Consider the following 57671-nt stretch of genomic DNA (forward strand, 5'->3'; position numbering starts at 1 on the left):
TCAGCAGCGCCGGCCAAGAGCGCCTGTTCCAGCTCTTTCACAAATAATCCCTTGCCCCCCACCTTAGCGAGCGGCACATCCAGGATCTTGTCGCCGCGACTGGTCAGGGGAACCAGCTCCACACGCAAGCCTGGATGATGGCGTTCCAGTTCGGTTTTGACATAGTCCGCCTGCCAGAGGGCGAGCAGGCTTTTGCGCGTGGCGATACGCAACAGGGAAAGAGATACAGACATGGATTCGAACACTTAACAATCAAGAGAGGCGCGAATCATACCACTGCCCCCGGTGAGAGGCACGAAAGAGGAGGTTCGCACACCCGCCACAAGGCCGATGTGCGAACAGCGGCAGGATCAGGCCGCGGCGGTTTGCGGTTCCGGCTTGATCAGGCTGCCAATGACCATCGCGAATGAGGCGACGATAAAACCGGCAAAATGCGGAGGCAAAGGTGCATCCGGGACAATGAGCTCAAGGGGAATCCACACCACAAGGCCACTGATAATCGAGCAGACCGCCCCAAAATTGCTGGCCTTTTTCCAGTAGATACCGCAGAACAGTGGCACCAATGCCACCACCAGTGTCACTTTGTAGGCATTTTCCACCATGGAGTGGATCGAGGTTTCGTGCTGCAGGGAATAGAGGGCGTAAAGGGTGACCAATACAGCGAACAGACCGACAACGATACGCATCAGGGTAAGGAATTGCTGATCGGTCATTTGCTTGCCTTTAGGCATTAATTCACGAATGACGTTTTCGGACAGCGTGACAGAGGGTGCCAACAATGTACCACTCGCGGTACTCATAATGACCGATAGCAACGCACCAAAGAAAATAATCTGCGCATACATAGGCAGGTGTGTGATCACAAAGGTTGGCAGCACCAGCTGTGGGTCCTGCTCACTGATTTCTGCCGCCATTTGCGGATCGATCATAAAGGCGGAATACGCCAGATAAAGGGGGACTGCCGCAAACAGGAAATAAGCAACACCACCAAAGAAGGTACCCCACACCGCCACTCGTTCATTTTTGGACGAATTGACTCGTTGGAATACGTCCTGCTGGGGAATAGAGCCAAACCCCATGGTCAGGAAACCGGCAATGAAGGTAATGACTGCTGCCCACTCCAGGCTGGGCCAAAACTCAAACTTACCCGCTTCATAAGCGTGTTGTATTACCGGAACCACGCCGTTGGTTTGCTCTGAAACCATAAACGAAATCCACAACAGTCCCAGCACAATGACCGTCATTTGTACCACTGTTGTCATCGCCACCGACCACATCCCACCCACCAGGGTATAAATCAGCACAATGCCGGCACCAATGACAATTCCCATCGCCATACTCAGCGCGCCTTCCGTCAACACATTAAACACCAGCCCTAACGCAGTAATCTGTGCAGATACCCACCCCAGGTAAGACAAGGCAATCGCGATGGACACGACAATTTCCACAGGTTTGCTGTAGCGCTCCCGGTAAAAGTCCCCCAGTGTCAGCAGGTTTTTACGATACAGCGGGCGGGCAAAGACGATGGCAAACAACATCAGACAAAACGATGCACCAAAAGGATCAGAGATCAGGCCACCGAGGTTTTCCTCCACAAAAGTACCTGGAACTCCCAGTACCGTTTCCGCACCAAACCAGGTGGCAAATACCATGGCAATCACTACCCACATAGGCAAGCTCCTGCCCGCGGTGACGTAGTCTTTGGCACTGTGAACCTTGGTAGCGGCGTAAACCCCAATAAGAATAGAAATGATCAGGTAGAGAGCGACAAAACTGACTAGCATGGTCGGTTCCTTTAAATGGAGGCCAAATTATTGTTGCGAGGACGCAAGTACAGACTCACCAGCGGGGTTACCCCCTGGAGATTTAACCTGGCCTTACGGCCCCCCGGTCTTTATTAAGTGTGAACTTGCCCAATGACACTGATATCCGGGAGTAAGGCCCGGGCTTTTTTGACCGCGCTAATATAATTGATGCGCGACAAAATGAAATCAAAAATCCACCCGTTCATCCTCATTAGCAGCCGCGCCATAGGTATTGCGCGGCTATCTTGTGAACCAGCGGGTATTTTTACAATGCAAATTCCTTGCCCAGTTGCCGTCAGTTCACCGGGGAAATCACCCTGGACATTGTTAACCATAAAAAAACCCGCATGACGCGGGTTTTCTTTAACGGATGGCACACCTGCCTATATAGGGCGGCCACCATAATCTGATGTCGGCTTTTTCGGGGGATCTGCAGTTACGTTAGCGGGAACTTCACTGATCTTGCCACCACGGGCCAGGAACTCGGCAATCTGCGACTCCAGTTCATCGCGAACCTTTTGCCGGGAAGCGATACTGAAATCCTCAATCACATCAGGCTCGGCAGCCTTACTTCCACCGCCAGAACCGGCATAGCTGGCCTCATCGCTATCGAGAGATTCATCATCGTCCTCATCGGCATCGACGTCCCCCTCTGCACCGGTATCTTCTAATTCTTCGTCGTTAATGGGGTCTTCATCAGTCATAAAATCACCTGAAAACAGATTCGTGATAGCGTGGAATTCTTATACTGCTGTCCTGATAATTAGCCCTGGCACATATTTCCCGAGCACGGCTAATTTATAGCGCAGACTTTTCCAGACGTCATGAGCGGAAAAGAAAAATTTTTAGGCTTTTTTTGCCTGATCAACGCCCGGCGCGGCGGATTTTAGTTATTAACCCAAAACAAGTCTAGCGGTGTCATATCCTCCCTGAAAAAGGGCCCGCACGCTATTCAGCCCACGACAAAATGACAGGAAAAAAGAGCCGGAAGAGAGGGCTAAAGTGTTATGGCAACGGCTGAGATTGTTCAAAAAAACAGCACAGCAACAAAACAGAAACGCCACCCGAAGGTGGCGTTTTTATGGGAGGCAACCAGCTCAATACTTAAACAGCGTCTGAGCCTGTCTCACCTGTACGGATGCGGATAATTTCATCAAGCGGGGAGATAAATATTTTTCCATCGCCGATCTTGCCGGTTTGAGCCGCCTTGGTGATGGCTTCAACCGCTTGCTCGACCATGGAATCATCGACCGCCAACTCAATTTTTACCTTGGGCAGAAAATCCACAACATACTCTGCACCGCGATAGAGTTCTGTGTGGCCCTTCTGACGGCCAAAGCCTTTGACTTCAGTCACAGTCATACCTTGCACGCCCACATCGGACAGCGCCGTACGCACGTCGTCAAGCTTGAAAGGTTTTACGACAGCAGTTATCAGTTTCATTATAAAAATTCCTTTGCTGGAGTTTTGCGAATGCTGATACCGGAACTGCAGGGTGTTGAATTAGCCCGCGTCCAGCGTCTTTGCACTAAAGATACACCCAAGCTTCACAGATCAACAACAATTTTTAACGACCGGGCTTGTGCACCATACCCCACCCGGAGGTAAGGCATGGTGTAAGGCCATTATTTGCTGCGGGTAAACTCGGGGTAGGCTTCCATACCGCACTCGGACAGATCCACACCTTCGAACTCTTCTTCTTCGGAGACACGGATACCGAATACCAGCTTGATGATGAACCATACGAGCAAGCTAACACCGAATACCCAGACAAAGATGGTCAGGGCACCAACGATCTGGCCAACAAAGCTGGCATCACTGTTGGTGAAGGGCACGGCCAACAACCCCAGGATACCGGCACTACCGTGCACGGAGATAGCACCAACCGGGTCGTCAATTTTCAGCTTATCCAAACCCAGGATAGAGAAGACAACCAACACACCTCCGAGGGCTCCAATGATAGTAGCACCCAAAGCGCTTGGAGTATCAGGACCAGCAGTAATCGCCACCAGACCAGCCAGGGCACCGTTCAGAGCCATGGTTAAGTCCGCTTTACCGAACAGCAAGCGAGCAACAATCAGAGCAGCAACCAAACCACCTGCAGCAGCGGTGTTGGTGTTCAGGAATACCATAGCAACAGCATTTGCATTGTCGATATCACCCAGCTTTAAGACAGAGCCGCCGTTAAAGCCGAACCAGCCCATCCACAGAATAAACATACCGAGGGTAGCCAGTGGCAAGTTGGCGCCAGTGATCGCGTTAATTTCACCGTTGGGACCATATTTGCCTTTACGTGCACCAAGTAACAGAACACCAGCAAGAGCAGCAGAGGCACCCGCCAGGTGCACAATACCTGAACCCGCGAAGTCAGAGAAACCGAGATCGCCCAGGTTGAACAGGCCAAATACATCGTTGCCGCCCCACGTCCATGAACCTTCCATCGGATAGATAAAACCGGTCATGACTACAGTAAACAGCAGGAACGGCCAGAGTTTCATACGCTCGGCAACAGCACCGGAGGTGATCGATACTGCAGTAGCAACGAATACCACCTGGAAGAAGAAGTCAGCGGCAGTGGAATAAATAGAGCCACCCGTGAAACCATCTTCACGCTCGGCGTACTCACCCAATACTTTGGATGCATCGACATCGCCAATGCCTGACAGGAAGATTTCACCACCGTACATGATGGCGTAACCACACACGAGATACATGATGCAGGCAATAGCAAACATACCGACGTTTTTAGCCAAAATTTCAGTGGTGTTTTTAGCGCGTACCAAACCGGATTCCAGCATGGCAAAACCCGCTGCCATCCACATCACCAGGGCACCACATACTAAAAAGTAGAAGGTGTCCATCGCATATTGAAGATGATAAAGATTCTCTTCCATTGGTTGTTCCCCGTAGAGTTATTAAAGTGAATTACAGCGCTTGGTCGCCGGTTTCGCCGGTGCGAATACGCACCACCTGCTCCAAACTGGACACGAAGATCTTGCCGTCGCCAATTTTGTTGCTATTGGCTGCTTTACTGATGGCCTCTACCACACGATCGGCTTCGGTATCGGCTACAGCGATCTCCACTTTGGTTTTCGGCAAAAAATCCACCACGTACTCTGCCCCACGGTAGAGTTCGGAGTGGCCCTTCTGACGACCAAAACCTTTGACTTCTGTTACGGTCATGCCATGCACGCCTATGTCGGAGAGGGCTTCGCGCACCACATCCAGCTTGAACGGCTTGATGATTGCAGTTACCAGTTTCATTTGACCTGCTCCTAAAAAAATCCCCGCACCCTGGGGTGCGGGAAACACCGGAAATACTGTCTAGACCGGAGCTACATGCACAAAACTTGCGCTCCAACTGACACTTCGTACTCGCATAGAATTTTGCATAGAGCAGGCCAACTTCGAAAAAACATTAGTTATCAACAATTTAGATGCCAAAGTGCAGATACTGCCCCAAAAACATGGAGGCGCGGGAAGAAGAGCGCACCAAAATGAAGCAAACTCAATTGTGCGCAGCACCAAAAATGATCAACGGCATACAAAGTTGCCGTTACTGGGATTTATTCACAAACGCGATAATAAAAAGAGGCGAGCAACAACTGGGACCGAGGTGATCCCAAACTCGCAAATAGGTAGACTATCGACTCGTGTTCCTGGAGCCATAACATGATTGCCAATCTCGCCCAACAATTGTTTCAACAACTGCAAGCGCATCTTCCGAACGATGTGGGTTCACTGCCCAAACGCGAATTGCATATCGCCCTCCAATCGGCCCTGGCCAAATTGGATTTGGTAACCCGCGAGGAATTTGATGCGCAGGCAGCAGTGCTCCAGCGCACCCGCCAAAAATTGGAATTACTGGAGGCGCAGTTGGCAACACTGCAACAGGAAAACACCTGACATAACGCCATCACTTGGCGGAGTTACTCAAGTACCTTATAGTTCAGGGCCAGCCGCCGGCTCGAACACGGAAGTCGTGTGAAACGCAAAACCCATTGATTTTCAATCTATTGCAAGGAATGCCCATGTCGCTCGCTATTATCTTTTCCCGCGCCAAACTCGGGATCAATGCCCCGCAGGTTACCGTAGAAGTCCACCTTTCCAATGGTTTGCCAGGCTTGTCCATCGTCGGCCTGCCGGAAACCGCCGTCAAAGAGAGCAAGGACCGTGTGCGCAGCGCCATTCTTAACAGCCACCTGGAATTCCCGGCGCGCCGCATTACTGTCAACCTGGCCCCTGCCGATTTACCCAAAGACGGCGGACGCTTCGACTTGCCCATCGCCCTGGGCATATTGGCAGCCTCAGGGCAAATACCGCGTGAGCCCCTGGCCAATTATGAATTTCTCGGGGAGCTGGCACTGTCCGGTGAATTGCGCTCGCTCAATGCAGCACTGCCTGCTGCACTCGCCTGTGGTGATGCCAAGCGTGACTTGATAATTAGCACGGCCAATGCGCAGGAAGCGGCCTTGAGCAGCATCACGCGCGTCTTTGGTGCAGAAAATCTCCTGCAGGTATGTGCCCACTTACATGGGCGCGAGCATTTATTCCAGGCGACACCACCCGCTAGTCCGGAGCGCCTGGCTCCCAAACTGGATATCCGCGATGTAAAAGGCCAGTGGCAGGCCAAGCGGGCCCTCGAAATCGCGGCCAGCGGCGGCCACAATCTGTTGCTCTACGGCCCACCGGGGACAGGGAAAACCATGCTGGCCAGCCGCTTGCCCGGCATACTGCCCAGTCTGAGCGAACGCGAGATGCTGGATGTTGCCGCTATTTATTCGGTTGCTGCACAACAGCCGGATCACAACATGCACCTTCGTCCTTTTCGCGCCCCGCATCACACAGCGTCCGCGATTGCCCTGGTCGGGGGAGGCAGCTATCCACGGCCGGGAGAAATATCCCTGGCACACGGCGGTGTTTTATTCCTCGATGAATTGCCCGAATTTTCCCGCCATGTGCTGGAGGTGTTACGCGAGCCACTGGAAAGTGGCGAGGTGCGAATTTCGCGCGCCAGGGCGCAAGCATCCTATCCGGCGCGCTTTCAATTGGTCGCGGCGATGAACCCTTGCCCCTGTGGCTACCAGGGCAGTGACCAGCGCCCATGCCGCTGTAGTCCCGACCAGATACGCCGCTATCGCGACCGGATTTCCGGCCCCCTGTTGGATCGTATTGATATGCATGTCCTGGTCACGGCCTTGCGCCAGGGAGAAATGCACGCCCACGCCAGCGGTGATTCAAGTGCAGACATCCGCACCCGGGTCGAGCAAACCCGGTCGCGCCAACTGGCGCGCCAGGGCAAAACCAACAGCCAGCTCAGTGCGCCGGAGCTGGAACAGGTCTGCTACCTGAAAGAGACCGACCGGCAGTTACTGGATCAGGCCATCAACAAATTGGGGCTTTCCACCCGCGCCTACCACCGTGTACTCAAGCTGGCGCGCACCCTGGCGGATATGGCCGGGCGAGAGCAGTTGACTACCGGCGATATTACCGAGGCCCTGAGCTATCGGACATTGGACCGGGCACGCGCCTGAATCAACCGGGCAAGATCGCCTGGCCAGACTTAATGCCTTCTACCCAGTGTTGCAGCTGTACCAGCGTCCTGGGGCCGGAGAAGAATGACCCCTGCATCAGGTCGCAGCCCATGGATTGCAGCCAGTCGCGCTGTTCGCGGCTTTCCACCCCCTCAACCACCACCCATTTACCGAGGTTGTGGGCCAGGGTAATCATGGCTGCCACCAGGCGCTTGTCAGTGAGGCTGCGATTCAGCTCCGCAATAAAGCTGGCGTCAATTTTGACCGAGCTGATGGGCAGTCGCTGCAAATGGAGGAATGACGAGTTGCCCGCCCCAAAGCTGTCGAGCAGGAAGTCGATCCCGAAAAATGACAGGGGACGCATACACAGGGAAACCAGCTCGATGTTTTCCGCAAAGGCCGTTTCCGTCAATTCGAATTCGACATCCCCCGGTTGGATATCGTTGTCGGCAAAAATCCGCGCCACTTCACGCACCAGGTTGTCATCCCTGAATTGGCGCACCGATAACTTGATCGCCATCATCAAGCGTTCGCCCCAACGCGGCTGCAAGAGTTTGAGGTCATAACAGGCCTGGCGGATCACCCAGTACCCTAAGGAATTGATCAGGCCGGTTTCCTCCGCCGTAGCGATGAATTCGCTGGCATCCAGCAGCCCCTCACCCGGCTTGTTCCAGCGCAGTAATGCCTCCAATGCCACGACCTTGCCGCTGGCGACATCCACCCGCGGCATATAGTGAAGTTCAAATTGCTGTTTTTTCAGGGCGATACGCAGGTCGGATTCCAGGCGCAGGCGACGGCGCACATCCTGGTTCATTACCTCGGTAAAAAAGCGATAGCTGCTGCCCTCCTCCTGCTTGGCGCGATACATCGCCATATCGGCATGTTTGAGCAGGGTATCGGCATCGCGCCCGGCCTGCGGATACATCGCAATCCCGATGCTGGCACCGACCACCACCAAGTGCCCGTTAATATCTGCCGGTTGTGACAGGGTGCGGATTACCTTTTCCGCAATATGGGCAACATCCGTATGGTTCTCGATGTTTTGCAGCAGCAGGGTGAACTCGTCCCCCCCCATACGCGCTACCGAGTCGCTGCGGCGCAGGCAACTGCTGAGCCGCTCCGCACAAATGCGGATGATGGCATCACCCGCATCATGGCCAAAGTTGTCATTGACCTGCTTAAACCCATTGAGATCGATAAACATCAGGGTAAAACTGGTGCCGTCGCGCTCAGCCAGGTTGATCGCATGTTCCAGGCGGTCGCCAAACAGGATGCGGTTGGGGATGTCAGTCAGGGGGTCGTAATGGGCAAGGCGCGTCAAATGCTGCTCGGTGCGTTTGCGTTCTATGGCATAGCGCAGACAGCGCTCCAGCAGTTGGTGATCAATCTGCCCTTTGATCAGGTAGTCGGCTGCCCCTGCGCGAATTGCCTCGCGATCCACCTCGGTTTCCATCTCATCGGTCATGACCACAATAGGTGTTTCACACACCTGTACCCGCGCCGCATTGAGCAGGTCGCGCGCGTTGGCCTCGCCCCAGTAGTAATCGAGCAGGACAACATCGTATTGGTGGGAGAGGATTTTGGGCAAGGCAAGCCCCAGCCGATCACACCACTCCAATTGATAATGGGTGGCGCGAATCTGGGAGAGAAGGTTAGCGATAAACAGGTATTCACTCTGTTCACCATCAACCAGCAGGATATGGGTGGTTTGCTCCATGGATTTCTTTCCTACGGCGCAGTGACGGCACACAAGAGCCATCATGGTAGCAGCCGGTTTTGGCAAACAGAACTCTGCCAGATAGAACAAATAGCGGTTAAACGGAATAAAAATTTAGCCGCCAGTTATAGCCACACGCCGGAACAGATCGAATCAACGCCAAGCGCCGGGGGGATGTTAGAATGCCGTCCTTGTTTCAACCTGCGCCCGGACTGCTGTGACCCAACTCAACCCCCGTCAACGCGAAGCCGTACTCTATATTGATGGCCCCTGCCTGGTACTGGCGGGGGCCGGTAGTGGCAAGACCAGCGTAATCACGCGCAAGATTGCCTACCTGATTGAGCAGTGCGATATCCCCGCACGCCACATTGCGGCCCTGACCTTTACCAACAAGGCCGCGCGCGAGATGAAAGAGCGGGTCGGCAAGCTGGTCAAAGGCAGCGCAGCACGCGGGCTGACTGTCTCGACCTTCCACAACCTGGGGCTCAACATCATCCGTCGCGAGCACAAAACCCTGGGGTTCAAACCCGGCTTTTCCATCTTTGATGCCGAGGACGCCCGCGCCCTGCTCAAAGAGCTGATGCTCAAGGAAGGTGAACTGGATAACGATCACCTCGACCTGGTCCAGCACCAGATTTCCAACTGGAAAAATGATCTGGTACACCCCACCAAAGCCCTGAGCCTGGCGCAAAGCCCCGCCGAACAGACTATCGCGCTGATCTACCAGCGCTACAACCAAGCGCTTAAGGCCTACAATGCTGTCGATTTTGATGACCTGATCCTGATTCCCGTGGCACTGTTCCAGGAACATCCCGAGGTACTGCAGCGCTGGCAACGCAAAATCCGCTATCTGCTGGTGGATGAATACCAGGACACCAACTCCAGCCAATACCTTCTGGTGCAACTGCTGGTCGGCAATCGCGGCGGCCTCACGGTCGTGGGTGATGACGACCAGTCCATCTACGCCTGGCGCGGCGCCCGCCCGGAAAACATGTCCCTGCTCAAGCGCGACTATCCCAACCTGCGCCTGATCAAGCTTGAACAAAACTATCGCTCAACCAGTCGTATCCTGCGCGTTGCCAACCACCTGATCGCTAATAATCCCCACGAGTTTGATAAAGCCCTGTGGAGTGAAATGGGATTGGGGGAAGCGTTGCGCGTGATCCGTTGCGCCAATGAGGATGCCGAAGCCGAGCGGGTAGCCACTGAAATTCTCACCCAGCGGCTGCGCAAGCAGTACAAGTTTCGCGATTTTGCTGTGCTCTATCGCGGCAACCACCAGGCGCGGCTGCTGGAGCTTAAACTCCAGCAACACCAGATTCCCTACAAAATCAGCGGCGGCTCATCCTTTTTCGCCAAAACCGAGATTAAGGACCTGATGGCGTATCTGCGCCTGATCGTTAACCCGGATGATGACAATGCCTTCCTGCGCATCATCAATACCCCTCGCCGGCAGATTGGCACCAGCACCCTGGAAGCCCTGGGAACCTACGCCAGTGAGCGGCATATCAGTTTATTTGCCGCGCTTAATGAGATAGGTCTACAAAGTCGCATTCCCGAAAAAAACCTTGAGCGACTGCAGCGATTTGCGCACTGGTTCAAGGGCATTATCCAACAGGTGAGCGGTAGCGATCCGGTCGCCGCTATCCGCGAGATGATCAACGATATTGATTACGAAACCTGGTTGCACCAGAACTCGGCCAGCAGCAAGGCGGCGGAAAAACGGCTGGAGAATGTGTACTACCTGGTTGAATCCATCCAGAAAACCCTGGACCGCAGTGCCGATGACGACGAAGGGGATGACTCCCGTATCGAAGATGCCATCGCCAAGCTGGTATTGCGCGATTTACTGGAGCGCCAGGAAGAGGAGGATTTGTCAGACCAGGTGCAGTTGATGACCCTCCACGCTTCCAAGGGCCTGGAGTTTCCCCATGTTTTCATGGTGGGCATGGAAGAGGATTTGTTACCCCATCGCAACAGCATCGAAGATAACAATATAGAGGAAGAGCGACGCCTGACGTATGTAGGCATTACCCGCGCCCAACGCACCCTGACCCTGACCCTGGCGGGCAAGCGCAAACAGTTTGGCGAAATGAGCGAGACCACCCCCAGCCGCTTTCTCGATGAACTGCCGCCCGACGATGTGGAATGGGAGGGCTTTGGCGAGCAAAGTGCTGAACGCAACCAGGCCAAAGGTGAGGAAACCCTGAGCAACCTGCTCAATTTGTTTGATTAACGGCAACGTTTAACTAACGGCAATTAGGGCAGCGAACGAAAAAGGCGCCGAAGCGCCTTTCTGGAAAACGGCGGGACTTTCTCACCCGGCTTGTCCGGCCTTATTTGGCCGCCTCCACCATATAATCCACGGCGCTTTTGACTTCGTCATCAGAGCAGGCATTGCACAAGCCTTTGGCAGGCATGGCATTAAAACCATGGAGCGCATGGGTATAGAGGGTATCCATGCCCTTGGCGATACGCGGTGCCCAGTCTGCAGCCGATCCTGACTTGGGCGCGCCCATCACACCGGCACCGTGGCAGGTTGTACAAAAACCGGCATAAACGTCCTTACCAGACTTGGGACCGGAGACTACCGCAACCGGAGCGGCGGCACATTCATCACCCGACATACAGGTGCTGCCCACAGGCGCCAGGCGCGCCTTGATATCGGCGGCGGCATCATCCTGGCTACTGGCCAGGCCGGGAGCGGCCATCAAACCAGTTACCAACAGAACACGAAACATCTTCTTCATCAGGCTCACGGTATTTTTCCTCGTCATAGTGGCGTGCCACTCAAGCTTATCGCGCTTACCCCGGTGGGGGCTTCGGGCGGCGCATTATAGCGGCAAATAACCCTACTGGCGAAGGGCATATTCGCAGAGTTCCATCAGTACTTATCCAGGCCGGCATTTGCGTGCTCTGTAGGCACTGTTATCCTAGCGCAAGATAGGTATAACCAAACAGGGCACATCACACCATGGAATATAACAGCGTCAGTTTTGCGGCATACCTGAGCGCCGCCATCGTAGCCGGCCTCCTGACCCTCACCTACGCCTTCCAATTGCTGAAACGACAAAAAACCTGGATTTTCACCAGTGCAGCCCTTGTCCATACCCTTCACCTGGCAGCCCTGGCCCTGTCATTCTCATCCAATCCTCTCCCGGTATATCTGGTAGCCCTGGCCGAGTTTCTTCATTTTAATGTCTGGGTCTTCTGTATTGCCTTTACCATCAAGCGCGATGCCAATCGCAAACAGTTGCCTACCAGCCTTCAGCTACTGTTTACCAGCGGCATCCCTATTACCGCGCTGGGGATGGCGCTATTGCTGATTGCCGGACTGGATTATGGCTATCTCTATATCTGGTTCTCACTGGGCCTGGCGGTGATCAGCCTGGTCAGTGTTGAACAACTCTATCGCTACTCCGCCGAGAACGATCGCCAGATCAAGTTATTGTGTATGAACCTGGGGGCGATTTTTCTGTATGACATCTATCTCTTTACCCAAGCGCTGATTTTTGCCGGACTGGACCCACAACTGTGGCAATCGCGGGCAGCGGTTTCTATTGCCACCTGCCTGTTTATGGCCCTGGGTGGACTCTTATTGCTACAGCGCAATGAGCGGCCCGCCAATTTCAATCTCTCCCGTCCCATTGCCTTTTACACCACCTCCCTGGTCGCGGTAGGCATCCTGATTACGGTGCTCTCCCTCGGCGGCTATTACGTTCGCCTTTATGGCGGCAACTGGGGGACAGTGTTCTACACCCTATTGCTGGCGGGTGCTGTGCTGTCGATTACCACCGTGTTTATCTCCAGCCGCATCCGCATGCGTTTATCGGTGCTGATCAACAAACATTTATTTCGCTACAAGTATGACTACCGCAACGAATGGTTGCGCCTGATCAACTATCTGGCGCAACCGGCCGAGGCTGGCGAGGTTAACCAGCGTGCGTTCCAGGCTGTTGCCTCAGTGACGCGCGCGCCCAGTGGCGCCATCTGGTTAAAGAAGCAGGGGTTTTACGAGCCTGTATACCGGGCTAACCTGCCCAGCTTTGTCGAATTGCAGGAAGAGCCTGTCAATAGCCCCTTCTGCCAGGCATTTCTGGACTCCGAATGGGTATTTATTCCCGACAGCGGCGATAACGAAGCGCTTAGTCAACACAACGAATTATTACCCCAATGGGCACACAATATTCCCGACCTGTGGCTGCTGTTTCCGTTAATCGTGGGAGAGGAGTTGGTGGGCTTTATCGCCCTGACCAAACCACCCGGTGATGAGGCCCTGACCTGGGAGGACCTCGACCTGCTCAAAACCATGGGGCGCCAGATTGCCAGCTATCTCAAACGCCATCAGCAAGCGGAGCAACTGGCGGAAGGGAAACAGTTCGATACCTACAATAAACTGGTGGCCTTTATTATTCATGACCTCAACAACCTGATCGCACAACAGGCCCTGGTGGTGCGCAATGCTGAAAAACATAAAGGTAATCCCGCCTTTATTGAGGACGCCATTTCCACCATCAGCAACTCTGTGGATCGAATGAATAACTTGCTGAAGAAACTGCGCCGCGATGAATCCGACCTGGTAAAGCGCCTTTCCATTCTGGAGGTTGTGCAGCAGGCTATTAATGAGTGCCAACGCAATAGCCCAAAGCTCACCAGCGACCTGGAATTTACCAAACGCACGATCAATGCCGACCAGGTTCGACTTGTGATGACCATCACCAACTTCATTAAAAATGCCCAGGAAGCCACACCGGATAATGGTCGTGTTCATGTTACACTGCAGCACCAAAGCGACTGGGCCATCATCACCATCGAGGACTCTGGCTCAGGAATGGATTGGGATTTTATCCATAACCGCTTGTTTAAACCTTTCGAAACCACCAAATCCGGCAAAGGTATGGGCATAGGTGTCTACCTCTCGCGCGAGTACATCAGCGAATTGAGCGGCACGCTCAATGTTGTCAGTGCACCTGGCGAAGGCACCACAATTACAATTAGCCTGCCACTCAACAAGGACTCGATCAGCGCATGAGCAAGTCAACCAGCAAACCCAAATTACTGATTATCGAAGATGACCGCGGCCTGCAAAGCCAACTGCGATGGCACTTTGACCAGTACGAAACCATCTTTGCAGAAAACCGCCAGGATGCGATCAGCGCATTGCGCCTGCACGAAGCGCCAGTCGTTATTCAGGATCTAGGATTACCACCCGATGAAGATGGTGTCGATGAAGGCTTTAAATGTATTCAGGATATTTTGCGTATATCCCCCAATACCAAAATCATTGTGATGACGGGTAAAACCGACAAGGAAAATGCGCTGCGTGCAGTCGCTATGGGCGCCTACGATTTTTACCAAAAGCCGGTCGACCCCAATACACTTGACCTGATCGTGCAGCGCGCCTTCCATATTTTTGAATTGGAAGATAACAACCGTCGCCTGTCACAAATCCAGCAACAGCCACTTGAAGGCTTGATCACCAATGATCCGCAGCTTCTAAAAATCTGCCGCCAACTGGAGAAGATCGCCCCCACCACCGTGACCTGCACACTACTCGGGGAAAGCGGTACCGGCAAGGAGGTGATCGCGCGCGCGATCCACCAATTGAGCCCGCGCAAGAGCAAGCGTTTTGTAGCCATTAACTGCGCCGCCGTACCGGAAAACCTGATTGAAAGCGAACTGTTCGGCTATGAAAAAGGAGCCTTCACCGGAGCGAACAAAACGACACTCGGCAAGGTAGAAACCGCGCACGAAGGTACGTTGTTCCTCGATGAAATCGGCGATATGCCACTTAACCTGCAAGCCAAGCTGTTGCGCTTCCTGCAGGAGCGCGTTATTGAACGGGTGGGAGGGCGCACAGAAATTCCCGTGGATGTACGCGTCGTCTGTGCGACCAACAAAAATCTCGAATCCATGGTCCGGGCAGGCAGTTTCCGTGAAGATCTTTTCTATCGCATCTGCGAAATGACCATCAATATCCCCCCGCTGCGCAATCGCATGGGAGACAAGGTGCTGCTGGCCCGCCACTTCAAACTCAAGTTTGCCAAAGAACATGGCCAGCACGTCACGGGTTTCACACCCGATGCCATAGCCGCCATTGAAAGCTATGATTGGCCGGGCAATATTCGCGAAATGGAAAATAAAGTAAAGCGTGCCGTCATCATGGCAGATGGCAAGCACATCTCCCGTGAAGATATGGGGCTGGCAGAAGCCGGTGAGCTCTCCCTGAACCTGCGCCATGTGCGCCAGGAAGCTGAGCGAACCGCGATACTGCGCGCCCTCAGCATGACGGACAACAATATCTCCGCCGCCGCCAAATTGCTCGGTGTAACTCGCCCAACACTCTACGACTTGCTCAAAAAATTCGATATGAACCTGAGCACGGTCAACAACAATGACAGCGAACCCGAGACAATCAGCTAAGTGCTGTATTTAACCCAGGTAAAGCGCCAGCAAAAGCAGTAAGCGCGCCCCATTAAATGCCAACCAGTTATCAATAGCACTGTGGGGTGTCTCGCCAAACCAACAAATTCTGCACCCCGGCGCCCTTAAGCCATACACCTGAGCCCGCAACAACTGCTAGAAAGAAAACTCAAACGCCGAAAAGTAGCGGCAGAACATAGACACAGATCATAAGAAAAGGATTATTCGGACAGCAGTTGTATCCGAACTCAGGTACTGGCAATGCCCCGTTTTTTTACCCCTCACATCACACCTTACCGTGTACTTTTTATGTCATTGACGCTCAGCGCCTGTGGTGGGATTGACTATGAGGAAAAGAAGGCCACCGCTACCCCCCCAATACAAACCAGTACCAGCGAGTCCAGTGCAGAATTATCTGCCGTTTCTACCTTGTCCAGCAGCTCAAGCTCGCTCACCTTATTAGGGACAGGTACGATTAATCGTTCATCCAGTAGCTCAATCCCGGATGTCTGGAGCAGTAACTCCGTGAGCAGCCCGGCAAGTAGCTATGCCACCAGCCAGGTCGCCATCATCCAGCCCGGCGCACCTGTAAGTTCAGCTCCCCAAAGCTCATCAATACCAGGCAACACCAGCAGCCTGTCAAACCCGGTATCCAGTGCAAGCTCTGTCTTTTTTTATTCATCCTCTTCGGCCAACAGCAACGCAGCAAAAGAAGCCGTACCCTCATCACAAGCCAGCCTCTCCTCCACATCCAGTGATGCTGTTAACCCGCTCCTTTCCTGGATACCCCCAAATGCCCGCGAGAATGGTGAATACCTGGATGCCTATGAAATAGGTGGCTACGAAATACGCTACAAAAGCCCTGAAAATGATACCTATACATATATCCGCCTCCCATCCGACCAAACAGAATACCCGGTCGATACCCTGCCCCCAGGCACAGAGATAGACATTGCTACCTATGATATCCATGGTCTTTATAGCGAATTCATTAAGATCAAATAGATATAAAAATATAATAATCGATAACATTGTCAGAAAATTTAACACCTGAAAATCATTAACCTGGTGCTTTTTTGCACACTTTCTGCCATTTATTCGGCAAAACTGCCGCCGGATCAAGAGAGCCCGGCAATCCAGGACGTGGATTTCTTTTAATCGCTTAAAAGCGCAGTCGATATTTCTTACACCCCCCTTTCCAGTCCTCCCCAAAAAAACCACAACATATTGAAAAATAAAATATTTTTAACAGTGGCAAGACTATTGCTTAAAGCGAAAGTGCTCGTTTAACACTCACTCATTTCCAAACGGAAGGATGCGCTATGAAATCTTTATTTAAGACCTTGCTTGCAAGCAGCGCCCTGGCGGCAGCTACAGCAAGCGCAGCACCTGTAATTAGCATCAGCTTTGACCCCAATGCAGAAGCCGATTTCCTGGCCCTGCTCAACGGCCCGACAGTTGTTGAAAACTTCGACAGCCTTGGCGGCAGCCCAGTCTATGGCGTGGACGATCATCACTCCTGGGAAAGCAAAAGCGTCAGCTACGTCACCAATGTAGGTACCTTTACTCTGGTAGAAGCTGGACAGACTACGGATGGCAACGTTCACAATGATGAACTGATGATTGAAAGTGCCGATACCGGTGAAGATGGCCGTGAAATCCTCTCCAATTATGCTGGTGACCTGTGGCTCGACAGCAATGATGCCAAAAAAGTTGAATGGAGCCTGAGCGCACCACTGTCCGGTTATTTCAACGCTTTCGGTTTCTATCTTGCCGACCCATCCGATGTCAGCGCCAACCTGACACTGACGTTTGCCGATGGCAGCTCCAGCGTTAGCGCCACCACCTTTTACAAACTTCCCAATGCCAGCCTGGGTTATGTCACCGTTATCAGTGACAAAAACATCGTTGGCGCAACCCTGACCTTCCTCAATACCACCAAGAATGATGGCTGGGGTATTGATGATGTGACTGTTGGTAATGTGCCAGAGCCAGGTACCCTGTTGTTGATGGGCCTGGGCCTGTTGGGCTTGGGAGCTGCCCGCCGTCGTTTAGCTGCGTAAAACCAGCGCGCGATATAAAAAGCCGGCTACAAATGCCGGCTTTTTTATTGTTAGCCTTAAAGCTATTCGCTATAAAAAAAACAGTGCATCAGGTAAGATTCCAACATCTTTTCACGTGGACACCTGCATGGAAGACCCCCGACACTCACACGTCAATCCCTTCAAAATAACGGGAGCCCAGCTCATACCACTGGTATTGATCCTGTTGGTGGGCTTTGCTTTTTTTCCCAGTCTAACCCTGCTTTATGGACGCTGGACACAATGGGACGAAGGTATGTCCCACGGCTTGATGATTGTGGGCTTTTTTATTTTCTCGCTTATTAAAAGCAGCCCCTGGCCTATACACCCGCAATCCGGACTTATCACTTTTCTGAGCTGGATTTTACTCGCGCTTACCTCACTGCTCTGGTTTCTGGCCGATGTTGCCAATATTCACCTACTAGGCCAACTTGCCCTAATACCTGCATTTATTCTTGTCATCACTATCCGTTATGGCTGGCGTACTGCCTACGCACATAAATGGCTCTTGCTTCTCCCGATCTTTGCTATTCCAGTATGGGATCTACTTAACAACAGCCTGGTCAATCTCAGCAGCCTGGTTGTGGGCAAATGGGTACAGCTAATCAATATGCCTGCGGTAATAGATGGCAACAGTATCTTCATTCCCTTCGGCCATATTCTGATAGCAGATGGTTGCTCTGGAATTCGCTACTTTGTCATTTCACTGGCCCTGGGCTATATCGTCAGCTATCTCAATCACTACTCATGGCGCAACCTCTTGATAACCCTGGTGATTGCAGCCTTCCTTGGTTTACTCGCTAATTGGCTACGCATTTTTATCCTGGTGGTAGTCGGTTACGAAACACAGATGCAAAGCGCCTTAATGAGCGATCATGAATATTTTGGCTGGGCACTGTTTGCCCTGATTGGCTTTCCTGCCATCTATTTTGCCCCTGTCGTTAAAAAGCAAACAACTCACGAATATCTGCCCCCATCGACGACGCCCAGGCCGATACTGATGTTGTCCATTATTGCCGGGCTGGCCATAGGGCCATTATTGAATGCAATATTGAATGAACCTCCTGTTTATGCACCGCTTAAAGATTTGCTCTCCTCAAAAGCCAACCCGATTCCTGTAAGCCACATGCCATTGCTGCTGACACTCCCCACGCCTGCTCATAGTGAGCATGTCCGTATTGACGAAACCTACCTACAAATTGACCAATACCAGCGCGCTGCCAAGCAGGATAAGCTGGTCCCCTATATTGCTCGCCTTTACAACAACCAGGAGTGGACACTGGAAGAAAGGCAAACCATTAGCCTGGGAGCCATTCAAGCGCAATTACAGCAATACCGCCATAAAAGCTCAGGGCGATACGTACTACAATTGCAGTGGTTTGCCTTGGCCGGCACCACAACTGACAGCCTGGTAGTGGCTAAACTGCTACAAATTCCTGCGCAACTACGTCAGCAGAACCAATTCCAGATTTTCAGCCTACAAACCCGCTGTGTAACCAGTAACTGCGAAACAGAACGGACATCCCTGTTGTCTGTAGCCAACTCATTACAAGATCTTTTAATTCGGTAAGGTATTTTTTGTGGATATCATCTTTTGGATTAGTACTCTGCTGATTTTTTATATTTACATTGGCTACCCCCTCTTACTGCGTTACTTACCACGCAAACCGCTCGCCCTAGAAGATCTCTCGCAACCACTCCCCAGGGTCAGCGTTTTAATCCCTGCGTTTAACGAAGCCAAATGTATTGTCGACACTATCCATAACAAATTAAATCAGGATTATCCGGCAGAGCTGATAGAAATTATTGTCATCTCTGACGAATCGGAAGACGATACCGATAATCTGGTTAACACCATTGCAACACAGGACCCACGCGTACATCTGATTCGCCAAATGCCCCGCCAGGGAAAAACATCCGGATTGAACTTGGCAATACCCCAAGCACGTGGGGATATCATTGTATTTTCCGATGCAAACAGCCACTACCATCCCCAGGCACTGCGGGAATTGGTGAACTGCTTTAATGATCCTGAGGTTGGCTATGCCACCGGAAAAATGGTGTATGTCAATGCCGATGGCAGCTTGATTGGTGACGGATGTAGCGCTTACATGAAATATGAAAACCACATGCGCCGCCTGGAAACCCAGGTCGGTTCTATTGTTGGAGTAGACGGTGGAATAGATGCCATCCGCAAATCGCTCTACCAACCGATGAATGCTGATCAACTACCCGATTTTGTATTACCACTAAAAGTGGTCACCCAGGGAAAGCGCGTTATCTTTTGCGAGAGCGCCCTGCTTAACGAAGAAAGCCTGAGCAGTGCCCAATCTGAATTCCGCATGAGGGTACGTGTTTCCTTGCGTGCTTATTGGGCCATGTGGGATATGAAACACCTGTTCGATCCTTTTCGCTATGGTATTTTTACGCTGCAGCTTACCAGCCATAAATTACTGCGCTACCTGGCATTTATACCGCTATCTGCAGTCTTTATAAGCAACGGCTTTATCACCGGCCATGGTAGTTTTTATCAACTCACTTTTTTAATACAAATCCTTTTTTATGGTGCAGCTGCATTTGTCTCACTCAATGACGGCACTAAAAACCGCTGGCTGGGGTTAACCCATTACTTCTGCCTTATCAATATCGCCTCTACCATGGCATTCCTGAAATTTATCAAAGGTGAAAAAATTGTTTTATGGAAACCCAGGGTGGGCTAAGGAATCAGATGATGCTAAAAAAAATTGATCGCTTACTTGGCAGTCTGGCTTATAGGCTTTGGGATTGGAAAGAGGGATACGTCCGTCTGAATACATTCAACCAACTCAGACAGTGCGAACACTGGCCACCGCACCAGTTGCAACAATGGCAAGAGCAGCGGCTGACACAACTATTGCGCCATGCCCACAAAACCAGCGATTGGTACAAGCCTATCATTGAACGCGCATGCCTAAACCTGAACCAAACGATCACCTTGGCAGACTTACAAAATCTGCCCATCACCACAAAGCTGGATATTCGCGACAATACTGACAAATTCATCAGCTCTGATTATCAAAAAACATCTTTGGTAAAAGCTAAAACAGGTGGCTCAACAGGGGTATCCCTGAATTTATTTTTTGATCGACATTGCCAGAAACTACGCAATGGTGCCCAGCTCTATGCAGATGCGTTTAGTGGCTGGAAGCCCGGCGCACGTATCGCAGCAATATGGGGAAACCCCCCAACGCCCAGAACACTTAAACAGAAAATACGCGCCTTTCTATTGGATCGAATGATTTATCTAGACACCATGGATCTTAACCCCCAATCCATGGCAGCGTTTGTCACACGCTGGCGATCATTCCAGCCTGACATGATTTTTGGCCATGCTCACTCCATCTACTTATTCGCCAAATATCTCCATGAACAACAGATTATTGACCTTAACCCCCAGGGCATAGTGGCAACATCCATGATGCTGCTGGATCATGAGCGACAATTAATTGAGCAGACATTTGGCTGCAAAGTATCGAATCGCTATGGCTGCGAGGAAGTAGGCTTAATCGCCGTTGAATGTGAGCAGCATCAGGGCATGCATATCAATAGTCCCCATATCATCCTCGAATGTCTCAATGAGCAAGGCCAGCCCTGTGCTCCCGGCGAAACAGGAAAGCTGGTCATCACAGACTTAAATAATTGGGGCATGCCGCTCATTCGCTACCGTGTGGAAGATATGGGCGTTTTGACCCATCGAGTGTGCAGCTGTGGACGCACCACTCCACTCCTTGGGCGCCTGGAAGGGCGTGTTGCGGATTTTCTCAAAAAGCCGGATGGCGGACAGGTAGCCGGGGTATCGTTGGTTGAGCGAACACTGACCAAAATACCGGGCGTGGAACAAATGCAACTGGTTCAGGAAAACCTATATGAAATTATTATCCATCGGGTAAAAGGCGTTGAATATACAAGTCAGACGGATATATTGCTCATGGAAGAGTTTCGACAAGTATTTGATGACCGTATTAATTTGATTATCAGGGACGTAGAAAAGATTCCGCAGGAGAAATCCGGGAAATACAGGTTTTCGATATGCAAGATTTAATTAATTCTCGCAACATGCAAACACAACCATTAGTCAGTGTCGTCATTGCTACCTATAACATGGGCCAATACCTTGCCCAGGCGGTAGAGTCCATTCTTAACCAAACCTGGAAAAACCTTGAGGTCATTGTCGTCGATGACGGCTCTACCGATGATACAGAGCAGGTCATGCAGGCCTATCAGGCCAATACCAGAGTCTACTACCTGAAAACGATTAACCAGGGACAACCCAAAGCGAAGAACACCGGCATTAACAATACCAAGGGAGACTACATCGCTTTTTGTGACGCAGATGACTTCTGGGAGCCCTTTAAGCTCGAAGTACAACTTCCTTTATTTAACAATCCTGCCGTCGGTGTGGTTTATAGCGAAGTGAGTAATATTGACGAGCAAAATCGACGTTATGTTCGCCCAGCCAACGAAGTTCGCCATTCCGGCCAGGTTACCAACCAACTCATGATTGAAAACTTTGTCCCCTTTGGCACATCGGTTATTCGGCGTGCGTGTATTGAGCGCAATGGCGTGTTCGACGAAGAGTTCAGGATGGGCATCGACTGGGACCTGTGGTTGCGCTACTCACTGGACTGGGAGTTTGCCTATACACCGGAGCGAACTTATGTGTACCGGGTATGGTCAGGGCAGATGTCGACCAACTATCGCGGCCGTTATGATTTTGCCATTCGCATCTTAAATAAATTTGTAACAAAGCATAAACCTCAACTGAATCCACGCTACGTCAGAAAAGCCTGGGCGGATATGTATATCAGTAAAGGCGTTGTTTACGCGCGCAATGAAAAACGCTTTTGGATGCCATTGCAACATATCCTCCATGGGGTATTACTCGATCCATTTACAACCTATGGCTGGAAATCGCTGATCAAACTTTGCCTGGGACGGTGCTAAATGAACTCAACCAAGCGCGTGCTACTGGAATCGATTGAAAAATTGGGCGGTTTCCGCCTGATGCAATGGCGATACAAAAATAAGCCACAGATTCTCATGTACCATCGCGTTATTGATATGCCGAGTGTGCGTGGAATGACTCCCGCCCTCTTTGAAAGGCAACTGATTTATTTGCGCAATCATTTTCGTATAGTCCCCATGCAAACCCTGGTAGCAGAATTAAAAACGGGCAACATACAGCCCTATACATTGGCACTGACATTCGATGATGGCCATTTTGATTTTTATGCTCACGCCTGGCCATTACTCAGGAAATACAAGCTCCCGGCCACACTCTATATTACTACCGGATTTGTGGATGGAACCCATTGGCTCTGGCCGGACCTTATCAAATACTTGTTGACGACACACACCCTGGTAGGTGAGGGCCGGGATAGCATCGAACTCCAGCCATTGGGACAACTATCAACATCACCAACCAATATTGATGAAACCTGGAATAAAATTGGTGATTATTGCCTTACACTGCCGGTTGTAGAGCGAAACCACTTTATTCAGCGCCTGGCCCAACGTCTAAACGTATCCTTTCCCTCCCAGCCACAATCCCCATTCCAGGCAGTGACCTGGGATCAGCTGCGCGAAATGCACAGGGAAGGACTCGATATAGCCAGCCATACCATGAGCCATCCACTCCTGAGTACACTGGACTCACACAGTTTGCATCAGGAGCTGCACATGTCTGCCAATCGTATCCAGCAAGAACTGGGGTTTATGCCCCTTGGCATTTGCTACCCCAATGGACGCGAAGAAGATATAAGCCCAGCCGTAATTCATCAAGCGCAAAGCCTGGGTTATCACTACGGAGTACTGGCGCGAAATTATCCAAGTAATGCAGAGCATGTATTTTTGTTGGGACGGGTTTCCGCACAACAGGACTTTACCTATTTTAAATGGTCCCTGTCGCGACAGCAGCCAATTACCGATCAGGTTCCGTTTGATTACTAATAACCAATCTGTGAACACACCAATACACAAATAAGGCATCTCCACGGCAATGCAAAAACAAACACCTCATTTATGGCTCTGGTCCCTAGCATTATTAGCAGGATTTTATCTGCTATCCCTCTATTTTAAATTACCGCTTTTATACATAGGCGCCCCCTACACTACCATTGATGACAATACCCTGTATGAAGCTGCATTTCTCGTCTGGTTTGGTGAGGCACCACCACAGCGCACCTATGTGGAAAGCTGGTTAGCAGGCATCAGCGTATTACTGACCTACCTGGGCCACTTGATTGGCACTAACCAGCTGGATCAGATCGGCCTCAATGTGGTTGCCGATGCCTACAGGCTCTTTACCGAACAACCCGATCCGTTTGTACACAATTATCGCTTGTTGATGCTGGCCATAGATCTGTCCAGCGCGGGCCTGGTCTATCTGCTGGCACTCCAGCTGCTGGAGCAAAATCCCCGCAAACACTGGTATGCCACGCTGGCATCGGGACTCTTCCTGCTCAGTTACAACAGTATCTGGTGTTACCTGGTCGCGCGGCCAGATACCGCAACGGCCTTTTTCAGCCTGATCGGATTCATCTGCTATTACCGCTCGGAATTTGGGAAACACCTGCTCTGGTTAATAGCAACCGCGATTGCCCTCGGCATAGCAACAGGTTTTAAATTACATGCCGCCATGGCTGCGGTGTTTATCACCCTGGACCTATGGCGCCATCATGGTCTCAGGCACGGTTTATTAACCATGCTGGGCTTTAGTTCGCTGGCCCTGGTTACCTTTCTGGTCGCAACCGGCAGCACGCTCTTTGATCCATTGCTCTATATCAAATTACGCGCCTTAAATATTAAAGATGATGCCTCGCCATGGATTCAGTGGGGCGAGCAAATCCGTGTGGTCTTTGAGGGCACCGGTTGGCTTATCATTCCTTTGTTGGCAAGCATCCTGTGGCATTTCAGGGCAAACGCCGCAACAAAAATCCCGGAAAAGATAAAAAGTGCATTGTTTATCAGCGGCCTGTTTATCCTTGTATTTATGTCAATCCGGCAGTTGCGTGCCTATTGGATGTTGCCGGCCCTGCCACTCTTCTATGTGGTAGCCGTTTACCAGCTCAGTCAATTTCGCCTTAAATCATTACAGTTCTCCATAGCATTACTGCTGCTAGGAATTTTCAGTTTCCAGTGCCTGCAACAGGTTAAAAGTTTTGAAGATGCACGTTATAACGAAATGCAGGACTGGGTTAAAAACAATGTTGCCCCCGATGAGCCTATCTATATCATCGGATACGATACCTTGTTCCTGCCCTGTAACAATGAATGCCTCGGCCATCGCAAATATGTGCTGGAGCGCCTGCTGCAGCAAGCATTGGCCGACGACGAGCCATTCACGCTGCGCCATATCAGGCTGTGGGAGGAACGCGCCCGCCTGAAACTGATCGATATGCTTAACGCCACATCGACAACCGGTTACAGCTACTATGGATTCAACCAGACGCCGGCGGATATCCTCAGTGAACAACTGCCTGTTTCCGCCTGGCAATATGTTTTTATCATGCCGAACTTTGATCGCCCCGGAGTCGATCAACTGGTCGCCCGGATTAAAACAGAATTCGATTACGTCACCCGTGTTCACGCTCCTGGCGGCAAAGCGGGAACCGGCGGCCTGCCCTACGATATTTACAAGCGGAAACTGCCATGAGCATCAAGCGCATACTCCACTTTATCGAAAGTGAGGGCGTCTATGGCGCGGAGCGGGTTATCCTGAACCTCTCGCAGCAAATGCAAAAACAGGGGGAATTTACCCCCGTTGTCGGCTGCATAGTCACCGCACCAGACAGTCCCAGCGACCTTTTTGACGCAGCCCGGGCGCAGGGCATAGAGGCGGTCAAAATTCCTATCGCCAACAGCAAACTGCTCTGGCAATTGCCCGCAGCCGGACGCCAAATCCGCAAGTTGCACATTGATCTGATCCATTCGCATGGGTACAAACCGTCGGTTTTCGGTTTTATCATTCGTCTGCTGACCGGCATCCCCATCATGTCCACCTGTCACCTCTGGTTCGAACCTGCAAAAGCACCGTTGAAAACCAGGGCCATGATTCGCCTCGAAAAATGGTTTTATCACTGGTATCCCAAAGTTATCGGGGTTTCCGAACCCATAGTTGCCATCCTCCGCCATGCCGGCCTCCACCAAAACCAGGTGATGCTGGTGCGCAATGGCGTCAACATTCCCGCGCCGCCCAACCCTGAGCATCTCGCACAGTTACGCGAAGCATTGGGCATAGGGGCACAAGAGTTTGTCCTGTTAAACAGCGCGCGCCTGACACGACAAAAAGGGCAGTGGAACCTGCTTGAAGCCACACAGAAATTACTGCAGGCAGGCATCCCCTGCCGCACCTTGATTGTAGGCCACGGCCCCATGCGCGATGAGTTGCAGCAGCAGATAGAACAATTGAAGATAGGCCACGCGGTAAGCCTGCTGGGATTTCGGGAAGATGTGGATCAACTGCTCGCACTCTGCGATGTATTTGTATTGCCCTCCCTGGATGAAGGCATGCCCATGAGCCTGCTGGAAGCGGCCGCGGCGCAGAAACCCATAGTGACAACCCTGGTTGGCGATATAGGAAAGCTCATTACACATCAACATACCGGTTGGGTAATTGGGGTCAACGACACCCAGGCGCTGTACAAGGCTATAGAAACCTTGTACAACCAACCAGCGCTTGCCAGGGAACTCGCACTTCATGCACACCAGCGCATGATTGCAGAATATTCCAGTGAGGCGATGAACCATCAATACGCCCGGATTTACCGCGAGATTGGATAACCTTGTATGACGACCGACACCCGGCCTCCCACTAAAATCCTGTACTGCATCGACAAGTTGCTCAGAGGTGGCACTGAGTTGCAGTTGATCGGCTTGATAGAGCGCCTTGACCCGGCGCTCTATCAACCTTACCTGCTCACCATTCGTCCCAGCGATCCTTCACTGGTTCCTGCCAACTGTATTGCGCTGTCATGGGATGTCCCCAAATTATTTTGCTGGTCGGGACTTAAAGCGCTGTTCAGCCTTATTCAATTCCTGCGCCGCGAACACATCGATATAGTGCAAACTTTTTTCCAGGACTCCACTGTCTTCGGTGGCCTGGCAGCCTTTATCGCAGGCACCAGAGTGCGGCTGGCCTGTTTTCGCGATCTGGGTTTCTGGCTGACGCCGAAGCAGAAAAAAGTGCTGCCCTTTATCTACCGGCGCATGACCGGGTTTATCTGCAACGCCCATATGGTGCGCGATCATTTCAGCCATATCTTTAATATCCCCCTGGAGCGCATGACTGTCATCGGCAATGGCGTGGAAGCCTCTGCACTCCGCTTTATCCAACACACCGGCCCCTGCCAGCATATTGGCATCGTGGGTAATATGACCCGCCCGGTAAAACGCACGGATTTATTTATCAAGGCCGCCGCCATAGTTGCCAAGACTCACCCCGACATCCAGTGGCATATCCTGGGAGACGGCCATTTACGGACAGAACTGGAACAATTGGCAGAGGACTCAGGTATCCGAGGCAAACTCCAATTTGCCGGACGCATCGACAGGATACCCGAGTATCTCGAACGACTGGATATAGGTGTTATCTGCTCGGATTCAGAGGGTCTCAGCAATGCGTTGATTGAATATATGTTTAAGGGTGTTACGGCCATCGCTACCGCTGTCGGTGGCAATCCGGAACTGATTGCTCACGAAAAAACGGGCCTGTTGATTCCTCCGAATGACGCACAGGCTTTAGCCGATGCGCTGAATCGCCTTATTGAAGACAACGACTTGCGTCACCACCTGGCATTACAGGCCAGGGAAAAAGCAGAACAGGCATTCAACTGGCCATCCTGCCTGCAGTACCACCATCACTTTTATCAACACCAACTTGGCCGCCAACCATGAAGCTGCCCGAAAAAGCACTCATAGAAAGCCCTTCACACTACGATATTTTCTCATTGTTGCGCGGCTCTGCACTGAGCTATATGGTCGGCTTTTATATTTTCGCCTTTTACCTTGAACTGCACTTCCGCATTCCGCAATTACAATCCATACGTTTTCAATTCACCTACGGTGCCATTGTTGGAGCCTGTTGCCTGGTTGCTTTTTTTACAGAAAAAAAATATTCCCCCCAACTTAATACCGTCACTAAATATGCGTTCGCACTTATATTTTTTCTGACACTTTACACGGTGTTTTCAATGGATAGGGCTTCATCCATTGTCATTTATAGCGACAGGGGTGTTAAATTTGCGGTCGTGGCCTTTTTTATCTACGCAGCCGTCCGCAACATTGAAGATTTGCGAGTCATTATTGCCTTTATGCTATTGGCCTGGTTAAAAATAGGCCAGGAAGGTTTTTGGGGATGGTTCACCGGCAACCTGGTTTGGGAAAACCAGGGCATCCCCAGGCTGCACGGTTCCACAGCCATGTTCGGCCATCCCAATTCCTTCAGCGGATTTGCGGTTGGCTGTATGCCTTTTGCCATATTTCTGTTATTCAGTGTCAAAAGCTACCTATTGCGCGCAGCACTGATAACACTGATTTTTTTCAGCCTGATTATTATCGTGACCACAGGCTCACGCACGGGTTATGTAGCCATTGTTATTGGCAGCATTTATTTTTTCATGAAGCTGAAAACCGGAAAATTCAAAGTTTTTATGCTGGTACTGCTGGCCGGCATACTCACGATAAACCTGGTTCCGGAACACTACAAAGAAAGATTCGAATCTATTTTTACCGGCGAGGAAAAAGAAGGGCAGTCCAGCGATAAGCGCAAGGAAATTATTGCCGATGCCATTGAAATATATAAAACCTACCCACTGGGCATCGGGGTAAACGCTTTTCCTTATGTACGCAGCCAAATGTTCGGTCGAAGCCAGAACACACACAACCTGTATCTGGAGGTTTTAACCAATATAGGCCCCTTCGGTTTCCTGGTATTTATTCTATTCGTATGGCATATCATTAAGCGATGTATCGCTAATATACATATTCTCGACAAGCTCAACGAGCCGACACTTAACGATAAATTGCTGGTCAATTTTAGCAAGGCAATTATTGGCTTTATGTTGATGCGGATACTCCTGGGACTCTTTGGCATGGATCTGTACGAAATCTATTGGTGGCTGGCCCTCGGCCTCACCCTGGCAGTAACCAAACTCACACACAAACGCATAGCTGAATCATGAAAACAGATAACCCAATACAAGCAGCATGGTTTACCTGGGAGATACAACCCCGCAATCGGAGCATGAGCAAAGCGCTGGATATCCCGTTATTTGAAATCATTTCCAAGCGCGGAAAAATCATGAAATACCCCGAGCTGATTCGCAAAACGCTCAACATCATAAGGAATCGCCAAATCGAGGTATTGTTTGTCCAGAATCCCTCCATTGTCCTCTCCGCATTAGCCATAGCCTGCAAAATGTTTCTGGGAAAAACCGTATTCGTGGATGCCCACAATTCCGGGATATACCCTGCAGAAGGGAAGAGTCGGATACTGGGCGCCATTGCCAGGTGGATTATCCGTCATGCAGATAGCGTCATTGTCAGCAATCAGTACCTTGCAGACATTGTGCATGCGTGGGGAGGTAACCCCCTGGTGATACCAGACCCACTGCCCGATCTGCACACCGCGGAAATTTATCAGGCCGACAGGCCTTATGTATTGTTTGTTTGCACCTGGGCTGCCGATGAGCCCTATTGGGAAGTGATTGAAGCAGCGAAGCAATTGCCAGCAATGGATATCTACATCACTGGAAAATACCAAAAAGTTATCCATAACACACAGATTTCCGCTATACCAGCCAATGTGAAACTTTTAGGCTATGTCAGCGAGAATGACTACCTGAGTTATTTTAGCGGGGCGCTCTGCGCTATAGACTTGACCACCCGGGATCACTGCCTGGTCTGCGGCGCTTACGAAGCGGCGCGCCTTGGTATTCCTGCGGTGCTGTCTGATATACGGGTAAACCGGGAGGTCTTTAATCAGGGGTTTATCTATACGGCGAATACCGCCCATGCAATTGCCGCCGCGGTGGAAAACGCCATTCGCAAAAGAGGCGACTTGACCACGGCAATTAATGAATTTGCCAGGCACCATGAACAGGAAATTCTCACCAAAACCCGATCCCTGAAAAATAGGATTCGAGATACATCAGCTACAAACGCTGAATAAAGTTTTTCTGTTTCTTATAAAGATATTAGATAACCAAAACGTGATATATGTCACATTCATTTAAGACAAATCTCAGCACAAAGTCTAGGCTTATAGAGCCCGAATCAGGAGATAGACAGAATGAAGCTCACTACATTATTGGGGTCCACCATTGCACTGGCTGTTAGCCTGCATACCCTTGCAACCCCCCGCGTAGAAATTGTGAGCCTGCCAACAGAGGGCACAACAGAGGTCGAAGTCTCTGGAAGCGGATTTGGCCTGTTCAATGGCGACATTGTGAGTTGGGATGATTTTGAATCCCATCCGTCCGGAAACCGCATTGCAGGACTCAAGCCTGTCAGTGGCAACACCTGGTCAACGCTATACAACTATGCCGGTAATGGTATCCACATCGACCAGGACGCATCCAAAAGTGTAAGCGGAAAGCAATCTGTCAACGTTGACTGGACAGTGGATCCTGAATCAATAAGAGCCTTTGGCTGGGCAGGCAAAGGACCTTATGACCAACTGTATATCAGTTACTGGCGACTTATGACCGGTAACTTTGTAGCTGCCACCTCCAATCACAAACAATTTTATCTCTATGGCAACAAGGCAGGCTTTCCCCAGGCTATGCCATTGATACCAGGCGGACAAAAAAACTGGGGATTCTACAACAATGTAAGTACGGGGTTAATAACTGCAGAAAATCCAAATCCCAATAATATCAACAATCTGGGCTGGAACTGGGACAACACCAGCAACCGGATGCAGCGCTGGGAATTTTTCATCAAGCTCAATGTGCCCTATACCGAAAAAAATGGAATCATACGCGCTTGGCTCGATGGGAAACAGGGTATTAATAACACCAATTATCAGGTAAGGCATGTTGATGGTGAGTTTATCGATTTTCGCCTGGGACACATGGCGCAGGGCTTTTTCACTACAGCCAAAGCCTGGTTCGATGATATATATATCGCCACAACACAAGCCCGTGTCGAATTATGCAATGCCGATAACTATGACAGTTGCACCATAAAACATATCCAGTATGTCGAGCCGACAAAATGGTCTGATAACACGATAAAGTTTAAGTTACGCAACGCTGAAGCATTTAAAGAGGCGAAGGCATACATCTATGTGATCGATGCAGATGGACAGGTATCCAATCCAATCCCCCTAGCCAACCCTGCTCCGCCCAAGCCTATCAATTAATTATTGCAGCCTTGTTTTCATCGAAAAGCCATGCTTACCACAACACGAAAAATGAAACCTTAAAAAAAGCTACTGCTCTCTTGATTCCTTATTCACGGAACAATTTTCGATAATCAACAGACTCCATGAGAGCTATATCGCTAAGGGGGCTCAGAGCATTTAGCCTGCGTATTGTTAAGCTTTTTTACTCTTCAACATGTCATAGCAAGCAACAATTAAATTTCGAAAGAAAAATTTAACCTTATCGAAAAGGGGTTCACCATGCCAATAACTAATATCCACATCCTTTCCCCATCCCATAGAACACTTGTTATTAAATTTAAAATCTTTTACCGAGACAAATTCCGAGTCATATTTTAATACAGAGGCTATATCAATTAATGCGTGCATCGTAAACCATGTAGAAAATGTATTGGCCTGATCTACAGGAGTTTTCGTCCTTGGCATACTGTTATGAATAAAAGAGAACCCCTTTCTATCCATAAACCCGCTATTTTTTACATACCTATCACTGACAATATGATAAAGACATTTACGCAATGAGGATCTAATTTCCTTTCTTTTGTAGTCGAGAGTTTTATAACAATTAACCAATATATCTATGCCATCAACGTCCTGGCATGTTCCACCACCTCTCCACTTTGAATAGCCCCCATCAAAATGCTGCGTATAAAGAACAGAATCCACTAATTTTTTCTGATACGGAATGGAACGATTTTTATAAAAAAATAAAATCAACTGATGATAAGCCCCATACATTGCCTTATGAACATCACATCCTCTATCCGTCCCCCACAGAGCAGTATTCGGGTCTATAGTTTTCTCTAACCAGGAAAACAAAAGCTCCAGAGACTCTACACCTTTTCCTGTATTTTCTATCTCATGTATCAACAATTGACCTGCAAACAATAAATTATTGCCTTCAACCCAGGCCATACTTAAATCACGATCATCTAACCATTTGATAAAGTGGTTGGTATTTAAAAATTTATCGACATAACTAATCCTACTCCTTGGTTCTCCTCCCAAAATATTTAAGGCAGGCAATATATGGCATGTCAAATGCAACTGTCTATGCTCAAGATTATGGTGAAACTCAATACCTTCATATAATTCCGGGGCGTCAAACAAACCTGTGGCAGAATCTTGATGAGCGCAAAGGTAATCAATCCAATTCTGTTTATCATCCACACTAAACCTATTTAAAACACCAGCGTAGTGATATGCCATAACAGCAAACGCACTTGAATATAAAGTTGTTTTTTCTGCATCGATATATGGCTTAAATAAAAAAGTTTTATCAATACGGCATGCATCAAAAAAATTGACGCAGGATTCAAACACTTTTTCAATATCACTATTGTTCATTTTTACATACCGATTTCATTAACAATGAAAAAACATATATTATTTGTTTTTTAAACGATATTTTCATTTTTGATTTTGCATATCCTAACGCATCAACAACAATATCGTATCGTTTACTTTTAAATAATACTTTTGAGAAGCTTTCGCATATTTTTGCCTCCCTCAAATCAATCCTATTTAAAAATCCGTCATTAATAAGATTATAGTTTTGACCAACCTCTCTTAGCCTGTCCATGCATGATCTAAGTCCGATATACCTAGAATAAAAATTTTTATGCGCATTATCATCGTGCAAGCGATAAAAACATAATGTCTCACGCAAGGAGACGAACTTAGCCAGGGGAGATATTCTTATCCAAAGATCATAGTCCTGGCAGTTTTTATAATTTGGCGACTCATCAAAGCCACCAACCGTTAAAAATAAATCTCTCTTTAAAATTACACTAGATGTACAAATATAGTTTCCATCTATTAATTTTTCATAAATATAACCTTGGGGTAATTCATATTTTTCAGGCTGATTTTCTAATATATCTCCATTCTCATCAACCCATGTTCTTTCTGTATAAATTAAACCCACCTCATCCTGTACAGATTCAAGCTGCCGCTCAAGCTTATTATCGGCCCAACAATCATCCGCATCTAAAAAAGCAAGCCATTCCCCATCAGCTTGCCTACACCCAAAATTTCTAGCGCCTGCGCGACCTCTATTTTCAATAGAATAGCATTTTACTCTCATATCATTTTCGGAAAATTTCAGCGCTATCTCCCTGGTGTTATCAACTGAACCATCGTCCACAATGATCAGTTCAAAATTTTCCATAGTTTGAGATAAGACAGAGTTGACAGCAAATGCCAGAAATTTTTCAGCATTATATGCAGGGATAATAACAGAAACCTTTCTTTTCATTTTTCATCCAACTTTATTTAAAAAACCATTTTTAGTAAATTTTTTCTTTAACAGTCCAATTTCCTGTCGATTAAAAAGAAAAAAAGAAATCACTAATGAACACACTATAACAACAGGCGCACTTAATATAATAAAAGCCAAATCCAAGCTATTTCCCTTAATCCATTCGACATAGACAAATGTAAGAAATACTGCATGAACAACAACTACCAAAGAGAAGCGTACCAAAAGCTCAAAGAGCTCTAATTCAACATACCTTTTTACTAAAAAAGGAAGTGTTATTAAACGGCTCACTATTAATGGAACAGTCATTGCCACTGCCGCTCCATAAATACCGTAAACAGGAATTATCAATACACACAGCAAAGCAGATATTATTATTTCTATTATTGACAACCAAGATATCACATGATGCTTTTTAAGTGTCATCAGTAAACTGTTAATAGGGCTAGTAAAATAAATTGATAATCTACCTACGATAAGAATCAATAAGCACAAGAAGCTCTCATTTGTAGGAACTGCACCTTTCATCCATACCTCAATAAATGAAGATCCCAATATGCAAAAACCAGAAAAGGCAACCAATCCCAGTGCCACATCCAACTTCAAAAAAAGCATTACTGCATCTTTTAATTTATTGTTTTCATTTTTTGCATAAAGCTCAGTAAATATTGGCCCCGTTATTCCTGTTGCCTGCATCAAAAACTGGATAGCATACTCCACCAATCTGATGGCTACATAATAAACAGTAAGCGCAATATTGCCCAGATAAAAGGCCACAAACCAAATATCCATTTTTTCACGAAGCATAGTTGAAAAATCAGTGATAAATACCCATTTTGAAAAATGAAAAACTTCTTTTATGGTTGAAAGATCAATTAATTTTTGATCAAACTGCATTCCCTTAAACAATCCGAGTGAAAAACGAATAAATAATATAGTGCTTATTAAACCAGTAACTAATGTGATCAAAGCCATGGAAATAAGGCCATACCCATTAGAAACCAACAAATAAATACATAATGCATCAACAACGCTTTTTAACATTCTAATTTTTGCAATATAATCATATCGCATATAAGCACTAATAATTCCAGGAAATGCCTTTGCTGGAAATTCCAGTGCTATTGAAAATCCTACTATAACCAATATCGTTTGAGCCAAGGTTAGTTGCTCTGAGTTTTGCATTAGGCTTTCAGCCCCAAAATATGCAGCAACGATCGAAGCAAGAAAAACCAATACTCCAAGAATTGAATAAATGACCAGCGCTGTATTAATAATGCGGTTGGCGGCATCGGGATTATTTTGATGAATATATTTGGAAACATAGCGGGTGACCGCCTGATTAAATCCAAGATCCAATAAATAGTAAGTTCCAACAATGCTGCCAATAACGATCCATAATCCATAGAGCTCCTTCCCTAAAGTCTGGATCAAAAACGGCATCATTAATAAGCCAATAACAATACCCACAAGTGTTTGTAACACTCGAAAGCCCGAGCTTTTAAGGACTAGCGAAAACTTTGAACTCACGATGGTGTCTCACGAGGATGTAGAATTCTCTGGAGTTGGCGTAGTTTTTTAACCCAGCCGCGCTCAAGCTGGTAACTTTTTAACAGCTGTTGTTGAGTGGCGATACGAGCCTTGTAATTGATATTTTTTCCAAAGCCAGCCATAAAGTCATAAATCTGACGTTTATATATTGCGTCCTCTATGGCGTATCCCATATGAAGCGCTCCCAATGCAATTTTAGGATATTTACTTTCATAGTAGCCCGACTGAAGATTGTAGCGGACGCCCTGCCACTCGATGTCTACCAAGACAGAAATAACCTTGCCATTAAGCGTCAAACTTTCTAACAATAATTGACCTTGCTCATCTTTTAAGCGCTGCCCCAAATTAACCATGAATGCCTGTGTATCTACAGCATAACAAGGGCTTCCCCAACGCAGACAATGGAACTGGTTTAACAGCACAAAAAACTCATGTGCCCGGTCAAGAGAATACACATGCCGATCAACCTGCCCTAATGCAGAGAGATTTTTACGGCGATTGAAATAGGAAAGACGTGTATTAGCTCCCAACCCTGAAAGATAGGATTGCCAATCACCAGTATTGACTGAGTACGCCATTTCCCTCTTGGCAATATGGGCCTCCGCATCAGCTTCCTGAGCCAATGCTAAAACCTGTTGCTCAGGTACACCTGGAGAGATGACATCAGGTATAGGAAATAGATTCCATGGAAGCGGCGCAAGCAACCGCATTAGAGACTCATAGCTACCGGCAAGGGCCAACAACGCATTGAGATTATTGTATTCCGCACGAGGCGTTGAAATTTTTCCAAAACCAGTCCCTGCCAAGCACAAACAGGAAGCAGGAATGATTTTTTTAAAAGCAGTGCGTGTGATATAAACACATTCTAATGGATTGGCACTCCCCCCCAAATCCATAAGTCTTAATCCCGGATGTTTCCCCCAGGTATCTATCCATGCCTGTACCCAGGCATGGCTTCGAAACACACTGGTGTGCTCCGAGCCTGTCTTATCGTGCATGATCACATTAACTCATGGAGCAGCTTTAATTTTTGCCTGCTCCAAATGTGCTTTAATTTCAGCATTGTCAGGCTCTATATCAACGGCTTTCTGCAATACGTCTATCCCTTGATTGACACTGCCGGTCTCAACTAACACCCAACCGTAAGTATCCAATACTGCTGCAGAATTGGGTGCTAACTGTGCCGCTTTACTGGCCAATTCTACAGCTCGCTTATCACCTGTCTCATAGTAGAGCCATGCAAGATTATTGAGAACTAACGGAATATTAGGTGATAGTTCAAGTGCTTTTTCATACCACTGTATTGCTTCCTGTTGATTATTTTTAGCCTGTGCAGCCATGGCTTTCATAACAGCCATTCGTTGACTATTGGGTAGTTTATTAGCCCATTCATCGAGAAACCTACTCAGCTCCGCTTGCTGATTATGCTGTTGGTAAAATCCTGCAATCGCATTGGCAGTGGTTTCTGTTGGCTTTACCTCCCAGGAAAGACGGAATTGTTTAAGCGCCTCATCAGATTTCTTATCTGCAAGGTGTATCACTCCCTGCAAATAATATCGCACTGCCATGTTATCTTCCGTTTTGACAAACTGATCCAAGAGTTTTTGTGCTTCCGGTATATTGTTAGCAGCGATTTCCGTCTCGATCAAACCGGCAAGATAACCGGGACTGTCCGGGTAGAGATTAATAGCCTTTAAAAAATAAGCTCGCGCCTCCGGCAATTGATTAGCAATACGTAGATTTGTTGCCTTGGCCTGGTAAAGATCAGCCAGGCGAGCACCTACCTGACGCGCCTGGTTACTGTCAGTCATTGCATTTTCTGCGTACACCAAAGCATCATCCAGACGACCGCTTCTAGCCATCAATTCAGCCAACACCAACGATGGCTGCCAGGCTTTGGATGTTTGCGCTAACTCCTTAAGAAAAAGCTCGGCCTGGGAAAGGCGGTTTAAACTAACGATATGGCGCAGCCACGGTCTGTATGGCGCAGTAGCCGCCGGATTAGCAGCAATCGTATTTTGCCAGGCGACAACTGCTTTCTGTGGGTTTTTCTGTAACTCATAAAGCTGAGCCAAACCAGAATAGGCAAGTTGTTTTTCACTATTTTGAGGCATGGATAAAGCACGCTCAAAAGCCTTCTCAGCAGCCACATAGTCTTTTTGCTCAACAGCATACCATCCCTCAAGGAATGGCCCCCGGGCATTGTCCGGATAGCGCTGGATAAAGGAATTAATTTCATCCCTGACGCGCTTGATTTCATCATTGTCAAACAACGACTTCAAATACGACTGTTGGATAACCAAATCCAAAGGTTGTTCCTGATAGGCTTTTTGCAACTGCCCGATAGCTTGTTCTGGTTGTCCCAGGGCCATATAACGTTTTGCCAATGCAATGCGAATGCGCTGCTGCCGGGGATTAAGAGCTAAACTTTTTTCCAGGGCCATAGCACCTTCGGCACTTTTTTCATCCCTATCCAATAAGGCAAGCCCATAAGTCGCCAATATATCGGGGTTATTAGGCTGGCTCTCACTTGCCTTTTTCAACATCTCTACCGCATCTTCCATTTTATTACTGCGGTATTTCACCAATGCGGCCATTTGCAGCAAGCTCGACGCTGCAGTTTCCGGGTCTATATATTCATCGAATAAGTTGGCAGCACGTTCATCATCCCCCTGCTGGAATTCGATCATTCCCAATAGGGTTGCTGTATTTTTATCATTAGGAAATTGCTCTCTCAATTCGGCGAGGATAGCTTCTGCTTCCTCCAATTTATTTTGCTGGTACAACTCCAAGGCCTGGTTGAATCGTTGTTGTGCGGCATTACTTTCAGGGTTCGCTTCAGCCAATACTTTTTGGTAAGTATACGCTTCGCTAGTACGCCCCTGTTGAATCAGGGTATCGATCAACTGCGACAACACTCTGGCCCGCTGTACACTTAACACATCCGTTTTTGGCAGCAATCCTAAAACCTTGGTCAATTGCGACTCGGCTTGCGGTAATTTTTGCGAATAGAGATATATGCTGCCTAATAACTCAAGCAGTTCAGTGTCTTCCTGGGCTTGGGGCAATACAGCCTCCAGAATAGCCTGGGCTTCCTCGGGCTTTCCCTGAGCCAAGACATAGGTCGCGCGAATCTTTGCCTGTTGAGTTTCAACTCCTCCAACATTTATCAACTCTTGCAGTGCCGCATCATAACCGGCCCTGTCCCCCAAATAGGTATTCGCAATTGCCTTTGCAATTGCCTGGCGCTGTTTATTCTCAGGAGTTGATGCCGGGTAATTGTTGATAGTATCGATCACCGAACGATATTTCTTGGTATGCAAATATGCCTCGGCCAGCTCTGTCGAAACCTCTGGGAATTTACTCACCACCTTGGATAACATTTGCTGGCTGGTGGCATAGGCACCAATTTGCCCATAGATACGGCCTAGCAACAAATACCCGTCTGCACGTTCTGGTTGTAGCCGTACAACGTTTTGTGCTTCCAGAACAGCAGCTCGTAATTGCCCCTGGCTGATATAGGTACTGGCCGATTTGATATGACGATCCGCTTGCTCTCGCTGTTCCTGTTTTTTATCACTGCATCCCGTCAGCGATATAACCAGTGTTATAACCAGTAGATAAACATAGCGTTTCATAAGAAGACTCACTTTCCTGATGTGTAATAGGCAATAGATATTGCTATTTGAATACATAGGTTAAATTCATACCAACAAAGTTTTCGGTATAGTTAGCATCGCCGATTTTTTGCTGACGCTTTTCTCGCGAGGCAAGAATTCCCAGCCGCAATGGATTGGCAAACTCATAGGTATACCCTATACGAACTCGAGCCAAATCATAGTCTTTACCCATTAAGCCTGCTTTAAATTCCCTTTGACTATAGTCATAGCTCAAGTTGAAACGTGAAACTCTGGAAAAATGGTAGCCAAAACCAATCCCGGCTACGCGTTGATCAGCCTGCTCGGTTTGCGCCAGGTAGTCATCTTCAGTTACAGCAAGATTTACATGCAGGGCACATCGCTCACACAATAGCGAAGAATCCCAGCGCATTTCCATATAGGAACGTTCCATCTGCTGTACAGTATCCGAACCATCGCTACCAGGAAATCCATCAATACCTGCATAGTTACCATCGCCCAGAGACGAATCGGTAATTTGTCGGCTAGCTAACACAGACCACTTATGTAAACCTGATTGATATTCGGCACTAAGCATATACACACCACCGCTATCATCTTCCTGCGAATCATTTTCGGTTTTGTTGTATCCGAGCTGAACCCGATAAATAAATTGACGCAATTGCGCCGCATAACTAAGGGTGGCATTTAGATAACGATAATCTGCGGATGATAAATGGTTGAATGAAACATCGGTGTGTTGTACTGAGAATTGCAGGTTATCTGTTGCAGACAGCAAATGTACCAACGCCAAGGTTGCACCTTCACGCTCGGAATCACGCATAGGACTTCGGGCGTAATCTATCTTCGTGAAGTCACCAGAGAGAATGAGTGTGTCAACACTTGTTACACGCAGGCGCGCACTAGGTATTACCGTAAAAATATCGCGTTCATCAAGATTATTTGTGATATCTATCTGGTCAGGTGTTTGCAGCAGGGTTCTCCGCGAATGCTTCAAGAGTAAATCTACCGGACTATCCGGGGTACCCCACAATAAAGAAGATGCACCATCGAGATAAGCATCATTCTCTTGAGAGTCTTTTGCATAACGCTGCTCGACGGCTTGATAATTGACTAATGTTTGTACCTGGCTGTTACTGTAGTTAACACCCACATTGAGACGATATTCATCCTGGCGTTCATCGATTGCATTATCCTGGCTTTTTGTCGCATTATCAGACATACCACTGCGTGCAGAAAGCGATATCTTATAATCATTCGACTGACCGGTAGCCGCTAAAACCTGGGATGCACAAAAACATAAAGGTAAGAGGCTACTAGCGTATTTTTGATAATTCATTGAGTCCTCCCCCTTGAGCTGTCTATATTCCAGATCGGGTTGCGAAATAATTTACTTAGTTGTTAAACACTAGCCCTGCAAATTTTTCTTTACTGACTGCATCAACCGCTGCCAATACCTCATCTTTTACCGCTTTGCCAAAGGGCACCACTAACAGGGCATGATCACAATATCTCGCCAATATGCGTGCCTCCGTAGACTGCTGGACGGAAGGTGCATCCATGACAATAAAACGATCCGGATAGCGCGCCTTGATTTCGGCAATCAAGACTTCCATACGTTTGGAATTAAAGAACTCCGCTGCAGATTCACTGGACCCACCTGAAGGAATCACACGCAACCGTTCAACACCACTGGGATAAATAATATTTTTCAGCGGCACGGTATAGTCGGTGAGGTATTGGGTCAGCCCTTCTTTCATAGGTGTCGTGATATAGCGCTCCACATCAGAGGAATAGGGATTACAATCAACATATAGCGCTGTTTTGTGCTGGTCCAGTGCAAAAGTGGCTGCCAAGTTAAAACTGAAATAACTGGAACTCCCCGCGCTCGCTACAGAAGAGACCAACACCACCATATTGTCGCTCTGCCCTCTTTCGAGCAAACGAATACGCACTTCGCGATAAGCATTCAATACCTCACGCTGACGCATGCCGGTAAAAATAATCTTACGTTCGTATAACTCATCCTGTGACCAGAGCACTGGCAACAGCATATTTTTAATCTGCTCGCGCTTCCGGTGCTCCATAACCGCAGCCTTAACCAGTTGATCGCTGGTTTCAACCAACGCATCGACTGATTCCATCAGGCTATTGAGGTTTTTATCTTTTTGCTGCTTATCCATTCAACACCCCTAGCCTCTTGTTGTTTGCCAAAAAACAGCAATGGCGATATAACCGGCCAAGGCCACCAGTGATATGAAAAATACCAACAGCATATCCTTCTTCAGTAAACGCTCACCCAGAGGTGAATTGAAATGGGGGATAACACCAATCAACGTCATATCTTCCGGTAGCATTTTTTGCAGCATACGCGCTGAACGAAGGTGTGGATCCAAAAACACATAGAGCACTAATAATCCAAAGGGCGCTAATAACCCCAGGATGGGGCCAAGCACAGCAAAATGAATAAAACTTAAACCTGACGGTTTCAGAGGAAAACTGGCGGGCTCCTGAATGCGATAACTAATCCCCTGCCCCTCAATATCCAACGTCATGGATAAGCGTGCGGCCTCTTTGCGCTGCAACATTTCCTCATAAACCTTACGCGTTACATCATAGTCACGGGTTAACTCGGAAAACTCTGCCTGGCTTGCAGCAATACGCTGCTGGCGCTCAAATTCCTGCTCTTGCAACGCCATTAACGACTGCATGCGGCGCTTCTGTGAACGCAAGGTTACATCTGCTTCAGCCAATTGCTTGCGCAGCTCTTCATATAGTGGGTTTTCAACACGCTCACTATTGCCATAGACTTCGCCAGACTGCTTGAGCTTTTCGATAGCTTGATCAATTTCAGCAATTTGTCCACGCAGGGAAATAACATCAGGGTAGCTTTCCTGATAGCTTAATAATAATTGCTCAAGATGAGCCGTCAGTGTCTGCCGGCGTTGGCGCAACTCATCCACTTGCCCCTTGGCCTGGAGATATTGTCCTTCGTTATTTAACTGTTGCTGGATGGTATTGATTCGCGCCTGCGATTCCTCAATCGCAATTTTCAGCGATTCGATTTCCTGGCGCAGGCTGGCAATACGCGCACTAACTGCTGCCTCAGTACCGTCTGTATTTTGTGATTTGAATTCCTTCAGCTTTTCCTCTGCCATTTCCAATTGTTTTTTATAGGTTTGCACCTGGGCATCAATAAAGTTGTATGCACCAACGCTCTCCTCACGCTTTTTACGCGCAGTCCCTTCAATAAATACATTGATGATAGCATTCAGTATTTCGAAGGATTGGTCAGGGTTATTTGCTCGATAGGCCACTTGAAAGTGGTTATTATTGCGCTCGCGCTTGATAGTAATAGCCGCACGAAGCTGGCGCACTACCCGATCCTGCTGCTCTTCTGTTGCGCGCTCATTCAACAACCCAGCCTGGCGAGCCGCTGCCACCAGGCTGCTGCGGGTATAAATAATTTCGCTTGCCTGTTCAGAGCGATCAATTTTAGTAACTTCTGCGCTTCCCTTGAGCAGGGGTTCGATAATATTGGTCACATCGGCGAATAATACTGCACTGGTGGTGTAGTTCTTCGGCCAAATCAATCCTACACCGAGAGCGGTATAGGCAATCCCGATAAAAAGCAAAACACACCAAAAGCGAAAGCGAATTAACTCTGCACGAAGGGCAAAGAGCATTTCTTTTAAATAGACTTTATCCATGAATCATCTCTGGATACGGGGCAATAAGGCCCGTTATAGCAATAGAAAAAATATAACTCACATTAAAAAGCACGCTCAGGTACCGTCACAATATCCGATGGCTGCAATAGGTAATTGGTATCTATCTTGCCATCGTTGATCAGGTCATCGAGGCGGATAGGATAAACCTTTACAACACCATCGATTTTGCGATACAGCCTGGCCTTGTTGGGCGATGCATAAATGTTGGTTCCACCAGCCAGCAATACCAGATCCAGAACGGTCATACCTTCACGATAAGGAATAGACTGCGGGCTATTGACTGCGCCGGTAATGCGAACACGACGCTGGAAATCCGAACTGCTGGGATTGGTCACAATCACGGTCACTTGAGGATTGCGAACATAGGTGGTAAGACTTTGGACAATATTATTGGAGAGCTGGGTAGCCGTGAGGTCGGCAGCAGGAATATCGCCGATCAGGGGCATGGAGATCTTGCCATCGGGACGGACGGGCACAGCCAGTGACAATTCCGGGTTGCGCCACACATTGATCTGCAGAGTATCCCCTACACCTATACGATACTCTGCCAGCAAACCGGAGTCCGACACAGGGGGCATTTTTTCCATCCGGTTTCCTGCACAAGCGGCAAGCAGTGATAGACACAGGATAACCATCCATCTAACAGTCAAGGATTGTGTCACGATAACTCTCCTGAAATAGGCGATACCGGGGGACTAGTGTACCCCCTTACCCAGCAAAATAATTTCAACCGTCTGGATCATGATCAGCATGTCCATCAGGAAACTGTGGTTCTTGGTGTAGTACAAATCGTATTGCAACTTGTTTTTGGCATCCTCTGCTGAGGCGCCGTAGGGATATTTCAACTGCGCCCACCCCATCAATCCGGGCTTGACCTTATGGCGCATTTCATAAAAAGGAATTTGCCTGGAAAGATCTGCGACAAATTCCGGCCGCTCCGGCCTTGGCCCCACAAAGCTCATACTCCCCGCCAACACATTGTAGAGCTGGGGTAACTCATCCAGGCGGGTATTGCGGATGAATGCCCCAACACGAGTCACCCGTGCATCATTTTTCTGCGCCCACATGGCGCCATTTTTCTCCGCATCCTGACGCATACTGCGAAACTTGTAAATGCGAAAATGCCGCCCATTAAAGCCCACGCGGATTTGGTGATAAAGCACCGGCCCTGGACTATCCAGCCGAACCGCTATTGCGGTTAGTAACATAAATGGCCAAAGTACCAGAAAAAACACAGATGCCAGTGCGATATCAAATAGTCTCTTGGCCAACAGGCGGCGTTTGGAATATTTGAAGCCATCCGAAAACAACATCCAACTGGGCTGCAACAAGCCTATATCTATCTTGCCCAGCTCCCGCTCGTAAAATCCCAGCGCGTCACTTGAGGGAATACCGGCAAGTTTGCAATCGAGGAACTGGCTTAGGGGAAACACATTACCCGCAGCACGTCGACGCTCATCAGGGGCAATCACAATTTCTGATACCTGCGCGCCTTTCACAAAAGCCACCCAGTCTGAAGGCTCTCGAATAATCAATTCATTGGGTACAACGACAGACTCATCCGCACTGGGAATACATCCAATAATTTTTACGCCGATAACATCGATACTTGGAGCCAAATCATCAAGCAATTTTTGTGCACGAACACCCGCCCCATAGATGACAACACGGCGCTTAAGCTGGGCAGTGTCGACAACTTTTACAAACCCCCAGCGTGCAATAATAACCGAGGCCGTTGCCACCAGGACGCCCCAAAACACCAACCCCTGAGGCATCAATTCGCGTCCAAAGACCAAACCCACCAGAAATAACGCAGCACTACCCAATAAAAAGAAACTCACCAGGGTGCGCAATACCATGCTGGAAAAACCTTCGCGCACCATGGCTGCATACACCCCCATGGATAAGGTGCAGCAACTTAACACCAGGGAAAAAACAATCGCCGAACGCCAGATTGATGCGACAGGCGTTACCTCATACGGGGGGTACACACCCACTATCCAATTTGCTACCCACACCGCAATACCCAATAACACCGCTTCGATCAGGCCGAGAAAAAGATAAGGCAAATGCACGTAGTGCTTATTGAGTCGAATGTAGGACAAACCCGTTTCCTTCAGAATGAGTGGCAGTTTTGGAGCCGGGCATTATAGCCAGATTTGTGACAAAAACTCGACCAGCGCCGACAGTTTTCTGTCACTTTGATCATTACATTTAAGATACGCGCAAATAATGCCGGCATCCTATAAGATCCTTAAAAAAAAGCTGGTTTTTATGCTACCTTAAGCGCCCTCGGATTCACCTACCCGCTAAGGAACCAACACATGTTCGCAAGCAACCCCAGGCTTTGCATTATCGGCTTAGGCTATGTTGGCCTGCCACTCGCCGTGGAATTTGGAAAAAAAATCGACACTATTGGTTTTGATATCAATCCTGCGCGCATTGACGCCTTGCGACAAGGTGAAGACCACACACTCGAACTCAATCGCGAAGAGCTGACCCAGGCAACCAGGCTCAGCTACACAACCCGTGAAAATGACATCACCGGTTGCGACGTTTATATAGTGACAGTCCCCACACCGATTAACGACAGCAAGCAACCTGACCTGACCCCTCTTGAAAAGGCGTCCGCCCTGCTCGGCCGGGTCATTGATAAAAATGCCATTGTTGTTTTTGAATCAACAGTCTATCCCGGCTGCACAGAAGAGGTTTGTGTACCCATCATTGAACAGGGTTCCGGTCTTGTCTTTAACCGTGACTTTTTTGCCGGATATAGTCCGGAACGCATCAACCCGGGCGACAAACAACATCGGGTACACAACATTACCAAGATTACCTCCGGCTCAACGCCGGAGGTTGCCGAGTATATCGATCAGCTTTATCGCCAAATCGTTGTGGTAGGCACCCACAAAGCGAGCAGTATCAAAGTAGCCGAAGCGGCAAAGGTCATCGAAAATACCCAGCGCGATATCAATATCGCCCTGGTTAACGAGCTGGCCCTGATCTTTAAACGCCTGGACATAGACACCTTAGAGGTACTGGAAGCCGCCGGAACCAAATGGAACTTTTTACCTTTCCGTCCCGGCCTGGTCGGCGGACACTGTATTAGTGTGGACCCTTACTATTTAACACATAAAGCCCAGCAGGTAGGCTACAACCCCGAGGTCATCCTTGCCGGTCGCCGCATTAACGATGGCATGGGGACTTTTGTGGCCGAGTCTGTGGTAAAAATGATGACCCAGCGCAAATGCCATGTGGTCGACTCCAATATCCTGATTATGGGCCTGACCTTTAAGGAAAACTGTCCGGATCTACGCAATACCCGTGTGATCGATATTATTCATGAATTAAAAAACTATAACGCCAATGTACATGTATATGATCCCTGGGCCGACCCTGTGGAAGCCCAGCACGAATATGGATTGGCGCTAATCAACCAACCACAGGCAAATACTTACGATGCCATTATCCTGTGTGTAGGCCACGAACAATTCCGTGCCCTGGGCGCCGATGCCATTCGCACCCTGGGTAAAACCAACCATGTACTCTTTGATGTAAAACATGTACTTCCCAAGGCAGCGGTGGACGCTCGTCTCTAATTTCCCAGGACACACAGCATGAAAGTATTGGTAACAGGCACCGCCGGATTTATCGGATCGACATTAGCCAAACGCCTGCTCGCACGCGGCGATGAAGTGATAGGGATAGACAACCTGAATGATTACTACGATGTGCAAATCAAAAAAGACCGACTTGCCCATTTAACAGCAAACAGTGGTTTTACCGACATTCGTTGCAATCTGGAAGACAAAGCTGCTATCGACAATGTCTTTAAGACCCATAAGCCCGATCGCGTCGTCAACCTGGCGGCACAGGCCGGCGTCCGCTATTCACTGGTTAATCCCCAAGCCTATATTGATGCCAATATCACCGGTTTCCTGAATATCCTTGAAGGTTGCCGTCATTTTGGTACCGACAACCTGGTGTATGCATCCAGCAGTTCTGTTTATGGCCTTAATACTGCCATGCCCTTCTCAGTGCACAATAATGTGGACCACCCGGTAAGCCTCTACGCTACCAGTAAGAAGGCCAACGAGCTCATGGCCCATACCTATAGCCATCTTTTCAACATCCCCACCACCGGTCTGCGTTTCTTTACCGTTTATGGCCCATGGGGACGCCCCGACATGGCACTGTTTATTTTCACCCGCAAAATTCTCGCTGGAGAGCCAATCGATGTCTTCAATTATGGCCACCATCGGCGCGACTTTACCTACATCGACGATATCGTTGAGGGCGTGATCAGAACCCTGGATAACGTGGCCCAACCCAACAGCAATTGGAGTGGTGATAAACCCGACCCAGCCACCTCCAAAGGCCCCTACCGTATTTACAATATTGGCAGCAATAACCCCGTCGAACTCTTACGATATATTGAAGTGCTTGAGGATTGCCTGGGGAAAAAGGCCACCAAAAACCTGCTTCCCATGCAGCCAGGCGATGTACCCGATACCTATGCCAATGTCGATGCATTGATCGAAGACGTGGGTTACCGCCCAACTACGCCTGTCGAGGTAGGCATAGAACGCTTCGTGAAGTGGTACAGAGACTATTACAAGGTTTAACTAACACAGGTTTTGACTATGAGCAAAGGCGCTATTACCCATGCCATGACGGTTGATGTGGAGGACTATTACCATGTCGCCGCCTTTGCCAAGGTCATCAAGCCAAGTGAGTGGGATCAATGGCCCTCTCGCGTGGAGGCCAATACCCAGCGCTTGTTACAGGTGTTTTCCGACCACGGGATTACAATCACCTTCTTTATATTAGGCTGGGTGGCTGAGCGCTACCCACAACTGGTACGGGATATACAGACACAAGGCCATGAGATTGCGTCCCATGGCTATAGCCACCAACTGATCTACCGGCAGGATCCCCAGACCTTCCGCCGCGAAACCGAAAAGTCCAAGCAGTTGCTGGAAGACATTACCCAAGCCCCCATTACTGGTTATCGCGCAGCCAGCTATTCCATTACCCGGAGTTCCCTCTGGGCACTGGATATACTCGCCGAACTGGGTTTTACCTGGGACTCCAGCATTTTCCCCACCCGCCACGACAACTATGGTATTCCCGGCAGCCCTGAGGAGCCCTACCGCATCATCACCCGCAGCGGTGCAAGTCTGATCGAATTTCCGCTCACGACAGCGAAGGTATGGGGACAATCCATACCCGCTGCCGGCGGCGGTTATTTTCGCCAATACCCCTATGCCCTCTCTCGCTGGCTGTTCCAACGCGCCAGTGACAACCAATCCAAACCCCAGATTTTTTATTTGCACCCCTGGGAAATAGACCCCGAACAGCCACGGGTTCCCAATGCCAGCTGGTTTAGCAACTTCCGCCACTACACCAATCTCAAGCGCTGTCTGCCGCGCCTGGAGCGCATGATCCAGGATTTTCCCTTTGGTACCATGAGCAAAAGCCTAGGTTCCACACGGGTAGAGCGCGAACTCCACGTGACAGAGCTGGCCCAACAACCGCTTACAGAATAACTACCCCCAAATTGGTCATAGACGTTAGGCGCCAGGCTCAGTACAATCCCGCCCTCTTTGCTGACCGCTAAGTCAGCTTCCGCACCTGTAGCTCAGTTGGATAGAGTAGCGGTTTCCGAAGCCGTTGGTCGCTGGTTCGAATCCAGTCAGGTGCGCCAAATACCCTTCCCAAGTTGTCTCATACATTCCACTTTACCTTTAAAAACAATAATTTAGCATTTTTTGTTGTCTCAGGTTGTCTCAGTTAAACTTAGGTCATCTCAGCCCGTTGTGTATGCCAACGAAAAATCGAACCTGGCATACAATTCTTTCAAGCCGACGCCGCTTCGCGGAGCGGCTTAACTCAGGCGTTAGGCCATCAATAAGGAAAGAGCATGTCTCCGATAATTAATAGAATGGAATATTTAAATTTAGCTGATATGGACTATTTAGCTGCCAGATTGCTTATTTTAAACGGGTTACTCTTATCTGGCATGCCTAAAGCAGCAGAGTCCATAGAGAAACTCATTAAATTATATTTAATTCTAGAGTCAAAAATTAATAAAGGAATAGAATTGAATGCTAAGCAATTGAAAGCGTATGGTCATAATTTAGAAGAGCTATTCGAAGCTTTTAAAAAAGCTGTACCTTTAACTTTTGACCAAGAATGGTCGAATTACTTTAGTGCTCTTCAAGAAAGCTATAAAAATCGCTATCCCGATGCTTGGTCCCAAAGCATGAAATGGGAAACAAATGTTGAGCGCTTGGATATTTGCTACTCTTATTTGAGAGCCAATATTGTAGAAAACTTTCCAACCGAAGAGCTTGACCAAGCTAGAATTTTTGGTGGTGACATCATCTCCGCCTATAGCCCAGAACTGCTAGGGTCTATAACAAAAAACGGCGGCATACCGCAATTAGAAATACTTAAACTTAACAATAAATCAATCGCTAGTTTTAAAACTGCCTAACAAAGCAAAAAGGAGGTTTCATGAAAAATGCACTAGTTATCTTTACTGCTCTTTTCGTAATGCAAGGATGTACTTGGTTCTCTAAGATCAAGCAAACAGGAACCGATCATTGCTCCGGATGGAGTGATCAAGTCCGATCATTAGCTGACGAAGCATGGTTGTATGCTCAGCTCTCCCAAAATGTATATGCAGACAATGACGATTTTATGCTTCGAGATACAGTCCGTTTAATTGAAGAGTTCGACCGCAAAGATATTAATTTTTATAGCGCTCTTTACCAAGATACTGCTACTGGTACGTACTCATTTATCTTTCGAGGCACAGACTCCTTTGAGGACTTTAGGACTGGTAATAATCCTTTTGAGCAAATTCAAAATAAGATCGCCTTATCCATCGTTGAGTCTAAAACCAAAGAATATTCATTAGACTCGTTTGTCGTTGCTGGACATTCCCTCGGTGGCGGCATAGCAACTCACGTATCGTTGAATATTCAGGGAGCAACCTTATACACCTTCAATGGTAGCCCCGTATTTAAAAAATCAAATGTTAAATTCAATAATCAGAGAGATAGCATCGTTGAGCGAGGAGAAGTTCTAAAAATAGTAAGACTTCTGGCGCGAGAACCTGATCAGATTTATACATCAATAGAATGTACGTCAGGCAACGCAATCGAAGAGCATTCAATAAAAAAGCTAGCCACTTGCCTTACAAGAATTTCTGCCGCCAATGATAATGAACAAGCACTTTCTTCACTTAAGATCAACAACATCGATAAAAAATGGTGCAAAGAAAGTTAACATTTCAAAGCCCTCGGACGCAGCAAGGCTGCGTCGGTGTTTGAGGCGTTAGGCATTCGATACTGGATAATACTTACTTGCAGGAGTGGTAAAGATGGAATTTAGACGATATTTTGTTACTGTTCTTATAAGCGGAATTTTAGTTTTAAGTGGAGCTTTCTATTTATATAGCAATCTTCTTTACCCTCTTAAAACGAATATTTCGGATATAGTAGATAGATGGATAGAGATAAAAATAAATGAGGAAGCCTTAGCTAAGAAAAATGTCGAAATACGAGATAATTTAACGTCTGACTTATCGGAAACACTGATATTGCAAATAAATATTGCAGTATTAACAAAAGAAAATGAGAGGCTGAAAGAATCCTTAGAAAAAGCAATGTTAACTTTATCAGAAAGAGAAAGATCATCCGACAAGATCGCAATATTAAGCGTACTTATTGCTTTTTTGGCAATGCTGCCTAGCTGGCTAGAATTATTTTTAAAATTTAGAAGAAAATCACAGAATTAGTTTAAGCAAGTGTGACTAACAAGTGACAGTGGTTAAAAATTAACTCCCACTATCAAATATGCCAAACCAGACTTGAGCGCACTACAAAAAATCAATACATGCTTGTGATTATTTACAAAAAGCCGCCCATAGTTGAGGCGGCTTTTTCTGGTCAATCAATCCTTTTGCATCCCCTCTATGCCAAGCGCCTTTATTCGGTTAAGACTCAGCGCCTGCATATGCGACATTCGTTTCCCACCAATCGCTCGCTCCACACCTTCCTGCACTACCACACCCGCAGCCTGCATAGCCTTTAGTAACGCGCGGCCACGTTTAATAGGTATCCGTGAATAGATTGCTTGCAGGTCTTGCTGCTGGGCCAGGTAGGCTATGCGTGGTGCGCAATACCAGCCATCGATCATCGTCCTGCGTTTCAATTTTGGCCGGAAAGGAGTAACGGCCAGCCTGAATATCGCGCAGCAGTACTTCCAGCACCTCAGCCAACCAGGAGCCGTCATGACCTTCCTTACCGATGTCGCCTAATGCAGGGGTAGGGATACCCAGCAGGTCAGAAACATGAGCCAGTTGCTGGTGTATGGCCTCACGCAGGGCCTTGTCGGTGGTCGCGGCCAGCCGGTCAAGCAGGAACAGCCGTAACTTATGCGCGCTTAGTTGCTGGTTGATAGTAGGCGCACTGGTGCGACCACGGCCAACGTGGCCCTGCATCCAGTACTGCCACAATACTTCGTCGCACTCTTCTTGGTACTGGATGATCTTGTCGCGCAGCTCGGGCTTTACCTTGTTGGGGTTGATACTGTAAAGCCACGCGGGAATTTTGCGCAGGGGAAGGCAGAGCATTTCGTATTGCTTACCGTCGCCGCCAGTTGTTGTGATTATCGCAACAACTGAATCAAATTTTTGACCCAGTTTTACGGTTTGAGACGCCCAATCTAGCCCCATATTTTCCACTATGGGTTTCATGGGTACAAAAGGCTGGCCATCGTGGTCTACCAAGGCCAAGGTGTCGTTATGGAAGTTGACAGGGATAATGGCGGTCATTGGTTGAACTCCCGGACTAGTTAATGGCGCCAGCCTTGCATCAAAGGGTACCCACAATGTAGCCCCCTGGCAGATAGCGATCAACTCAGTCGCGGTGATGGGGCAAGACCACCAGGTTAGGGTGCCGACAAGGCTTGGAGCCTTGTCAGCAAGTATCCATATGGATACAATCGGCATATGAACTACTTAATCCAGCAAACACAAACCTTCGCCAAGTGGCACAAGTCGTTACGTGATCTGCGCGCCAAGCTGGCGATTGCCCGCCGGATTGACCGGATTAAGGCTGGCAACCTGGGGGATGTGAAATCAGTGGGCGAAGGGGTATCTGAGTTGCGTATCGATGTGGGGGCAGGCTACCGCGTGTATTTTACGGTGCGCAACGGGGTTGTAGTGGTGTTGCTGGCCGGTGGCGATAAATCTACCCAGCAAGCCGACATTAAGCGAGCCAGGCAACTGGCGCAGGAGGTATAACATGGCACAGACATTAATCGAGTTTGACTTGGCTGAACTGCTGGACAGCGAGGAGGCCATCACCGAATACCTGTCTCAAGTCCTGGACGATGGAGACAGCGACGAACTACTGCGCGCCATTGGCTATATCGCTAAGGCGCGAGGCATGGCACAGATTGCGGCAGCTTCTGGCCTTGGACGCGAAAGCCTTTACAAGGCGCTGGCACCCGGCGCCAAGCCACGGTTTGATACGGTGTTAAAGGTAATTCATGCCTTGGGTATTAAACTGCAAGCGCAACATGCGTAAATGGAAACACCCGGATGAGCAATAATGGTATGCCATAGCTCACCCCAGGCCGCCTCTTGCGGCCTTTTTTTCGCCCTCCCGCACACTTGATAACAATTCTCACTTGATGCCACCCAACCTTTTTCGCGCGCAGTCGGCCCCCCGCCCCACCCGCGCTCTTTGCGTGTGGGTTTTTACGCACTCCTGCACCACACCGAAACCCGCGCCGTATCTGGGCTGGCCCCAGGGTTTTGAGGTGCAAAAAAGTTTGCAGATTTATGCGTTTTTTGCATGGATTTGCAGAAGGGGTGCGAGGACAAGGGGTCTCGTGATGCGAGATCCCTTCAGGATGGCCACCGGCACCGTACATAGGTACAGCTCAGCCTAAAATTACGAGCCAGCCTTACCTGGTCAATTTGTCCAACCGGATCTCAACGAGGACTCCAGCTCGATCACCACTTAATGGCCTCGCCTCACGAGACCATAAGTAACAACAGGCCACCCTGCCTATAAATTTTTCCAAGGTCACAGGCGCACCCCAAAACCCGTGTAGCCGTGGAGTCTTTTTCTATCTAATTGATTTATATAAATTTTTATTTTTCTCACCTCCACGCAGCCACCAAATTTCTCCACGTTTTTTAATTTTTGCCCGTGGGTACTTTTTTTGATCGCTCTTACCCTATCTATCTCTATCTTTTTGATTAATAAAGAAAAATAAAAAGAAACCGGAAGAAATATAAATACAGATTTATCCACGGTTTTTTTGGCTGATCAAAAAATAGCCCACGGGGTTTTTCGCACATCCACACTTTTTTGTGGGTGGTTTTGTGGATAGATAATTTTTTTAAATCAATGAGTTAGGTATAAATATGAGCCCAATCCACACATCCACGGCTGCGCTGCCCCTATACCCTCCCCTGCCACTCTTTTCAGGTGACACATAACCATCCCCTGGCAATACCCCGAAGCCCCATAGCCAAGCAAAAGACAGCGCTAAAAAAGTTTCATAGCGCCAACCAACCGGCTACAATACCTGCCCGTTTGGTTAGAACTGGAAAAGAGTTTGCACTCATTAGCGTGCAAAGAAATTGTTATAAAGAATCTCTTCAAATTGTGGCGTGTATGCCAGCTTGTATATTTTGATTCTTATAACAGGAAAAAACTCTTTTGTATCAAGGCGTTATAGGCTGGTTCGAATCCAGTCAGGCGCCAAACTCATTGTCAGCGATGGCGGTATCTGTTAGATCAACCTTCGTATGGCTCCTTAACTTGCAACGCAGGTTCGACAAGCGTTTGCAACGCCCACAGGGCACAGATACTTAAAATAGCCGCTTAACGGCATATTAATTGCTCAGCCTTTATTGACCTGAGTACCCATTCAAGTCGGTCAAATAGCCCTGGGCTGTTTACATGATGTAATACACCAATGTTACTTTGTTGTGGCGTCATCAACTTACATCCGAAGGGATTAATTCGCTATGAAAGTTACTGTATTTGGTATTGGCTATGTTGGCTTGGTTCAAGCTGCCATACTCGCCGAAGTAGGCCATAACGTTATTTGTGTCGATGTCGACGAAGGCAAGGTCGAGCGCCTTAAACAGGGGCAAATTCCTATTTACGAACCAGGCCTTGAGCCTCTGGTAAAAGAGAATCACGCAGCCGGTCGCCTCAATTTCACCACCAACGCCATTGAGGGCGTCAACCACGGTGAAGTCCAGTTTATTGCCGTAGGCACTCCTCCAGATGAAGATGGCTCTGCCGACCTAAAGTACGTACTGGCAGTAGCCTCTACTATCGCCCAACACATGGATAGGCACCAGATCGTTGTCGATAAATCCACCGTCCCTGTCGGCACGGGGGACAAGGTACAGGCTCAAATAGCCAAAATCCTGGCTGAGCGCGGACGCAGTGACCTGACCTTTAATGTGGTATCCAACCCCGAGTTCCTCAAAGAGGGCTCAGCCGTCGCCGACTGCATGAAACCTGACCGCATCGTTATTGGCACGGATAGCCAACATGCCGAAGAGGTCATGCGCGAGCTTTATGCACCATTTAATCGCAACCATGAAAAAATCATTGTGATGGATGTGCGTAGTGCAGAACTCACCAAATACGCAGCCAACTGTATGCTGGCGACCAAAATCAGCTTTATGAATGAGATGGCTAATCTGGCTGAAATCCTGGGTGCCGACATTGAGGCCGTGCGCCACGGTATTGGCAGTGACCCTCGTATTGGCTATCACTTTATTTATCCAGGTGTTGGCTACGGCGGCTCCTGCTTTCCCAAAGATGTGCAGGCGTTGATTCGCACTGCCGATCACATCAATTTTGACGCCAAGGTGCTTAAGGCCGTCGAAGCGCGTAACAACGAACAAAAAACCACGCTTTTTGCCAAGATTAACAAGCACTTCAACGGCAATCTTAAAGGCAAAACCTTTGCGCTATGGGGACTCAGCTTTAAACCCAACACCGATGATATGCGCGAAGCCCCTTCGCGAGTATTAATGGAAGCACTATGGGAGGCCGGTGCCAAGGTGCAGGCCTACGACCCGGAAGCCATGCATGAAACCCAGCGCATCTACGGCAACCGCGAGGATATACTACTGTGTGGGACCAAGGAGAGCGCTCTCAAGCACGCTGATGCACTGGTCATAGTGACAGAATGGCAGGCCTTCCGTGCACCAGACTTCGATGTCATCAAAGAACTGCTGTCCGAAGCCACTATTTTTGACGGACGCAACATGTACGATCCCAAACGCATGCAAAAACGCGGCTTTACCTACTATTCCGTAGGCCGAAGTAGTTAAGTTATCCGAGAAAACAGAGAGACGCGATCAATGAAGATTCTTGTTACCGGCGGCGCCGGGTTTATTGGTTCTGCCGTGGTTCGCCACATTATTAACAACACCCAGGATGAGGTCATCAATCTCGACAAGCTCACCTATGCCGGCAACCTGGAATCCCTGGCCAGTATTGACCAAAATCCACGCTACCGCTTTGAGCAGGTGGATATCTGCAATCGCCAGGCCCTGGATCGTATTTTTCATGAACACCAACCCGATGCTGTCATGCACCTGGCAGCCGAAAGCCACGTGGATCGCTCCATAGATGGTCCAGCTGCCTTCATCGAAACCAATATCCTCGGCACCTACCAATTGCTCGAAGCCAGTCGGGACTATTGGAAAAACCTGCCGGAAGCCGGCAAAGCCGCTTTCCGTTTTCACCATATATCAACCGATGAGGTCTACGGTGACCTGGAAGGCCCGGAAGATCTCTTCACAGAAACCACCCCTTACGCACCCAGCTCACCCTATTCAGCCAGCAAAGCCAGTTCCGACCACTTGGTGCGTGCCTGGCGTCGCACTTATGGCTTGCCAACATTGGTTACCAATTGCTCCAACAATTACGGTCCCTACCATTTTCCCGAGAAGCTGATCCCACTGGTGATCCTGAATGCCCTGGAAGGAAAGCCCTTGCCTGTGTACGGTAAAGGCAACCAGATTCGTGACTGGCTGTTTGTTGAAGACCACGCCCGTGCACTTTACAAGGTTGTCACGGAAGGCAAGGTTGGTGAGACTTACAATATCGGCGGCCACAATGAGAAGCAAAATATTGAAGTTGTTCACAAAATCTGTGAATTACTCGATGAGTTGCGTCCGCTGAACAGCACCAATCTCCCCATCAAATATCATAAAGAACTCATCACCTTCGTCACCGATAGACCTGGGCATGATCTGCGCTACGCCATTGATGCCAGCAAGATCAAGCGCGAACTGGGCTGGGTTCCCGAAGAAACCTTTGATTCCGGTATTCGCAAAACCGTCATCTGGTATCTGGAAAACCTTAATTGGGCACATAGAGTCCAAGACGGTAGCTACCAGCGCGAGCGTTTGGGCACACAACAATAAATTTGCTTAGAGAGACAAAGTCATGAAAGGCATTATCCTGGCAGGCGGCAGCGGCACACGATTACACCCTATTACAAAAGGCGTATCCAAACAGCTATTACCTATCTACGACAAACCCATGATCTATTATCCCCTGTCCGTACTCATGCTGGCGGGAATCAAAGACATTCTGATCATTACCACTCCGGAAGACTCATCTAGCTTCATGCGCCTGCTTGGCGATGGCTCACAATTCGGGGTCCGACTCAACTATGCAGTGCAACCCAGCCCCGATGGGTTAGCCCAAGCCTTTATTATTGGCGAAGGTTTTATCGGTGATGATCAGGTTTGCCTGGTTCTGGGCGACAACATCTATTACGGCCACGGCTTAACGCAAAATCTCAAAAATGCGGTTAACCGTAAAAAAGGGGCTACTGTTTTTGGTTACCACGTCAATGACCCCGAACGTTTCGGGGTAGTCGAGTTCGACGAGCAAATGCGTGCGATTTCCATTGAGGAAAAACCCAAATCACCCAAATCAAACTACGCGGTTACCGGCCTGTATTTTTATGACAACCGCGTTATAGAAATTGCCAAAAGCATAAAACCCTCTTCACGCGGGGAACTGGAAATCACCAGCGTTAACAACGCTTATCTGGAAATGGGTGATTTAAGCGTGGAACTGCTCGGCCGCGGTTACGCCTGGCTGGATACCGGCACCCACGACAGCTTGCTTGAGGCTGGTCACTTCGTCCAAACCATCGAGCATCGCCAGGGGCTGAAAGTAGCCTGCCTGGAAGAAATTGCATTCGCCAACCAATGGATCAGCAGGGAGCAACTACTGCAGGAAGCCAAGGCTTTAGCCAAAACAGGCTATGGTCAATACCTGTTAAAAATTGTGGAGCAAAGCAAGGTATGAAAATACTAGTCACAGGTGCGAATGGACAAGTAGGCCATTGTTTGCATCAGCAACTCATCAATAACAGCATGTCTTTCAAAGCGGTAACCCGGAAGCAACTGGATATTACCGATGTTAGCGCTGTTGAGCGCAGCTTAAAGGAATACCAGCCAAACATCGTGATTAATGCTGCCGCCTACACAGCAGTAGACAAAGCTGAATCAGACCAGGAAAACGCATTTCGTATCAATCGAGATGGTGTCGCCAACCTCGCAAGCGTAAGCTCTGCAATAGGTGCAGCAATCTTTCATATATCTACTGATTACGTATTTGCTGGAAACAATGACCATCCTTATCGCGAAGATGACGACACCTCGCCTCAAGGTATCTATGGGCAGAGCAAACTGGCAGGGGAAATCGCCGTCATACAAACCAACCCCAAACACATTATTTTACGTACCGCCTGGGTATTCGGTGAGCATGGCAACAACTTTGTCAAAACCATGATTCGTCTGGGTCGTACGCGCGACTCCCTGGGTATAGTAGCCGATCAGCATGGCGGACCAACCCATGCTGGCGATATTGCCACTGCATTAATACGTATTGCCCATCAATACATAAAAACCGGCGACCTGCCATGGGGAACCTACCACTACGCGGGCATGCCACACACCAACTGGTACGAATTTGCACGCGCAATTTTCAAGCAAGTAGAAGCTGAAAATCTCTACGATAAAGCTACACCAAGCCTAAATGCTATTGCCACCGCCGATTATCCTACCCCCGCCAAGCGCCCAGCCAATTCGCGATTAGACTGTACCAAAATTCAAACTAATTTCGGCATTGCACCCAGCGATTGGCAAGCCGCTTTGAATAATATTAAAGCCTATGCAGGTTAAAACAGATTATGAACGTCATTAATACAGCCATACCTGATGTCAAAATTTTCGAGCCTAAAGTATTTGGGGATGAGCGAGGTTTCTTTTTCGAAAGTTTCAGTCAGCGAGCTTTCGAAGAGGCTACAGGCCTAAAGCGTGAATTTGTACAAGACAATCACTCCAAATCCAGCAAAGGCGTTTTACGCGGTTTGCACTATCAATTACCTCCTATGGCTCAGGGCAAATTGGTCCGTGTAGCTCAAG

At 48.6% G+C, this 57671-nt stretch carries 53 protein-coding genes and 1 tRNA gene (2 of these 54 running past the window's edge); 33 read left to right on the top strand and 21 right to left on the bottom strand.

Annotation, left to right across the window (positions count from 1 at the left end; genetic code table 11):
- From hemC to CJA_RS16355, 7 genes are all read right to left on the bottom strand, one after another.
- Positions 1-233, bottom strand: partial view of a hydroxymethylbilane synthase gene (hemC, locus tag CJA_RS16325; RefSeq protein WP_012488962.1) — the beginning only. The gene continues 715 nt to the left of window position 1, outside the view; the window shows 233 of its 948 coding nt (coding positions 1-233); the start codon lies at positions 231-233; its stop codon lies beyond the left edge, outside the window.
- 117 nt (positions 234-350) lie between these two features.
- On the bottom strand, positions 351-1784 hold the full coding sequence (locus CJA_RS16330; protein ID WP_012488963.1) for a high affinity choline transporter 1: 1434 nt from the start codon (positions 1782-1784) through the stop codon (positions 351-353).
- A gap of 113 nt (positions 1785-1897) precedes the next feature.
- Positions 1898-2140 (bottom strand): hypothetical protein, encoded by a 243-nt coding sequence (locus CJA_RS16335; protein WP_041551673.1) that lies wholly within the window; start codon positions 2138-2140, stop codon positions 1898-1900.
- Positions 2141-2188: 48 nt separating this feature from the next.
- Positions 2189-2509: a hypothetical protein gene (locus CJA_RS16340; RefSeq protein WP_012488965.1), complete on the bottom strand. Its 321-nt coding sequence runs from the start codon at positions 2507-2509 to the stop codon at positions 2189-2191.
- Between the two features lie 400 nt (positions 2510-2909).
- Positions 2910-3248 (bottom strand): P-II family nitrogen regulator, encoded by a 339-nt coding sequence (locus CJA_RS16345; protein ID WP_012488966.1) that lies wholly within the window; start codon positions 3246-3248, stop codon positions 2910-2912.
- Positions 3249-3430: 182 nt separating this feature from the next.
- On the bottom strand, positions 3431-4699 hold the full coding sequence (locus CJA_RS16350; RefSeq protein WP_012488967.1) for an ammonium transporter: 1269 nt from the start codon (positions 4697-4699) through the stop codon (positions 3431-3433).
- A 31-nt stretch (positions 4700-4730) separates the two neighbouring features.
- Positions 4731-5069, bottom strand: coding sequence for a P-II family nitrogen regulator (locus CJA_RS16355; RefSeq protein WP_012488968.1), 339 nt, complete (start codon positions 5067-5069; stop codon positions 4731-4733).
- Between the two features lie 408 nt (positions 5070-5477).
- Here CJA_RS16355 and CJA_RS16360 point away from each other — a divergent pair, with 408 nt between their 5' ends.
- Together CJA_RS16360 and CJA_RS16365 are read left to right on the top strand one after the other, a co-directional pair.
- A complete protein-coding gene (locus tag CJA_RS16360; protein WP_012488969.1) occupies positions 5478-5711 on the top strand; it encodes an accessory factor UbiK family protein in 234 nt (77 codons plus the stop codon).
- Positions 5712-5836: 125 nt separating this feature from the next.
- Complete coding sequence (locus tag CJA_RS16365) at positions 5837-7339, top strand: YifB family Mg chelatase-like AAA ATPase (RefSeq protein ID WP_041551675.1); 1503 nt, start codon at positions 5837-5839, stop codon at positions 7337-7339.
- 1 nt (position 7340) lies between these two features.
- Here CJA_RS16365 and CJA_RS16370 read toward each other — a convergent pair whose 3' ends face one another.
- Complete coding sequence (locus tag CJA_RS16370; RefSeq protein WP_238526784.1) at positions 7341-9101, bottom strand: putative bifunctional diguanylate cyclase/phosphodiesterase; 1761 nt, start codon at positions 9099-9101, stop codon at positions 7341-7343.
- Between the two features lie 172 nt (positions 9102-9273).
- Here CJA_RS16370 and rep point away from each other — a divergent pair, with 172 nt between their 5' ends.
- Positions 9274-11292: a DNA helicase Rep gene (rep, locus tag CJA_RS16375; protein WP_012488972.1), complete on the top strand. Its 2019-nt coding sequence runs from the start codon at positions 9274-9276 to the stop codon at positions 11290-11292.
- A gap of 100 nt (positions 11293-11392) precedes the next feature.
- On the opposite strand, the gene CJA_RS16380 is transcribed toward rep, so the two are convergent.
- A complete protein-coding gene (locus CJA_RS16380) occupies positions 11393-11806 on the bottom strand; it encodes a c-type cytochrome (protein ID WP_041552613.1) in 414 nt (137 codons plus the stop codon).
- A 224-nt stretch (positions 11807-12030) separates the two neighbouring features.
- Here CJA_RS16380 and prsK point away from each other — a divergent pair, with 224 nt between their 5' ends.
- From prsK to CJA_RS16455, 15 genes are all read left to right on the top strand, one after another.
- Positions 12031-14088, top strand: coding sequence for an XrtA/PEP-CTERM system histidine kinase PrsK (gene prsK, locus CJA_RS16385; protein ID WP_012488974.1), 2058 nt, complete (start codon positions 12031-12033; stop codon positions 14086-14088).
- Positions 14085-15479: a PEP-CTERM-box response regulator transcription factor gene (prsR, locus tag CJA_RS16390; protein ID WP_012488975.1), complete on the top strand. Its 1395-nt coding sequence runs from the start codon at positions 14085-14087 to the stop codon at positions 15477-15479. The genes prsK and prsR overlap by 4 nt, the downstream gene beginning before the upstream one ends.
- 261 nt (positions 15480-15740) lie before the next feature.
- Positions 15741-16484 carry a hypothetical protein gene (locus tag CJA_RS16395; RefSeq protein WP_012488977.1) on the top strand — a complete coding sequence of 248 codons (744 nt, stop codon included), beginning with the start codon at positions 15741-15743 and terminating at the stop codon, positions 16482-16484.
- 317 nt (positions 16485-16801) lie between these two features.
- Positions 16802-17542, top strand: a complete 741-nt coding sequence (locus CJA_RS16400) for a PEP-CTERM sorting domain-containing protein (protein ID WP_012488979.1) — start codon at positions 16802-16804, stop codon at positions 17540-17542.
- 127 nt (positions 17543-17669) lie between these two features.
- A complete protein-coding gene (locus CJA_RS16405) occupies positions 17670-19130 on the top strand; it encodes an exosortase/archaeosortase family protein (RefSeq protein WP_041551678.1) in 1461 nt (486 codons plus the stop codon).
- A 10-nt stretch (positions 19131-19140) separates the two neighbouring features.
- Entirely contained in the window at positions 19141-20280 is a 1140-nt protein-coding gene (locus tag CJA_RS16410) for a glycosyltransferase family 2 protein (protein ID WP_012488981.1), read from the top strand.
- 8 nt (positions 20281-20288) lie between these two features.
- Entirely contained in the window at positions 20289-21641 is a 1353-nt protein-coding gene (locus CJA_RS16415) for a phenylacetate--CoA ligase family protein (protein WP_148208911.1), read from the top strand.
- Entirely contained in the window at positions 21629-22543 is a 915-nt protein-coding gene (locus CJA_RS16420; protein WP_012488983.1) for a glycosyltransferase family 2 protein, read from the top strand. The genes CJA_RS16415 and CJA_RS16420 overlap by 13 nt, the downstream gene beginning before the upstream one ends.
- Positions 22544-23548, top strand: coding sequence for a polysaccharide deacetylase family protein (locus CJA_RS16425; protein ID WP_012488984.1), 1005 nt, complete (start codon positions 22544-22546; stop codon positions 23546-23548). It abuts the gene before it with no gap.
- 49 nt (positions 23549-23597) lie between these two features.
- Complete coding sequence (locus CJA_RS16430) at positions 23598-25253, top strand: phospholipid carrier-dependent glycosyltransferase (RefSeq protein ID WP_012488985.1); 1656 nt, start codon at positions 23598-23600, stop codon at positions 25251-25253.
- Positions 25250-26380 (top strand): glycosyltransferase family 4 protein, encoded by a 1131-nt coding sequence (locus tag CJA_RS16435; protein WP_012488986.1) that lies wholly within the window; start codon positions 25250-25252, stop codon positions 26378-26380. The genes CJA_RS16430 and CJA_RS16435 overlap by 4 nt, the downstream gene beginning before the upstream one ends.
- 6 nt (positions 26381-26386) lie before the next feature.
- A complete protein-coding gene (locus tag CJA_RS16440) occupies positions 26387-27493 on the top strand; it encodes a glycosyltransferase (RefSeq protein ID WP_041551679.1) in 1107 nt (368 codons plus the stop codon).
- Positions 27490-28779, top strand: coding sequence for an O-antigen ligase family protein (locus CJA_RS16445; RefSeq protein WP_012488988.1), 1290 nt, complete (start codon positions 27490-27492; stop codon positions 28777-28779). The genes CJA_RS16440 and CJA_RS16445 overlap by 4 nt, the downstream gene beginning before the upstream one ends.
- A 62-nt stretch (positions 28780-28841) precedes the next feature.
- Positions 28842-29768, top strand: a complete 927-nt coding sequence (locus tag CJA_RS16450) for a glycosyltransferase (RefSeq protein ID WP_012488989.1) — start codon at positions 28842-28844, stop codon at positions 29766-29768.
- A 120-nt stretch (positions 29769-29888) separates the two neighbouring features.
- Positions 29889-30962 (top strand): hypothetical protein, encoded by a 1074-nt coding sequence (locus CJA_RS16455; RefSeq protein ID WP_012488990.1) that lies wholly within the window; start codon positions 29889-29891, stop codon positions 30960-30962.
- A 174-nt stretch (positions 30963-31136) separates the two neighbouring features.
- Here the strand turns inward: CJA_RS16455 and CJA_RS16460 are convergent, their stop codons facing one another.
- The 10 genes from CJA_RS16460 to CJA_RS16505 form a co-directional block, all read right to left on the bottom strand.
- Complete coding sequence (locus CJA_RS16460; protein WP_012488991.1) at positions 31137-32330, bottom strand: hypothetical protein; 1194 nt, start codon at positions 32328-32330, stop codon at positions 31137-31139.
- Positions 32320-33240 carry a glycosyltransferase gene (locus CJA_RS18855; RefSeq protein ID WP_012488992.1) on the bottom strand — a complete coding sequence of 307 codons (921 nt, stop codon included), beginning with the start codon at positions 33238-33240 and terminating at the stop codon, positions 32320-32322. Before CJA_RS18855 ends, CJA_RS16460 begins: the two co-directional genes overlap by 11 nt.
- Before the next feature lie 3 nt (positions 33241-33243).
- A complete protein-coding gene (locus CJA_RS16470; protein WP_012488993.1) occupies positions 33244-34773 on the bottom strand; it encodes an oligosaccharide flippase family protein in 1530 nt (509 codons plus the stop codon).
- On the bottom strand, positions 34770-35792 hold the full coding sequence (locus CJA_RS18860; RefSeq protein ID WP_012488994.1) for a GNAT family N-acetyltransferase: 1023 nt from the start codon (positions 35790-35792) through the stop codon (positions 34770-34772). The genes CJA_RS16470 and CJA_RS18860 overlap by 4 nt, the downstream gene beginning before the upstream one ends.
- Before the next feature lie 12 nt (positions 35793-35804).
- On the bottom strand, positions 35805-38432 hold the full coding sequence (locus tag CJA_RS16480; protein ID WP_012488995.1) for a tetratricopeptide repeat protein: 2628 nt from the start codon (positions 38430-38432) through the stop codon (positions 35805-35807).
- 43 nt (positions 38433-38475) lie between these two features.
- A complete protein-coding gene (locus CJA_RS16485) occupies positions 38476-39771 on the bottom strand; it encodes a hypothetical protein (RefSeq protein WP_012488996.1) in 1296 nt (431 codons plus the stop codon).
- A gap of 55 nt (positions 39772-39826) precedes the next feature.
- On the bottom strand, positions 39827-40615 hold the full coding sequence (locus CJA_RS16490) for a tyrosine-protein kinase family protein (protein ID WP_012488998.1): 789 nt from the start codon (positions 40613-40615) through the stop codon (positions 39827-39829).
- Positions 40616-40624: 9 nt separating this feature from the next.
- A complete protein-coding gene (locus CJA_RS16495) occupies positions 40625-42142 on the bottom strand; it encodes an XrtA system polysaccharide chain length determinant (protein ID WP_012488999.1) in 1518 nt (505 codons plus the stop codon).
- Between the two features lie 62 nt (positions 42143-42204).
- A complete protein-coding gene (locus tag CJA_RS16500; protein ID WP_041552620.1) occupies positions 42205-42741 on the bottom strand; it encodes an XrtA/PEP-CTERM system exopolysaccharide export protein in 537 nt (178 codons plus the stop codon).
- Positions 42742-42858: 117 nt separating this feature from the next.
- Complete coding sequence (locus CJA_RS16505; RefSeq protein WP_041551684.1) at positions 42859-44268, bottom strand: TIGR03013 family XrtA/PEP-CTERM system glycosyltransferase; 1410 nt, start codon at positions 44266-44268, stop codon at positions 42859-42861.
- Positions 44269-44487: 219 nt separating this feature from the next.
- Between CJA_RS16505 and tviB the strand changes: the two genes are divergently transcribed.
- From tviB to CJA_RS19410, 8 genes are all read left to right on the top strand, one after another.
- On the top strand, positions 44488-45762 hold the full coding sequence (tviB, locus tag CJA_RS16510) for a Vi polysaccharide biosynthesis UDP-N-acetylglucosamine C-6 dehydrogenase TviB (RefSeq protein ID WP_012489002.1): 1275 nt from the start codon (positions 44488-44490) through the stop codon (positions 45760-45762).
- A gap of 18 nt (positions 45763-45780) precedes the next feature.
- Positions 45781-46788 (top strand): NAD-dependent epimerase, encoded by a 1008-nt coding sequence (locus CJA_RS16515; RefSeq protein ID WP_012489003.1) that lies wholly within the window; start codon positions 45781-45783, stop codon positions 46786-46788.
- 18 nt (positions 46789-46806) lie between these two features.
- Positions 46807-47712, top strand: coding sequence for an XrtA system polysaccharide deacetylase (locus CJA_RS16520; protein WP_041551687.1), 906 nt, complete (start codon positions 46807-46809; stop codon positions 47710-47712).
- An 81-nt stretch (positions 47713-47793) separates the two neighbouring features.
- A tRNA-Arg gene (locus CJA_RS16525) sits at positions 47794-47870 on the top strand.
- A 216-nt stretch (positions 47871-48086) separates the two neighbouring features.
- On the top strand, positions 48087-48662 hold the full coding sequence (locus CJA_RS16530) for a hypothetical protein (RefSeq protein WP_041551688.1): 576 nt from the start codon (positions 48087-48089) through the stop codon (positions 48660-48662).
- A 20-nt stretch (positions 48663-48682) separates the two neighbouring features.
- A complete protein-coding gene (locus CJA_RS16535; protein ID WP_012489005.1) occupies positions 48683-49459 on the top strand; it encodes a Tle-like phospholipase domain-containing protein in 777 nt (258 codons plus the stop codon).
- A gap of 94 nt (positions 49460-49553) precedes the next feature.
- Positions 49554-49970 (top strand): hypothetical protein, encoded by a 417-nt coding sequence (locus CJA_RS16540; RefSeq protein ID WP_041551690.1) that lies wholly within the window; start codon positions 49554-49556, stop codon positions 49968-49970.
- A gap of 98 nt (positions 49971-50068) precedes the next feature.
- Positions 50069-50266 (top strand): hypothetical protein, encoded by a 198-nt coding sequence (locus CJA_RS19410; RefSeq protein ID WP_148208914.1) that lies wholly within the window; start codon positions 50069-50071, stop codon positions 50264-50266.
- A gap of 16 nt (positions 50267-50282) precedes the next feature.
- On the opposite strand, the gene CJA_RS16545 is transcribed toward CJA_RS19410, so the two are convergent.
- Positions 50283-51008, bottom strand: a complete 726-nt coding sequence (locus CJA_RS16545; RefSeq protein WP_012489006.1) for a phage antirepressor N-terminal domain-containing protein — start codon at positions 51006-51008, stop codon at positions 50283-50285.
- 177 nt (positions 51009-51185) lie between these two features.
- Between CJA_RS16545 and CJA_RS16550 the strand changes: the two genes are divergently transcribed.
- Both CJA_RS16550 and CJA_RS16555 read left to right on the top strand, forming a co-directional pair.
- Positions 51186-51479 carry a type II toxin-antitoxin system RelE/ParE family toxin gene (locus CJA_RS16550; protein ID WP_012489007.1) on the top strand — a complete coding sequence of 98 codons (294 nt, stop codon included), beginning with the start codon at positions 51186-51188 and terminating at the stop codon, positions 51477-51479.
- A gap of 1 nt (position 51480) precedes the next feature.
- Positions 51481-51765, top strand: coding sequence for an addiction module antidote protein (locus tag CJA_RS16555; protein WP_012489008.1), 285 nt, complete (start codon positions 51481-51483; stop codon positions 51763-51765).
- A 504-nt stretch (positions 51766-52269) separates the two neighbouring features.
- On the opposite strand, the gene CJA_RS19415 is transcribed toward CJA_RS16555, so the two are convergent.
- Positions 52270-52500 carry a hypothetical protein gene (locus CJA_RS19415; protein WP_148208915.1) on the bottom strand — a complete coding sequence of 77 codons (231 nt, stop codon included), beginning with the start codon at positions 52498-52500 and terminating at the stop codon, positions 52270-52272.
- Positions 52501-53222: 722 nt separating this feature from the next.
- On the opposite strand from CJA_RS19415, the gene CJA_RS16560 reads away from it, so the two are divergent.
- The 5 genes in view from CJA_RS16560 to rfbC are tightly spaced (at most 30 nt apart) and all read left to right on the top strand, a layout consistent with a single transcriptional unit that may run on beyond the window.
- Complete coding sequence (locus CJA_RS16560) at positions 53223-54551, top strand: UDP-glucose dehydrogenase family protein (RefSeq protein WP_012489009.1); 1329 nt, start codon at positions 53223-53225, stop codon at positions 54549-54551.
- A 30-nt stretch (positions 54552-54581) separates the two neighbouring features.
- On the top strand, positions 54582-55652 hold the full coding sequence (rfbB, locus tag CJA_RS16565) for a dTDP-glucose 4,6-dehydratase (RefSeq protein ID WP_012489010.1): 1071 nt from the start codon (positions 54582-54584) through the stop codon (positions 55650-55652).
- 22 nt (positions 55653-55674) lie between these two features.
- Complete coding sequence (rfbA, locus tag CJA_RS16570; RefSeq protein WP_012489011.1) at positions 55675-56550, top strand: glucose-1-phosphate thymidylyltransferase RfbA; 876 nt, start codon at positions 55675-55677, stop codon at positions 56548-56550.
- A complete protein-coding gene (rfbD, locus tag CJA_RS16575) occupies positions 56547-57428 on the top strand; it encodes a dTDP-4-dehydrorhamnose reductase (protein ID WP_012489012.1) in 882 nt (293 codons plus the stop codon). The genes rfbA and rfbD overlap by 4 nt, the downstream gene beginning before the upstream one ends.
- 8 nt (positions 57429-57436) lie before the next feature.
- Positions 57437-57671: the beginning of a dTDP-4-dehydrorhamnose 3,5-epimerase gene (rfbC, locus tag CJA_RS16580; RefSeq protein ID WP_012489013.1), read on the top strand. Its footprint extends 314 nt past the window's final position; the window shows 235 of its 549 coding nt (coding positions 1-235); its start codon is at positions 57437-57439; its stop codon lies beyond the right edge, outside the window.

The organism is Cellvibrio japonicus Ueda107 (assembly GCF_000019225.1).
In the GTDB taxonomy this organism is placed as follows: domain Bacteria; phylum Pseudomonadota; class Gammaproteobacteria; order Pseudomonadales; family Cellvibrionaceae; genus Cellvibrio; species Cellvibrio japonicus.

Bases quoted from the DNA above. Each gene is read 5' to 3' on its own strand.
- CJA_RS16330 (WP_012488963.1), bottom strand. From the start codon at position 1,784: ATGCTAGTCAGTTTTGTCGCTCTCTACCTGATCATTTCTATTCTTATT.
- CJA_RS16335 (WP_041551673.1), bottom strand. From the start codon at position 2,140: ATGGTTAACAATGTCCAGGGTGATTTCCCCGGTGAACTGACGGCAACT.
- CJA_RS16340 (WP_012488965.1), bottom strand. From the start codon at position 2,509: ATGACTGATGAAGACCCCATTAACGACGAAGAATTAGAAGATACCGGT.
- CJA_RS16345 (WP_012488966.1), bottom strand. From the start codon at position 3,248: ATGAAACTGATAACTGCTGTCGTAAAACCTTTCAAGCTTGACGACGTG.
- CJA_RS16350 (WP_012488967.1), bottom strand. From the start codon at position 4,699: ATGGAAGAGAATCTTTATCATCTTCAATATGCGATGGACACCTTCTAC.
- CJA_RS16355 (WP_012488968.1), bottom strand. From the start codon at position 5,069: ATGAAACTGGTAACTGCAATCATCAAGCCGTTCAAGCTGGATGTGGTG.
- CJA_RS16360 (WP_012488969.1), top strand. From the start codon at position 5,478: ATGATTGCCAATCTCGCCCAACAATTGTTTCAACAACTGCAAGCGCAT.
- CJA_RS16365 (WP_041551675.1), top strand. From the start codon at position 5,837: ATGTCGCTCGCTATTATCTTTTCCCGCGCCAAACTCGGGATCAATGCC.
- CJA_RS16370 (WP_238526784.1), bottom strand. From the start codon at position 9,101: ATGATGGCTCTTGTGTGCCGTCACTGCGCCGTAGGAAAGAAATCCATG.
- CJA_RS16380 (WP_041552613.1), bottom strand. From the start codon at position 11,806: ATGAAGAAGATGTTTCGTGTTCTGTTGGTAACTGGTTTGATGGCCGCT.
- prsK (WP_012488974.1), top strand. From the start codon at position 12,031: ATGGAATATAACAGCGTCAGTTTTGCGGCATACCTGAGCGCCGCCATC.
- prsR (WP_012488975.1), top strand. From the start codon at position 14,085: ATGAGCAAGTCAACCAGCAAACCCAAATTACTGATTATCGAAGATGAC.
- CJA_RS16395 (WP_012488977.1), top strand. From the start codon at position 15,741: ATGCCCCGTTTTTTTACCCCTCACATCACACCTTACCGTGTACTTTTT.
- CJA_RS16400 (WP_012488979.1), top strand. From the start codon at position 16,802: ATGAAATCTTTATTTAAGACCTTGCTTGCAAGCAGCGCCCTGGCGGCA.
- CJA_RS16405 (WP_041551678.1), top strand. From the start codon at position 17,670: ATGGAAGACCCCCGACACTCACACGTCAATCCCTTCAAAATAACGGGA.
- CJA_RS16415 (WP_148208911.1), top strand. From the start codon at position 20,289: ATGATGCTAAAAAAAATTGATCGCTTACTTGGCAGTCTGGCTTATAGG.
- CJA_RS16420 (WP_012488983.1), top strand. From the start codon at position 21,629: ATGCAAGATTTAATTAATTCTCGCAACATGCAAACACAACCATTAGTC.
- CJA_RS16425 (WP_012488984.1), top strand. From the start codon at position 22,544: ATGAACTCAACCAAGCGCGTGCTACTGGAATCGATTGAAAAATTGGGC.
- CJA_RS16430 (WP_012488985.1), top strand. From the start codon at position 23,598: ATGCAAAAACAAACACCTCATTTATGGCTCTGGTCCCTAGCATTATTA.
- CJA_RS16435 (WP_012488986.1), top strand. From the start codon at position 25,250: ATGAGCATCAAGCGCATACTCCACTTTATCGAAAGTGAGGGCGTCTAT.
- CJA_RS16440 (WP_041551679.1), top strand. From the start codon at position 26,387: ATGACGACCGACACCCGGCCTCCCACTAAAATCCTGTACTGCATCGAC.
- CJA_RS16445 (WP_012488988.1), top strand. From the start codon at position 27,490: ATGAAGCTGCCCGAAAAAGCACTCATAGAAAGCCCTTCACACTACGAT.
- CJA_RS16450 (WP_012488989.1), top strand. From the start codon at position 28,842: ATGAGCAAAGCGCTGGATATCCCGTTATTTGAAATCATTTCCAAGCGC.
- CJA_RS16455 (WP_012488990.1), top strand. From the start codon at position 29,889: ATGAAGCTCACTACATTATTGGGGTCCACCATTGCACTGGCTGTTAGC.
- CJA_RS16460 (WP_012488991.1), bottom strand. From the start codon at position 32,330: ATGAACAATAGTGATATTGAAAAAGTGTTTGAATCCTGCGTCAATTTT.
- CJA_RS18855 (WP_012488992.1), bottom strand. From the start codon at position 33,240: ATGAAAAGAAAGGTTTCTGTTATTATCCCTGCATATAATGCTGAAAAA.
- CJA_RS18860 (WP_012488994.1), bottom strand. From the start codon at position 35,792: ATGCACGATAAGACAGGCTCGGAGCACACCAGTGTGTTTCGAAGCCAT.
- CJA_RS16480 (WP_012488995.1), bottom strand. From the start codon at position 38,432: ATGAAACGCTATGTTTATCTACTGGTTATAACACTGGTTATATCGCTG.
- CJA_RS16485 (WP_012488996.1), bottom strand. From the start codon at position 39,771: ATGAATTATCAAAAATACGCTAGTAGCCTCTTACCTTTATGTTTTTGT.
- CJA_RS16490 (WP_012488998.1), bottom strand. From the start codon at position 40,615: ATGGATAAGCAGCAAAAAGATAAAAACCTCAATAGCCTGATGGAATCA.
- CJA_RS16495 (WP_012488999.1), bottom strand. From the start codon at position 42,142: ATGGATAAAGTCTATTTAAAAGAAATGCTCTTTGCCCTTCGTGCAGAG.
- CJA_RS16500 (WP_041552620.1), bottom strand. From the start codon at position 42,741: ATGCCCCCTGTGTCGGACTCCGGTTTGCTGGCAGAGTATCGTATAGGT.
- tviB (WP_012489002.1), top strand. From the start codon at position 44,488: ATGTTCGCAAGCAACCCCAGGCTTTGCATTATCGGCTTAGGCTATGTT.
- CJA_RS16515 (WP_012489003.1), top strand. From the start codon at position 45,781: ATGAAAGTATTGGTAACAGGCACCGCCGGATTTATCGGATCGACATTA.
- CJA_RS16520 (WP_041551687.1), top strand. From the start codon at position 46,807: ATGAGCAAAGGCGCTATTACCCATGCCATGACGGTTGATGTGGAGGAC.
- CJA_RS16530 (WP_041551688.1), top strand. From the start codon at position 48,087: ATGTCTCCGATAATTAATAGAATGGAATATTTAAATTTAGCTGATATG.
- CJA_RS16535 (WP_012489005.1), top strand. From the start codon at position 48,683: ATGAAAAATGCACTAGTTATCTTTACTGCTCTTTTCGTAATGCAAGGA.
- CJA_RS16540 (WP_041551690.1), top strand. From the start codon at position 49,554: ATGGAATTTAGACGATATTTTGTTACTGTTCTTATAAGCGGAATTTTA.
- CJA_RS19410 (WP_148208914.1), top strand. From the start codon at position 50,069: ATGCTTGTGATTATTTACAAAAAGCCGCCCATAGTTGAGGCGGCTTTT.
- CJA_RS16545 (WP_012489006.1), bottom strand. From the start codon at position 51,008: ATGACCGCCATTATCCCTGTCAACTTCCATAACGACACCTTGGCCTTG.
- CJA_RS16550 (WP_012489007.1), top strand. From the start codon at position 51,186: ATGAACTACTTAATCCAGCAAACACAAACCTTCGCCAAGTGGCACAAG.
- CJA_RS16555 (WP_012489008.1), top strand. From the start codon at position 51,481: ATGGCACAGACATTAATCGAGTTTGACTTGGCTGAACTGCTGGACAGC.
- CJA_RS16560 (WP_012489009.1), top strand. From the start codon at position 53,223: ATGAAAGTTACTGTATTTGGTATTGGCTATGTTGGCTTGGTTCAAGCT.
- rfbB (WP_012489010.1), top strand. From the start codon at position 54,582: ATGAAGATTCTTGTTACCGGCGGCGCCGGGTTTATTGGTTCTGCCGTG.
- rfbA (WP_012489011.1), top strand. From the start codon at position 55,675: ATGAAAGGCATTATCCTGGCAGGCGGCAGCGGCACACGATTACACCCT.
- rfbD (WP_012489012.1), top strand. From the start codon at position 56,547: ATGAAAATACTAGTCACAGGTGCGAATGGACAAGTAGGCCATTGTTTG.